The 56,169-nt window shown below is 54.8% G+C and carries 58 protein-coding genes and 1 other RNA gene (1 of these 59 only partly in view); 36 read left to right on the forward strand and 23 right to left on the reverse strand.

Annotated features, from left to right (window positions below; all coding sequences use genetic code 11):
• Positions 1-106: 106 nt before the first annotated feature.
• The 6 genes from WFO64_RS05080 to WFO64_RS05105 are packed head-to-tail and all read right to left on the reverse strand — an operon-like array spanning position 107 to position 3,774.
• Complete coding sequence (locus WFO64_RS05080; protein WP_337009550.1) at positions 107-2,125, reverse strand: primase-helicase zinc-binding domain-containing protein; 2,019 nt, start codon at positions 2,123-2,125, stop codon at positions 107-109.
• A 14-nt stretch (positions 2,126-2,139) separates the two neighbouring features.
• On the reverse strand, positions 2,140-2,481 hold the full coding sequence (locus tag WFO64_RS05085) for a DUF5375 family protein (RefSeq protein ID WP_337009552.1): 342 nt from the start codon (positions 2,479-2,481) through the stop codon (positions 2,140-2,142).
• The gene (locus tag WFO64_RS05090; protein ID WP_278497509.1) at positions 2,468-2,734 is read right to left on the reverse strand and encodes a hypothetical protein; all 267 of its coding nucleotides are present in this window, start codon (positions 2,732-2,734) and stop codon (positions 2,468-2,470) included. The genes WFO64_RS05085 and WFO64_RS05090 overlap by 14 nt, the downstream gene beginning before the upstream one ends.
• Complete coding sequence (locus WFO64_RS05095) at positions 2,731-3,258, reverse strand: host cell division inhibitor Icd-like protein (protein ID WP_337009555.1); 528 nt, start codon at positions 3,256-3,258, stop codon at positions 2,731-2,733. Before WFO64_RS05095 ends, WFO64_RS05090 begins: the two co-directional genes overlap by 4 nt.
• 13 nt (positions 3,259-3,271) lie before the next feature.
• Positions 3,272-3,520, reverse strand: coding sequence for a hypothetical protein (locus WFO64_RS05100; RefSeq protein WP_337009557.1), 249 nt, complete (start codon positions 3,518-3,520; stop codon positions 3,272-3,274).
• Entirely contained in the window at positions 3,517-3,774 is a 258-nt protein-coding gene (locus WFO64_RS05105; protein ID WP_337009559.1) for a helix-turn-helix transcriptional regulator, read from the reverse strand. The genes WFO64_RS05100 and WFO64_RS05105 overlap by 4 nt, the downstream gene beginning before the upstream one ends.
• 532 nt (positions 3,775-4,306) lie before the next feature.
• Here WFO64_RS05105 and WFO64_RS05110 point away from each other — a divergent pair.
• Together WFO64_RS05110 and WFO64_RS05115 are read left to right on the forward strand one after the other, a co-directional pair.
• Positions 4,307-5,023, forward strand: a complete 717-nt coding sequence (locus WFO64_RS05110; RefSeq protein ID WP_337009561.1) for a hypothetical protein — start codon at positions 4,307-4,309, stop codon at positions 5,021-5,023.
• Complete coding sequence (locus WFO64_RS05115; RefSeq protein WP_337009563.1) at positions 5,020-5,271, forward strand: ogr/Delta-like zinc finger family protein; 252 nt, start codon at positions 5,020-5,022, stop codon at positions 5,269-5,271. Before WFO64_RS05110 ends, WFO64_RS05115 begins: the two co-directional genes overlap by 4 nt.
• Here the strand turns inward: WFO64_RS05115 and WFO64_RS05120 are convergent.
• From WFO64_RS05120 to smpB, 4 genes are all read right to left on the reverse strand, one after another.
• Complete coding sequence (locus WFO64_RS05120; RefSeq protein ID WP_337009565.1) at positions 5,254-5,559, reverse strand: hypothetical protein; 306 nt, start codon at positions 5,557-5,559, stop codon at positions 5,254-5,256. The two genes, WFO64_RS05115 and WFO64_RS05120, sit on opposite strands and share 18 nt — an antisense overlap.
• 6 nt (positions 5,560-5,565) lie before the next feature.
• Complete coding sequence (locus tag WFO64_RS05125) at positions 5,566-6,756, reverse strand: integrase domain-containing protein (RefSeq protein ID WP_337009567.1); 1,191 nt, start codon at positions 6,754-6,756, stop codon at positions 5,566-5,568.
• Positions 6,757-6,948: 192 nt separating this feature from the next.
• Positions 6,949-7,310: a transfer-messenger RNA gene (ssrA, locus tag WFO64_RS05130) on the reverse strand.
• Positions 7,311-7,353: 43 nt separating this feature from the next.
• Complete coding sequence (gene smpB, locus WFO64_RS05135) at positions 7,354-7,836, reverse strand: SsrA-binding protein SmpB (RefSeq protein ID WP_010257694.1); 483 nt, start codon at positions 7,834-7,836, stop codon at positions 7,354-7,356.
• 158 nt (positions 7,837-7,994) lie between these two features.
• On the opposite strand from smpB, the gene WFO64_RS05140 reads away from it, so the two are divergent.
• Positions 7,995-8,429, forward strand: coding sequence for a type II toxin-antitoxin system RatA family toxin (locus WFO64_RS05140; RefSeq protein ID WP_337009569.1), 435 nt, complete (start codon positions 7,995-7,997; stop codon positions 8,427-8,429).
• Positions 8,422-8,715: an RnfH family protein gene (locus WFO64_RS05145; RefSeq protein WP_337009571.1), complete on the forward strand. Its 294-nt coding sequence runs from the start codon at positions 8,422-8,424 to the stop codon at positions 8,713-8,715. Before WFO64_RS05140 ends, WFO64_RS05145 begins: the two co-directional genes overlap by 8 nt.
• 71 nt (positions 8,716-8,786) lie before the next feature.
• Here the strand turns inward: WFO64_RS05145 and bamE are convergent, their stop codons facing one another.
• From bamE to nadK, 3 genes are all read right to left on the reverse strand, one after another.
• Positions 8,787-9,134 (reverse strand): outer membrane protein assembly factor BamE, encoded by a 348-nt coding sequence (bamE, locus tag WFO64_RS05150; protein ID WP_337009573.1) that lies wholly within the window; start codon positions 9,132-9,134, stop codon positions 8,787-8,789.
• Between the two features lie 186 nt (positions 9,135-9,320).
• Positions 9,321-10,982: a DNA repair protein RecN gene (gene recN / locus WFO64_RS05155; RefSeq protein ID WP_337009575.1), complete on the reverse strand. Its 1,662-nt coding sequence runs from the start codon at positions 10,980-10,982 to the stop codon at positions 9,321-9,323.
• A gap of 84 nt (positions 10,983-11,066) precedes the next feature.
• Positions 11,067-11,945, reverse strand: a complete 879-nt coding sequence (gene nadK, locus WFO64_RS05160; RefSeq protein ID WP_337009576.1) for an NAD(+) kinase — start codon at positions 11,943-11,945, stop codon at positions 11,067-11,069.
• 122 nt (positions 11,946-12,067) lie between these two features.
• Between nadK and grpE the strand changes: the two genes are divergently transcribed.
• On the forward strand, positions 12,068-12,649 hold the full coding sequence (gene grpE / locus WFO64_RS05165) for a nucleotide exchange factor GrpE (RefSeq protein ID WP_337009578.1): 582 nt from the start codon (positions 12,068-12,070) through the stop codon (positions 12,647-12,649).
• Positions 12,650-12,708: 59 nt separating this feature from the next.
• Here the strand turns inward: grpE and ung are convergent, their stop codons facing one another.
• On the reverse strand, positions 12,709-13,389 hold the full coding sequence (gene ung, locus WFO64_RS05170) for a uracil-DNA glycosylase (protein ID WP_337009580.1): 681 nt from the start codon (positions 13,387-13,389) through the stop codon (positions 12,709-12,711).
• 254 nt (positions 13,390-13,643) lie between these two features.
• Here ung and grcA point away from each other — a divergent pair, with 254 nt between their 5' ends.
• Positions 13,644-14,027, forward strand: coding sequence for an autonomous glycyl radical cofactor GrcA (gene grcA / locus WFO64_RS05175; RefSeq protein WP_013358769.1), 384 nt, complete (start codon positions 13,644-13,646; stop codon positions 14,025-14,027).
• 214 nt (positions 14,028-14,241) lie between these two features.
• Here the strand turns inward: grcA and srmB are convergent, their stop codons facing one another.
• Positions 14,242-15,570, reverse strand: coding sequence for an ATP-dependent RNA helicase SrmB (gene srmB, locus WFO64_RS05180; RefSeq protein ID WP_337009582.1), 1,329 nt, complete (start codon positions 15,568-15,570; stop codon positions 14,242-14,244).
• 165 nt (positions 15,571-15,735) lie between these two features.
• On the opposite strand from srmB, the gene trmN reads away from it, so the two are divergent.
• Positions 15,736-16,485, forward strand: coding sequence for a tRNA(1)(Val) (adenine(37)-N(6))-methyltransferase TrmN (trmN, locus tag WFO64_RS05185; protein ID WP_337009584.1), 750 nt, complete (start codon positions 15,736-15,738; stop codon positions 16,483-16,485).
• Here trmN and nadB read toward each other — a convergent pair.
• Positions 16,470-18,089, reverse strand: a complete 1,620-nt coding sequence (gene nadB / locus WFO64_RS05190; RefSeq protein WP_337010497.1) for an L-aspartate oxidase — start codon at positions 18,087-18,089, stop codon at positions 16,470-16,472. The two genes, trmN and nadB, sit on opposite strands and share 16 nt — an antisense overlap.
• A gap of 414 nt (positions 18,090-18,503) precedes the next feature.
• Between nadB and rpoE the strand changes: the two genes are divergently transcribed.
• From rpoE to acpS, 11 genes are all read left to right on the forward strand, one after another.
• Positions 18,504-19,079: an RNA polymerase sigma factor RpoE gene (gene rpoE / locus WFO64_RS05195; protein ID WP_013358764.1), complete on the forward strand. Its 576-nt coding sequence runs from the start codon at positions 18,504-18,506 to the stop codon at positions 19,077-19,079.
• Between the two features lie 30 nt (positions 19,080-19,109).
• A complete protein-coding gene (rseA, locus tag WFO64_RS05200) occupies positions 19,110-19,763 on the forward strand; it encodes an anti-sigma-E factor RseA (protein WP_337009586.1) in 654 nt (217 codons plus the stop codon).
• The gene (gene rseB / locus WFO64_RS05205) at positions 19,763-20,719 is read left to right on the forward strand and encodes a sigma-E factor regulatory protein RseB (protein WP_337009588.1); all 957 of its coding nucleotides are present in this window, start codon (positions 19,763-19,765) and stop codon (positions 20,717-20,719) included. The genes rseA and rseB overlap by 1 nt, the downstream gene beginning before the upstream one ends.
• Complete coding sequence (rseC, locus tag WFO64_RS05210) at positions 20,716-21,180, forward strand: SoxR-reducing system protein RseC (RefSeq protein WP_337009590.1); 465 nt, start codon at positions 20,716-20,718, stop codon at positions 21,178-21,180. The genes rseB and rseC overlap by 4 nt, the downstream gene beginning before the upstream one ends.
• Before the next feature lie 218 nt (positions 21,181-21,398).
• Positions 21,399-23,198: a translation elongation factor 4 gene (lepA, locus tag WFO64_RS05215; RefSeq protein ID WP_337009592.1), complete on the forward strand. Its 1,800-nt coding sequence runs from the start codon at positions 21,399-21,401 to the stop codon at positions 23,196-23,198.
• 9 nt (positions 23,199-23,207) lie between these two features.
• The gene (gene lepB / locus WFO64_RS05220) at positions 23,208-24,182 is read left to right on the forward strand and encodes a signal peptidase I (RefSeq protein WP_337009594.1); all 975 of its coding nucleotides are present in this window, start codon (positions 23,208-23,210) and stop codon (positions 24,180-24,182) included.
• 131 nt (positions 24,183-24,313) lie between these two features.
• Positions 24,314-24,994 carry a ribonuclease III gene (gene rnc / locus WFO64_RS05225; RefSeq protein WP_010257656.1) on the forward strand — a complete coding sequence of 227 codons (681 nt, stop codon included), beginning with the start codon at positions 24,314-24,316 and terminating at the stop codon, positions 24,992-24,994.
• 147 nt (positions 24,995-25,141) lie between these two features.
• The gene (era, locus tag WFO64_RS05230; protein WP_312119988.1) at positions 25,142-26,047 is read left to right on the forward strand and encodes a GTPase Era; all 906 of its coding nucleotides are present in this window, start codon (positions 25,142-25,144) and stop codon (positions 26,045-26,047) included.
• A gap of 4 nt (positions 26,048-26,051) precedes the next feature.
• Positions 26,052-26,780 carry a DNA repair protein RecO gene (gene recO, locus WFO64_RS05235; RefSeq protein WP_337009598.1) on the forward strand — a complete coding sequence of 243 codons (729 nt, stop codon included), beginning with the start codon at positions 26,052-26,054 and terminating at the stop codon, positions 26,778-26,780.
• 72 nt (positions 26,781-26,852) lie between these two features.
• A complete protein-coding gene (gene pdxJ, locus WFO64_RS05240; RefSeq protein WP_337009600.1) occupies positions 26,853-27,584 on the forward strand; it encodes a pyridoxine 5'-phosphate synthase in 732 nt (243 codons plus the stop codon).
• Positions 27,584-27,964 (forward strand): holo-ACP synthase, encoded by a 381-nt coding sequence (acpS, locus tag WFO64_RS05245; protein WP_337009602.1) that lies wholly within the window; start codon positions 27,584-27,586, stop codon positions 27,962-27,964. Before pdxJ ends, acpS begins: the two co-directional genes overlap by 1 nt.
• On the opposite strand, the gene WFO64_RS05250 is transcribed toward acpS, so the two are convergent.
• Together WFO64_RS05250 and WFO64_RS05255 are read right to left on the reverse strand one after the other, a co-directional pair.
• Complete coding sequence (locus tag WFO64_RS05250; protein WP_337009604.1) at positions 27,961-28,209, reverse strand: YfhL family 4Fe-4S dicluster ferredoxin; 249 nt, start codon at positions 28,207-28,209, stop codon at positions 27,961-27,963. The genes acpS and WFO64_RS05250 overlap by 4 nt on opposite strands.
• Before the next feature lie 55 nt (positions 28,210-28,264).
• Positions 28,265-29,104 (reverse strand): MurR/RpiR family transcriptional regulator, encoded by an 840-nt coding sequence (locus WFO64_RS05255; RefSeq protein ID WP_337009606.1) that lies wholly within the window; start codon positions 29,102-29,104, stop codon positions 28,265-28,267.
• A 154-nt stretch (positions 29,105-29,258) separates the two neighbouring features.
• On the opposite strand from WFO64_RS05255, the gene yfhb reads away from it, so the two are divergent.
• Together yfhb and tadA are read left to right on the forward strand one after the other, a co-directional pair.
• Positions 29,259-29,897 (forward strand): phosphatidylglycerophosphatase C, encoded by a 639-nt coding sequence (gene yfhb / locus WFO64_RS05260; protein WP_337009608.1) that lies wholly within the window; start codon positions 29,259-29,261, stop codon positions 29,895-29,897.
• 63 nt (positions 29,898-29,960) lie between these two features.
• Positions 29,961-30,452 (forward strand): tRNA adenosine(34) deaminase TadA, encoded by a 492-nt coding sequence (tadA, locus tag WFO64_RS05265; RefSeq protein WP_337009611.1) that lies wholly within the window; start codon positions 29,961-29,963, stop codon positions 30,450-30,452.
• Here tadA and mltF read toward each other — a convergent pair.
• Positions 30,449-31,906, reverse strand: coding sequence for a membrane-bound lytic murein transglycosylase MltF (gene mltF / locus WFO64_RS05270; protein ID WP_337009613.1), 1,458 nt, complete (start codon positions 31,904-31,906; stop codon positions 30,449-30,451). The genes tadA and mltF overlap by 4 nt on opposite strands.
• Positions 31,907-32,173: 267 nt before the next feature.
• On the opposite strand from mltF, the gene purL reads away from it, so the two are divergent.
• The 5 genes from purL to glnB all read left to right on the forward strand — a co-directional run bounded on the left by purL (position 32,174) and on the right by glnB (position 40,577).
• The gene (purL, locus tag WFO64_RS05275; RefSeq protein WP_337009615.1) at positions 32,174-36,061 is read left to right on the forward strand and encodes a phosphoribosylformylglycinamidine synthase; all 3,888 of its coding nucleotides are present in this window, start codon (positions 32,174-32,176) and stop codon (positions 36,059-36,061) included.
• Between the two features lie 561 nt (positions 36,062-36,622).
• The gene (locus WFO64_RS05280; RefSeq protein ID WP_337009617.1) at positions 36,623-38,050 is read left to right on the forward strand and encodes a sensor histidine kinase; all 1,428 of its coding nucleotides are present in this window, start codon (positions 36,623-36,625) and stop codon (positions 38,048-38,050) included.
• Positions 38,051-38,053: 3 nt separating this feature from the next.
• A complete protein-coding gene (gene qseG / locus WFO64_RS05285) occupies positions 38,054-38,722 on the forward strand; it encodes a two-component system QseEF-associated lipoprotein QseG (RefSeq protein ID WP_337009618.1) in 669 nt (222 codons plus the stop codon).
• A complete protein-coding gene (gene glrR / locus WFO64_RS05290) occupies positions 38,722-40,056 on the forward strand; it encodes a two-component system response regulator QseF/GlrR (protein ID WP_442956127.1) in 1,335 nt (444 codons plus the stop codon). The genes qseG and glrR overlap by 1 nt, the downstream gene beginning before the upstream one ends.
• A gap of 182 nt (positions 40,057-40,238) precedes the next feature.
• Positions 40,239-40,577, forward strand: coding sequence for a nitrogen regulatory protein P-II (gene glnB, locus WFO64_RS05295; RefSeq protein WP_003848647.1), 339 nt, complete (start codon positions 40,239-40,241; stop codon positions 40,575-40,577).
• 53 nt (positions 40,578-40,630) lie between these two features.
• On the opposite strand, the gene hmpA is transcribed toward glnB, so the two are convergent.
• Positions 40,631-41,815, reverse strand: a complete 1,185-nt coding sequence (hmpA, locus tag WFO64_RS05300; protein ID WP_337009620.1) for an NO-inducible flavohemoprotein — start codon at positions 41,813-41,815, stop codon at positions 40,631-40,633.
• 329 nt (positions 41,816-42,144) lie between these two features.
• Between hmpA and glyA the strand changes: the two genes are divergently transcribed.
• Positions 42,145-43,398 (forward strand): serine hydroxymethyltransferase, encoded by a 1,254-nt coding sequence (glyA, locus tag WFO64_RS05305; RefSeq protein WP_337009623.1) that lies wholly within the window; start codon positions 42,145-42,147, stop codon positions 43,396-43,398.
• A 128-nt stretch (positions 43,399-43,526) separates the two neighbouring features.
• Positions 43,527-44,675, forward strand: a complete 1,149-nt coding sequence (locus WFO64_RS05310; protein WP_337009625.1) for a 3-phenylpropionate MFS transporter — start codon at positions 43,527-43,529, stop codon at positions 44,673-44,675.
• On the opposite strand, the gene csiE is transcribed toward WFO64_RS05310, so the two are convergent.
• Entirely contained in the window at positions 44,657-45,925 is a 1,269-nt protein-coding gene (csiE, locus tag WFO64_RS05315; RefSeq protein ID WP_337009627.1) for a stationary phase inducible protein CsiE, read from the reverse strand. The two genes, WFO64_RS05310 and csiE, sit on opposite strands and share 19 nt — an antisense overlap.
• A 155-nt stretch (positions 45,926-46,080) precedes the next feature.
• Between csiE and WFO64_RS05320 the strand changes: the two genes are divergently transcribed.
• The 3 genes from WFO64_RS05320 (at position 46,081) to WFO64_RS05330 (ending at position 48,895) form a co-directional block, all read left to right on the forward strand.
• Positions 46,081-46,707: a DUF1007 family protein gene (locus WFO64_RS05320; RefSeq protein ID WP_337009629.1), complete on the forward strand. Its 627-nt coding sequence runs from the start codon at positions 46,081-46,083 to the stop codon at positions 46,705-46,707.
• A complete protein-coding gene (locus WFO64_RS05325; RefSeq protein WP_337009631.1) occupies positions 46,698-47,678 on the forward strand; it encodes a nickel/cobalt transporter in 981 nt (326 codons plus the stop codon). The genes WFO64_RS05320 and WFO64_RS05325 overlap by 10 nt, the downstream gene beginning before the upstream one ends.
• 203 nt (positions 47,679-47,881) lie before the next feature.
• Positions 47,882-48,895 carry a TIGR04086 family membrane protein gene (locus tag WFO64_RS05330; RefSeq protein WP_337009633.1) on the forward strand — a complete coding sequence of 338 codons (1,014 nt, stop codon included), beginning with the start codon at positions 47,882-47,884 and terminating at the stop codon, positions 48,893-48,895.
• 63 nt (positions 48,896-48,958) lie between these two features.
• On the opposite strand, the gene suhB is transcribed toward WFO64_RS05330, so the two are convergent.
• Entirely contained in the window at positions 48,959-49,762 is an 804-nt protein-coding gene (gene suhB, locus WFO64_RS05335) for an inositol-1-monophosphatase (RefSeq protein ID WP_337009635.1), read from the reverse strand.
• 132 nt (positions 49,763-49,894) lie between these two features.
• On the opposite strand from suhB, the gene trmJ reads away from it, so the two are divergent.
• The 5 genes from trmJ (at position 49,895) to sseB (ending at position 54,783) form a co-directional block, all read left to right on the forward strand.
• A complete protein-coding gene (trmJ, locus tag WFO64_RS05340) occupies positions 49,895-50,647 on the forward strand; it encodes a tRNA (cytosine(32)/uridine(32)-2'-O)-methyltransferase TrmJ (RefSeq protein WP_337009637.1) in 753 nt (250 codons plus the stop codon).
• A 130-nt stretch (positions 50,648-50,777) separates the two neighbouring features.
• On the forward strand, positions 50,778-51,275 hold the full coding sequence (iscR, locus tag WFO64_RS05345) for a Fe-S cluster assembly transcriptional regulator IscR (protein ID WP_337009639.1): 498 nt from the start codon (positions 50,778-50,780) through the stop codon (positions 51,273-51,275).
• An 88-nt stretch (positions 51,276-51,363) separates the two neighbouring features.
• The gene (locus tag WFO64_RS05350) at positions 51,364-52,524 is read left to right on the forward strand and encodes an IscS subfamily cysteine desulfurase (RefSeq protein WP_337009641.1); all 1,161 of its coding nucleotides are present in this window, start codon (positions 51,364-51,366) and stop codon (positions 52,522-52,524) included.
• Between the two features lie 161 nt (positions 52,525-52,685).
• Positions 52,686-53,972 carry an aminopeptidase PepB gene (gene pepB / locus WFO64_RS05355; RefSeq protein WP_337009643.1) on the forward strand — a complete coding sequence of 429 codons (1,287 nt, stop codon included), beginning with the start codon at positions 52,686-52,688 and terminating at the stop codon, positions 53,970-53,972.
• Positions 53,973-54,018: 46 nt separating this feature from the next.
• On the forward strand, positions 54,019-54,783 hold the full coding sequence (gene sseB, locus WFO64_RS05360) for an enhanced serine sensitivity protein SseB (protein ID WP_337009645.1): 765 nt from the start codon (positions 54,019-54,021) through the stop codon (positions 54,781-54,783).
• Between the two features lie 347 nt (positions 54,784-55,130).
• Here sseB and sseA read toward each other — a convergent pair whose 3' ends face one another.
• Positions 55,131-55,973 carry a 3-mercaptopyruvate sulfurtransferase gene (gene sseA, locus WFO64_RS05365; RefSeq protein ID WP_337009647.1) on the reverse strand — a complete coding sequence of 281 codons (843 nt, stop codon included), beginning with the start codon at positions 55,971-55,973 and terminating at the stop codon, positions 55,131-55,133.
• Positions 55,974-56,119: 146 nt separating this feature from the next.
• On the opposite strand from sseA, the gene WFO64_RS05370 reads away from it, so the two are divergent.
• Positions 56,120-56,169, forward strand: the 5' end (the start) of a protein-coding gene (locus WFO64_RS05370) for an alpha-2-macroglobulin family protein (RefSeq protein WP_337009649.1). It continues 4,846 nt past the right edge of the window; 50 of the gene's 4,896 nt are visible here — the first part of the coding sequence; its start codon is at positions 56,120-56,122; its stop codon lies off the right edge, out of view.

Raw genomic sequence — 56,169 nt, forward strand, 5'->3', positions numbered from 1 at the left:
ATCTGGTGTTCGGTGAATCGGGCTTTGCGCATGGTGATCTCCTCCGGGGACATAGTCAGTATGTCGGAAGATCTCTAAATGTGAATGGTCCGCTATATAGGGATGCTTACAGGTCAGCCTGTCGTTTAATCTCCAGCGCTTCGCCGGACGTCTGCTGCGCCTGTAGCAGTTCTCGCGCATCGTCCGGCCTGCTAAAGCGCTGCATCAGATGACGAACAATCACGGCCAGCTCGGTGCTGATTTTGTCCAACAACTGCGGGTCGCGCTCTTTTGCCGGTATCACTTCCGGGAACGTCAGGATTACCCGGCGGCGCGACACGCCGCCGCTGCGATCGCTGAAACGCATAGGATTGTTATTCACCGCCAGAATGACCGCCGGGATGTGCGTTGAATAGGCGTCACGGTATTTCGGATCGATTGCCACCGCATCGCCGCCGGTAATAGCTTTGATGCCTGCGCCGTCGCCGCTCCATTTTTCCTGGTCAGGCAGGATAATGAGCGAGAAACCCACCACGCTGGCGCGCTCGCGTGAGGATTCCAGCGTGTCGATGGTGGCGGACGTTGTGTTGTCTTTTCCAGCCAGCAGAGTGGCTATCGAGGCCATGACACTTTTACCGCTGCCGCCGGGGCCGGTAACTTCGAGAAACATCTGCCAGTCATAGCGGTTTGCCAGTACCATAAATAACGCCGCGAGAATGCGCTCCTGCTTGTCGTGATTATGCCCGGCGGCCCGCGTTAACCAGCGCCAGAAAGCCGGGGCGTGGTCTGCGAGATTTTCACCAGGACGTGGCGAGGTGTAGTCCACGCTGTTGACAGTGCGCAGCCAGTGCTCGCGGCGGTGCGGGCTGAAGGTGCCTGTTGTGGTGTCATACACGCCGTTAAGGAAGCCAATCAGGCGGCGGGACGTTTCACCCATCTGCGGCACCATCAGCTTGAGCGTATCCAGCACGCTGCCGATACCGGCGGCCGAGAACGGTGCGCGCACCTTCTGAAACAGCGCGGCGATTTCCCGGCGCAGTGTCTTCGCCTCCATCACCTGCCATGCGCCGTTCTCATAGCGGCAGATTTCCTCCCCGACCGGCGGCACGGCCAGCGCCTCCCCGTAATGGGCGACCAGCAGCTCGGCTTTCTGGCTGGCGCTCATGGCTTTCAGGTCGGCCTCGCTGACGGATTCAAACGGGCTGAGCGGCTGCGGCTGCGTGAAGTCGGTGAGCTGCGCCAGCGTGGCGATATCGCCCTGCGCCTGCCACACGTCGTTCCAGTCACCCGTAACCGGCGGCAGTGCGGTTTTCCCGCCGCAGACTTTCGCCGCTTCCTCTGCCTTTAACTGGCCGGTGCCGTTGTCGTCGCGGTCGGCGGCAATCAGCATCAGCGCGGTGGGGTGTGACTCACGCAGCCGCTTTGCAAGTGAAGGCAGGTTGTTGGCGCTCAGCGCCACGTAAACCGCCTGGCCGGTCAGCCGGTGCACGGTCAGGCCGGTGGCGTATCCTTCAGTGAGCCACAGCGTTTTTCCATCCGGCTCGCCTGCCAGCCAGTACGTGCCTTTCACCTGCCCGCCGGGCAGGGTGCGTTTGTCGCCTGTAGCGCTGATAAGCTGCACGTTTACGGCCGTGCCGTCTTCACCGGTCAGGGGAATGAGCACATCCCCGGCGGCAAAGCTGATACCACCACAGCGCAGCGCATCAGCAAGCGTGAGCGCCTGCGTACCGTGCAGCCCTTTCAATGAAAGGTAGGCGTTGTCCGTGCGGCTGATGGCGGCGGTGATAAGTGCCTGCGCCCGTGCGGCTGCGTCTGTTTGTACGCGCCTTTTGTCTGCGGTTTCATCAGGCATAACCGGGGCTGACTCCGGCAGCGAGCCAAGCATCCCGGCCACCTTTATGGCGGCCTCTTTAGCGCTGATACTGAGCGCCTTTTCCACCAGGTTAAGGCCATCACCGGCCCCGCACTGGTTACACAGCCAGGTTCCGCGCCCATCCTGATTGTCGAAGCGGAAACGGTCTTTACCGCCGCACGCAGGGCATGCACCGTGTCGCCCCCCGGCGTGCACGCTGATGCCGAGGGCGGGCAGAAGCTGCGGCCAGAATCCGGTGGCCGCCTTTACGGTATCAGAGACAATATGTTTCATATTCGCATCCTCACTCAGTGCAGCGTAGTGCGGCTGGCGGCCGCAAGCTGGCTGCGGAACAGCTCATCCATCATGGTGACGCCGAGCAGTGTCAGACGCGGCGGCGCGGTCAGCAAATCAGGCTCGACCATATCGCCCAGCATGGTGCAGGCCATCTCCATGCCCGCATCAGGGCCGTGACGGCGTACATAAAAGCTTTCCAGCTCAAGGGCGATGGTCATCTGAAGCTCATCGAGCGTGGCTGACACGGTAATGCCGAGGTTTTTGCAGGTATTCAGATAGCCCTGCGCCAGTGCGCGGCGGTAAACGGCGGTGCGTACCTCAACGGGCAGGCAGGAGTGATTAGCGGTCATCATGGCGGGCCTCCGTGGCTAACATGCGGGATTCACAGGTTTCAACAACTTTACCGAGCTGGTCGGTGAGCAGGGCGACGACCGAGGCAAGCGCCGCGCCGTCCGGCACGCAGCCGCGCGCGTTCAGGCAGTTCACCGAGTCGAACATATCAAGTACGGTCACGCCGACCGTATGCGCGTGCAGAAGGCGCAGATAGTCAGCGTGGGGAATAGGGTAGGTGTCATGGTTATTCAGGTGTTGAGAAAGGGTATTCATGCCGCCACCACCTTAACCGGCAGACGACCGGCAAAGGACAGGACGTAATCACGGGCGAGGCTGGCGCGGGCGCTGCGCTCATCGCCTGCTACAGTGCGCAGCATGCAGGGACGGGCGGCGGCATCAGTGCGGCGCACGGCGGCAAAAATAAAGGTGAATTCAGAATGAGCGGCAGTAAGGGCCGTTGTCATGAGGACAATCTCCATAGTTAGCTGGTTACAGCTACCACCGGAGTTTCCACGCTCACTGGTGGTAGCCCAGACGGGGGTGGAAATACCGGTAACTATGGGAACCGGCCAGCCCGAAGGCTGCCCCGCCTGAGCCACCATTACTCGGATATCACTGAGGTTTAGGAACCGCAGCGTAAATGAGAGGTGCGCAAAGGCACAGACACAAAAAAAGACGCAGGACGCGTCTGGTGTCGCCATAGTTTTACACGGGTTTCCACGCCCGGCTGCCGATTTTGCGGCAGCGCGAAAACTGTATAACGGCCGCTCGCCAGAGAAAAGCCTTTTCTCACACATCGGGGCGTTTTCCTCAGCAATCGGTCAGGACGTGATCGGATTGCGGCGGATTTGATCGGAATTCCCCGTTCTCTTTCTTCGCCCGCTGCCTGGCAGGCTTCGCTTTTTTACTCAGCACGTAAATATGGCCGTGCGTTCCGCTGGTAAAAGCCGGTGCCGTGACGGATTTGCCGCTGACCGCTGCCGTCAGACTTTCCGCGACAAAGGCGGCTTCTTCGCGGGTGAGCGGAAAGATTTTTGTGCCGACATACAGCGTAATCATGCTGTACCTCCGGCACGCTGTGCGATGCGGGCCTGCATCCAGCCGTCAATCTCTGACGCCAGCCAGGCGACGTTTTTACCGCCGAGGGAAATCTGTGAGGGGAACTGTTCCCGGCTGATTAAATCGTAAATGGTCGAACGTGACAGGCCGCAGGTGCTGATGACTTCCGGCAGGCGCATAAAGCGGTCGCGTGGGTAAACGGCATCACGGATTACGGGAATGGCAGGGGCTGGTACGGATGAAATTGCGTGCATGGTGTTACCTCATTATGAGTCCGGCCGGTGCTGTCCGGTTCCGGTAGTGTCTTCAGGTAACCCCCTATTTTGAGAATATTTTTTGCTGTGTAAACAACCCTGTTTTGGCTTGTGACCACTTAAGTTAGCCTGAAAAATAAGCAGTTTGTTTAATTTGGTGCAGTGTGATGCAGTGAAGTGCAGTCAGTAAAAGTTAAAGAGGTGCACAACTATCAAAATTGCATCATTAAAAGGAAATAACGTTGAATAACGCTCGCCAAAAAAAACTTATTACTGAGCGAATGTGAACACCGGTGAATACTCCGTGAATACTTATTTTTAAAGTCTTCACTGCCTTAACTACTGTATTTATTATCTTTTTTATCTCAGTGAATACCAGTGAACAGTTATATAAGAAATATAATTAGTTAAAGGGCTATGCCATACAGGTTATGCCCTTGTTTGTTCATCGACAGGCGGAAAGCAATGAAATGCGCTGTCCTGTGGTACACGACAGAATGGCCTCATCCTTTACAGACGATGAGAGACAACCATGACTATGCCTGAACAGAAACCTGCATCACTGGAACGCTTCGATAAAGCCCGCGCTGAACATACCGAAAGGATGAAAGCCTATAACGGCGTCTGCGCCGATATCGCCCGCTGTGAAAAAGAACAGCAGGCAGCCATCGAGGCAGGGAAAGAAGCCGAGAGCAACTGGCGCACGAGCTTTCGGAACCTGCGAGGCAATCTCACCGACGAGCTGCGCGCCGAACATTCTCAGCGCATCGCCAGCCGTGAACTGGCCGATGAGTTCGGCGGGCTGCTTAATGAGCTGGCGCTGGATAAGCAGGAGGCGATGCTGAAATGCTGCGGCAGTGGTAAAGAGTATGTTGAATCGCACCGGGACGCTTTTACCGGGTTCGCGGATGCGCACTGGCAGTCAGCCCTGCGTAACGTAAGTCCGTCGCTGCTGTGGGCCATTAAGCTGCGACTCCGTCGTGAAGAGCTTTCCCCGACATTTGCCGGAGACGACCGGGATAGTATTAAGGACGTGGCTTATCTGGTCGGTGAAGCGCTGACGCGGGCGGCGGCTGCTCTGCCAGACAGCAAACTAAATGAGGCTCCGCTGCTGGAGAATATTGGTCTGTATCGCCCGCCGCTTACGGGTATTGATATGGAGCTTTACCACCATCCTATGCGCCGCCAGAAGCTGGCTGAATCAATCCGGGCGCAGCGTGCAAAACTTCAGCAGGGCAGCCAGAAATGATGCACTGTCCCTACTGCAAAAGCGCGGCACATACCAAATCGAGCCGCTATATGTCAGAGCAGGTAAAAGAGCGTTATCACCAGTGCACTAACCTCGACTGCTCCTGCACTTTCAAGACAAATGAGAGCATCACAAAGGTGATCACCGCACCGCCACAGCCGGAAAACGTACCAGAAGCGCCACCCGAACCGGCCAGGGAACGGCAGACGCTGGGCCGTTATGGTTCTGCATTACGCCAGGTTCATTAATCCCGTACAGCCGCTGCCCGACCAGCGGTTTTTTTGTGTCTGTCGTTTGTCTTTCTGAAGCCCTTTTTCTGGCCAGCCGCTTTGTAAAGAGTGATGCATGCATAGCGTGCATGGATCTGCATGAAAAATTATGCATCGCTCTTCACCGTTCAGGCCATGCATGGCGCGGCTCTGAACGAACCATGCATCTGCATGAAAAGCGATGCATAAAGCGGGCAGGCGTGGCGGGGATAGCATTGCGCGCTGACCTCTTTGTGCAATTCCTGGACGTAAATAGCTTTCTTCCATGTTGAGCTAATTTTTATAGGTAAAAGTACCCCACCAACTCATCATCTCTTTACGCTGTTCGAGATAGGTAGAACGGTTGTACGCTCGCCTAACTTCGTTTTTATCAGTATGTGCAAGAGCTGACTCAATGACATCAGGATTAAAGCTAGCTTCGTTGAGCGCTGTACTCGCTATAGAACGCAGTCCATGAGCAACCAACTTGCCGCCATAGCCTATGCGCTTTAATGCGGCATTCGCAGTTTGGCTATTCATTGGTTGTTTGGGATCGTTACGGCTTGGAAAAACATATTGTCGGTTGCCGCTGAGAGGCCGCATAACTTCAAGAATATCGAGAGCTTGTTTTGATAAAGGAACGACATGTTCGCGCTTGGCCTTCATGCGTTCCGCTGGAATAACCCAAAGGTTTAAATCGAAGTCGATTTCTGCCCACTGTGTTCCAGAGGCTTCTGACGGCCGTACAAGGGTAAGTAGTTGCCACTCGATTAAACAGCGAGTGGTGATTGAGAGATTGGACATCGCCAATGAACGCATTAGCTTAGGCAGTTCTTCCGGTCGTAATGTTGGCATGTTCTGTTTTTTTGGCCTTTCGAAAGCCATACCAACGCCCGAAGCAGGATTCGCATCAATCAACCCCGTGTTAACCGCATAAATCATAATCTCGTTAATGCGCTGCACTAACCGGCGAACTGTCTCAAGCGCCCCGCGAGCTTTAATCGGCTCAAGTGCTTCAACGATCGTTCTGGCTTTGAGGATTTGAACAGGAATCTCACCTATAGTTGGGAATATGTCTTTCTCCAGCGATCGCCAAATATCCTTCGCGTAATCCTCAGTGACGCTTTTGCTTTTAATCAGGAACCACCGTCCAGCCACAACCGAAAAAATGCTATCCAGCTCGATTTGTCGTTGCTCAGAGACTTCCTCTTGCTGCTTCTGCGGGTCGATCCCTTGTGCAAGCAGCGTCAGATATTGGTCACGCATTTGGCGTGCGACAGCGAGCGTTAGTGCAGGGTAGGAGCCTAGGCTGAGATTTGTACGACTGCTGCTATTTGGCCGCTGGTAGCGAAAACGCCACAGCTTTTTACCTGATGCTTTAACGAGCAGGAAAAGTCCGTCGCCATCGTGCAGCGTGAAGTCTTTATCTTGAGGTTTAGCTTTGAGGATTTCGTTGTTGGTGAGGGGGCGTGTCATCCGCGCCATGACTGATTTCCATCCATAATTGGTACACGTTTTTGGCCCACATTATAACGTGTACCAATTCGTGTACCAATTATCTCTGGATTCAGGCGGATCGTCTCGGAAGATTACAGACACAAAAAAGCCCGCAGGGCTTGTGCCGTGCGGGCTTTCAGGACTTCTGCGGATGGCACTGGAACCATCTTTGAAGAATTTTGGTGGAGCTGGCGGGAGTTGAACCCGCGTCCGAAATTACTACACCGTCGGCACTACATGCTTAGTCAGTTTTTACATTCGCCGGTTAGCTGCGAACAGACACGCCACTAACAGACTAGCCTGATTGGATTTAACGCTTCAACCCCAGGCAAGGCATCCACGCGATCTCTTTTGGGTTTGACTTCTCTTGATCCCCGTCTTAAGAGCGGAAGCTAGGGAGAGAAGGCTAAGAGCAGGTTATTAAGCTGCTAAAGCGTAGTTTTCGTCGTTTGCGACTATTTTTTTGCGGCTTTTTACGAGGCAAACCGCCCCTCGGCATGCTCCTAAGGCTTCACAATCCCGTCGAGTCCAGAATCAGCCCCAGAACTTCAAATACTAGCAACAATACAAATCAAAATCCAGTGCTTAACGCTTTGAATTCTTCATAATACGTGCTTTGTCTAACTGCCATTCGCGGTCTTTGATATCATCACGCTTGTCGTGCTCTTTCTTACCACGTGCAACACCAATCTTCAATTTGCACCAGGCATTCTTCCAGTACAGCGACAGCGCCACGATGGTGTAACCTTCGCGGTTGACGCGGCCATAAAGGGAGTCGAGTTCACGTTGCTTTAGCAGCAGTTTACGACTGCGAGTCGGGTCACAGACTACATGACTGGAAGCAACGGCTAAGGGTTGAAAGGTTGAACCAAATAGAAAGGCTTCGCCATCGCGTAGCAGAATGTAGCTGTCGCTGATGTTGGCTTTACCGGCACGAAGTGACTTAACTTCCCATCCTTGTAACGACAATCCCGCTTCATACTCCTCTTCAATGAAGTATTCGTGGCGGGCGCGTTTGTTCATGGCAACAGTGGCAGAACCGGGTTTGTGTGCTTTTTTCTTTGTCATAGTGCGGCGTATTTTACATCACTTAGTCGGTTATCGCATCCCCAGTCCAGCGGGGCGGCAGGAAACGGGATATTCTAGCACACCCTCACTCGGGGGCATTTTTGTTTAATCGCTGAAAATGCTATTATTCAGCGGTTTCGTAATGAACAGGAACCATTATGGCTCAGATTAGTCGTTCGGCGCTGGTCCCGTTTAGTGCCGGGCAGATGTACCAACTTGTAAATGATGTGGATGCCTACCCGCAATTCCTGCCGGGTTGCACCGGAAGTCGTGTACTGGATGCGTCTGATAATCAGATGACGGCGTCCGTGGATGTGTCGAAAGCGGGCATCAGCAAAACATTTACTACCCGCAATACCCTGACTGATAATCAGAGCATCCACATGCAACTGGTTGATGGACCATTCCGCAAGCTGAACGGTGGCTGGAAGTTCGTCTCGCTGGGCGATGACGCCTGCAAGGTTGAACTAAGCCTGGAGTTCGAATTCACCAACATGCTGGTAGAGATGGCCTTTGGACGTATCTTCAAAGAGCTTGCCAACAGTATGGTTCAGGCCTTTACTCAGCGTGCCAAAGAGGTCTACCGTGCCTGATATCTCCGTCGAGGTGGTCTATGCCTTGCCTGAAAAGCAGTATCAGCTTTACGTGAACGTAGAGCAGGGCAGCACGGTAGAGCTGGCCATCCATAAGTCAGGGCTACTGGAACTGCGTCGGGAGATTGATCTCGCCAGCAATAAGGTCGGCATCTACAGTCGGCCAGTGAAGCTGGATGATGAGGTTAATGAGGGCGATCGTATTGAGATCTATCGTCCGCTGATTGCCGATCCTAAAGAGTTACGCAGGCAGCGCGCAGAGCGAGCGGCGGAAAGCAAAAAATAAGTCTTTATCCTGTCAGACTCATCGGATAACGGTCATAAAAAAGGCGCTGAGCGCGCCTTTTTGCTGTTCAATCAGTCGCTGGTCCTGGCCAGATTCTGCTTGTTATTGATGTTAGTCAGAACACCGTTGCCGTCAAAGGTTAGCGTCAGCGTCTGCTGCTTCACACGCTCATGACCTGGCTCCTGACGGAAAACGTAATACCAGACGTTGCTGCCAAACGGGTCTTTCATCATTGGCGTGCCGAGTGTGTAAGCGACCTGCTGCTGTGTCATACCGTTATGGATCTTGGCCACATCATTGGCCACCAGATAATTACCCTGGTTGATATCAGGACGATAGACCACGCGCTCTAAGGTGGAACATCCGGCGGTCATCATCAACATTACCACTGCCGCGGCAGTCAGCGTTTTACAGCGCATCTAAACATTCCTTTTCCGGGGCCAAACGCCTTTTACAGGCGGTTTTCTTGCCATCAAAATCTGAACTCTGCCTGCGGCAGGCTTTATTACTTTGGCGACATAAGTGCCGATGATAATAAACCTTTTCGCTGTTGGAAACCTCTACAGAGCAAGCATATGACCACGGCTGCTTAAAAAAGTGCGCTGCTATGCGGCTAAAAGTTCTTTTGCGTTAGCCAGGGTATTGCGTGTGACCTCGCTGCCGCCCAGTAGTCGTGCTAGTTCCTGCAGGCGTGCCCGCTTATCCAGCGGCTGCATATGGGTTTCAGTCATCGCACCATCAGTCTCTTTGCTGACATAAAAGTGCTGATGACCGCAGCCGGCAACCTGCGGCAGGTGGGTCACGCACATCACCTGGGTCGATTCACCCAGCTGACGCAGCAGTTTACCTACCACGGCGGCGGTCGGGCCGCTGATGCCGACATCCACTTCATCAAAAATCATCGCCGGCGTTTCCATTTTCTTCGCGGTGATCACCTGAATCGCCAGCGCAATACGTGAAAGCTCACCGCCCGAAGCGACCTTGCCCAGCGGCTGTAATGGCTGGCCTGGGTTAGTCGTCACCTGGAAATCAACGCGGCTCGCGCCGTCTGCCGTTAACTGATCCGGATTAAAGCTCAGCGCAATTTTAAACTGGCCATGTGGCATGGAAAGCAGATGCATACTCTGGGTAATCAGTTGTTGTAGTTCATCAGCAAAGTGGCTGCGCTGCTGATGCAGTTGCTCTGCGCTTTGCAGCGCTGCCTGATAGTGTTCACCCACCAGTGATTGCAGGCTCTCCTGATCGCTTTCATGTTGTGACAGCAATTCCGCTTCCGCCAGCAGTTGCTGATGCAGTTCAGGCAGACCTTCAGGCGTGACGTGATGCTTACGCGCTAAAGCAATCTGACGCGAAATTCGCTGTTCCAGTTCGAACAGGCGGTTAGGGTCAAGATCGAGGCTGTCGCAGTAGTGGCGCAGTTCATCGCTGGCTTCACTCAGCTGAATCGCTGCCTCTTCCAGCAGGTTATGAACGCCGTTCAGCTTCTCATCCAGCGAGGTCAGTTCAGAAATCATCTCACGCGCGGTGTAGAGCAGGCTGTTGAGATTGTTATCATCGCTGTCTGCTAACAGCTGCAGCGCCTGCTGGCTGGTCGACAGCAGCTGTCCGCTGTTGGCCAGACGCTTGTATTCTTCATCGATCTGCTCATATTCGCCTTGCTGCGGAGCGAAATCATTCAGCTCTTTAAGCTGATACTGCAACAGCTCACGCCGCGCCTCACGCTCCTGCGCCTGCTGCTGATGCAGCGCCAGGGTGCGGCAGCTCTGGTGCCACGTCTGATAGCTGGCGCGCATACGCTGCAGCAGATCGTCGTGACCGGTATAGGCATCCAGTAGATGTTTCTGATGGTCGGGTTTTAGCAGAAGCTGATGGGCATGCTGACCGTGGATCTGAATCAGCAACTGGCCGAGATCGCGAAGCTGGGAGAGCGGCACCGCCGTGCCATTGATAAAGCCGCGGGAACGTCCGTCAGCGCTGATGACCCGGCGCAGCAGACACTCGTTGCCATCATCCAGATGATTATCCATCAGCCAGCGCTGAGCTGAAGGGGAGGATTTGAGCTGGAAGCGGGCACAGAGGTCGGCCCGGCTGGCTCCCTGACGCACCATGTCGGCATCCGCACGACCGCCCAGACATAATCCCAGCGCATCAATCGCGATAGACTTACCGGCACCGGTCTCACCAGTGATTGCTGTCATGCCGCGTTGGAAATCAATGTCGAGCTCACGAACGATAGCGAAATTACTGATGGTTAGTTGGGCCAGCATAGGTTCACCTGTATGAATAAACACATATGGTTTTCCATACAGTATAAACTGGTTTTTTATCCAGTAAAGAGAGGAGGCCGATTTTCAGAACAATTTTTTTGACCATCCCAGCTTGGAACTCAGCGTATTGAAATAGCTGTAGTTTTTAGGGTGAATCAGGTTGAGATGGTGGGTGCTGCGTCGAATCAATACCTCTTCGCCTTCCTGAATCGGCAGTGCAATCTGACTGTCACAGCTGATTTCCAGGTCGCTGCGGCGTGATGAAAAGCGCAAACGGATGGTACTGCTGCTGTTGATCACCAGCGGCCGCGCTGAGAGCGTGTGCGGGAACATCGGCACCAGCACGATCGCTTCAAGTGAAGGCGTCAGAATCGGGCCACCCGCAGAGAGGGAATAAGCGGTAGAGCCGGTAGGTGTTGAGATAATCAGTCCATCTGAGCGCTGGGAAAAGGCGAACACTTCATCAATGTAAACTTCAAATTCGATCATGTGTGCAACTTTGCCGGGATGCAGCACGACTTCGTTGATGGCTGAGCCAATGCGTGGCGAGCAGTCAGATTTACACACCTGCGCATCCAGCAGAAAACGGCTCTCGACGAAATAGTTGCCCTGCAGCACCTCATCCAGCTGTTGCTGTGCATTGTCCGGGTCAAGGTCGGTGAGAAAACCGAGATTACCGCGGTTAATGCCAATCACTTTAATATCGTAGCGCGCCAGCACCCGCGCTGCGCCAAGCATATTGCCGTCACCACCCACCACGACCGCTAAATCGGCCTGCTGACCAATTTCCGCCAGCGTGCCGGTCTGCACGTCGTGAAGCGAGAGCTCCTGCGCAATCTGCTTCTCCACGATCACTTGATAACCTTTGGCTGTCAGCCAGCGCCAGAGCATCTCATGCGTGGTTAACGCGGTGGGATGGCGCGGATGACCCACAATACCAATGCAGTTAAAGTGTTTGTTCATCTGGTGGGTGTTCCTTATAAACCAAAACGGTAAGGCAATGTGATAGGTTCCCTTGAATCCGTCATACCAATCCCCATAATAAGCCAACCAGCGAAATGAATGTGCAAAACGCGGAGAAATTCATGAGTAGTAAAGAACAGAACACCCCAAATGAGCAAGTCTCAGACGAAATTCAGCAGGATCAACAGCAACCTCCGGAAGCGGAGACAGCGGCAGAGGTGGATCCGCGTGATGAGCGCATTGCTCAGCTCGAAGCTGAATTAGCGCAGTCGCAAACCGGTGTGCGCGATGCCCAGTTGCGTGCTCAGGCTGAAATTGAGAACATCCGTCGTCGTACCGAGATGGACGTTGAGAAGGCGCATAAATTTGCACTGGAGAAGTTTGCCAACGAACTGCTGCCGGTAATTGATAGCCTGGAACGTGCGCTGGAAGTGGCGAACAAAGAGGACCCACAGCTGGCATCCATGATTGAAGGGATTGAACTGACCCTGAAAGGCCTGCTGGGCGCTGTGCGTAAATTCGGTGTTGAAGTGGTCGGCGAAACGGGCGTGCCGTTTAACCCGGAAGTGCATCAGGCGATGTCGATGATGGAGTCTGAAGAGTTTGAGCCTAACCATGTCATGTTGGTGATGCAGCGTGGCTATACGCTAAATGGTCGCCTGCTGCGTCCGGCGATGGTTGCGGTTTCTAAAGTTAAAAGCTGATTCAACGCCTGAATCCCGTTACACGGCCGCGCTTAGACGCGGTCGTGTGCTTTCCTGCTTTATGCAGGTAAGACAGGCGTCCAGTTTACCGGTTTTTTACCGGCAGCGCTAAGCAGTTCATTGGTTGTTGAAAAGTGCTTACTGCCGAAAAAGCCACGGTGCGCAGAGAGTGGCGAAGGATGCGGTGCCTGTAATATGTGATGGCGCTGGCGATTAATAATGCTGCCTTTCTTCTGCGCATGTGATCCCCACAGTAGAAAAATCACCCCTTCACAGTGTTGGTTAATTGCCGCAATCACGTTGTCAGTAAAAGTCTCCCAGCCGAAGCGTGCATGGGAATGGGCTTTGCCCGCCTCAACCGTTAACACGGTGTTCAGCAACATCACTCCCTGTTTTGCCCAGCTCTCTAGAAAGCCGTGATTGGGCTTCTGAAAGTCAGGAATATCCTGCATTAGCTCTTTATAGATATTCTGCAGTGACGGCGGCACCTGGACGCCCGGCAGCACCGAGAAAGCCAGCCCATGCGCCTGGTTGGGGCCGTGATAGGGATCCTGACCCAGGATCACGACGTTGAGGTCCCCCAGCTCCGTAAGGCGAAAGGCGTTGAACACATCTTTCTGCGGCGGATAGACCGTGACACCGGCGGCGCGTTGATCGGCCACGTGCTTTAGTGTCTCAATAAAATAGGGTTTCTGTTTCTCTTCAGCCAGCACGTCGTGCCAGGTCAGCTTTTCAGCCATGTTTAACTCCCTTAACGATAGTGTCGTAAGCTTAGCCGTTCCGGCCGCCGAGCTGAAGGCAAAAATAATTTGAAAAATAAAAATAAAAATAAAAATAAAATTAAGATGACAGGCATTTTGGGATCAAAGGCTTAGCTGAAAAACTGCCTGATTGCCTGATTAATCTTGATACAGGTCAAAGCTGTATAAAGTTAAGGGTGGTATACCGGGGCCTCAAATTTGATTTATTCACGTATTACCCGGGAGACGCAATCATGATTACTGGTATCCAGATCACTCAAACCAACAATTCACAACTACTTAACTCCTTCTGGCTGCTGGACGAAGAGAAAGCCGAAGCTCGTTGTCTGTGTGCAAAAGCGGGCTACGAAGAAGATCAGGTTGTCGCCATCAGCGAACTGGGCGAATTTGCCTACCGTGAAGTGCCGGTTGAAATCAAACCTCAGGTACGTGTTGAAGGTGGACAGCATCTGAACGTCAACGTCTTGCGTCGCGAAACGCTGGAAGATGCGGTTAAACATCCTGAAAACTATCCGCAGCTGACCATCCGTGTTTCAGGCTATGCCGTGCGGTTTAATTCACTGACGCCAGAGCAGCAGCGCGACGTGATTACCCGTACCTTTACTGAAAGTCTTTAAGCAGCCTCCGTTACTGGGTGCTGAAAATTAGCGCAAAGTGCACACAGCAATTTTTATTAATCTTATTAAAAAGATAAACAGTTAACTTTCCGGCGCACTGATGAGCGTGTGGTAAAGAAAGCGTTCTGGCAGACAAAACATTCTGAAAGGGCTATTACTGATTATCTGAAAAAAAATCGCCTCACAGGAGGCGATTTTTTATGCTTGCGATGTATTATTCCGCATTCTCGTTAGCGGGCGTACTGCCGCTGGCCTTGCGGCGTTTGCCGACATTTTTGGCATCACGATGGCGTTTTTTTACACGCGGTTTTTCGGTTTCGCTGGCTTTTTTTTCTGCACGCTTCGCCAGAACCTTTTTCGACGGTTTTCCCGTGGTTTTAGCACTTGGCGCCCGCGTTTCAGGACGCAGCTCATCAATCACACGCGCTTTAATCGGCTCGTTCACATAGCGAGTGATTTTGCCCAGTAGCACGAAATCGTGCGCTTCAACCAGTGAGATGGCAATGCCTTTACGACCCGCACGACCGGTACGACCGATGCGGTGCAGATAGGTATCAGCGGTGCGCGTCATGTCATAGTTGAACACATGACTGACATCCTCAACATCGATGCCGCGCGCCGCGATATCCGTGGCAACCAGCACGTTAACGCGTCCTTCACTCAGACGCTTGATCGCTTCGTTACGCTTCGCCTGTACCATTTCGCCTTCAAGATAGCTGCTACGAATCCCCGCTTCGTGCAGCCAGCTCACCAGCTCATGCAGACGTTCACGCTTACGCACGAACACGATGCTGCGCGTCACATCCGGCTGTTTCAGTAGATGGATCAGTAGCTTGGTCTTGTGCTGAAGATCGTCAGCGCGGTAATACCACTGCTGGATCTTCTTGCGTTCACGACGACTGGGATCTGCTTCCAGCTCAACCGGATCGTTTAACAGACGCTCAGCGAAGTCGCGGATATTGTCGCCTTCCAGCGTGGCGGAAAATAGCAGGGTCTGCTTGCGCCAGCGTGTCTCAGCCGCGATGGTTTCGATATCCTGAGCAAAGCCCATATCAAGCATGCGGTCCGCTTCATCGAGCACCAGCGTTTCCACTGCGCGGCAGTCAAAGTTCTCTTCTTTGATGTACTGCAGCAGACGGCCAGTGGTGGCGACCACAATATCCTGGTTTTCGCTGAATACTTCGGCATGGTTCATATAGGCCACGCCGCCGGTGATCGTGGCGATATCCAGATGGGTATGTTTTGCCAGCTCACGTGCATGATCGGCGACCTGCATCGCCAGTTCGCGGGTCGGGGTCACAATCAATATACGTGGCGGTCCGGATTTCTTGCGCGGAAAATCAAGCAGGTGCTGCAGCGCCGGTAATAGATACGCGGCGGTTTTCCCGGTCCCGGTAGGTGCCGAACCCAGAACGTCGCGGCCCTCCAGTGCGGGCGGAATTGCAGCAGCCTGAATCACTGTTGGGCGTGTGAAGCCTTTTTCCTGCAATGCTTGTAGCAGGCTTTCGTCGAGTTCGAGTTCGGAAAATGTGGTTACTGTCATGGTCTACCTCAGTTTGGGGCGCTGATTATAGACAGATCAGACTGAATCTTCATCTGTTAATCCATTTCCGCTGCGCCTGGGGTTGTCTGCCGCGTGAATTCCCTCTGTTGCCACGTTACACTCATGCACTGCCGTACGGCAGGAAAAAAACGATGGTAGTGACGAATGATGCAGGATATGCCGCGTAAACGGCCACAGCTAAAAAAGAACGGATTTACCTTTAAACAGTTTTTTGTCGCACACGATCGCTGTGCGATGAAAGTGGGCACCGATGCCATTCTGCTTGGGGCCTGGGCGCCAATCGCCGGGGTAAGACGCATTCTGGATATTGGCAGCGGCAGCGGGCTTATCGCGCTGATGCTGGCGCAGCGTACGCCGTCGCAGGTCGAAATCGATGCGGTAGAATTAGAATCCGAAGCAGCCTGTCAGGCGCAGGAAAATGTGCAGCAGTCGCCGTGGTCTGGACGTATTCAGGTTCATCAGCAGGATATCGCCGACTGGGCTGAACAGTGTGATAAACGTTACTCGCTGATCGTCAGTAATCCCCCTTATTTTGCGCCTGGCGTGGCCTGTGCTAACGCGGCACGGGATAGCGCACGAGCCACTGCTTCGCTCGATCATCGGACGCTGTTACGCAGTGCTGCATTACTGATTGAAGAGGAGGGGATGTTTTGCGTGGTGCTGCCCACGGCGACCGGCCAGGCATTTATTGCCCTGGCGCAGGCGGATGGCTGGCATCTGCGTTTTCGGCTGGACGTGGCGGAATATGCCCATCGCCCACCACACCGCGTAGTAGTGGGTCTATCGCCGCAGGCCGGTGAGACCCTGCTGGAGCGACTCGCTATCCGTGCACCGGACACCCGCTATTCTGATGAGTGGTGTAGCCTGACACGGGCGTTCTACCTTTTCATGTAGCCCGGCGGTGTCAGAATGGTTGGCAGCGCCTCTGGTGATAATTCCGGATAGTCGCGGATATAATGCAGGCCGCGACTCTCTTTTCGCTCCAGCGCACAGCGCACCATCAGGTCGGCGACCTGTACCAGATTTCGCAGTTCCAGCAGATTATTGGAGAGGCGGAAATGACGATAATATTCATCAATCTCCTGCTGAAGCAGGCTGATGCGGCGCAACGCCCGTTCCAGTCGCTTAGTCGTGCGGACGATGCCGACGTAATCCCACATGAATAACCGCAGCTCGTGCCAGTTATGCTGAATCACCACGCACTCATCAGCATCATCGACCCGACTCTCATCCCATGCGGGCAGCGCAGTAAAGGCTTCGATGTCGGGCAGGGTGCTAATCAGCGCCTCTGCGGCGGACCAGCCATAAACCAGACACTCCAACAGTGAATTAGAGGCCATGCGGTTAGCGCCGTGCAGGCCGGTATAACTCACTTCACCTATCGCATAGAGACCAACGACATCGGTCTGGCCGTGCTGATCGACCATCACGCCGCCACAGGTGTAATGCGCGGCTGGCACTATGGGAATCGGCTCTTTGGTCAGGTCAAAGCCAAAGGTCAGCAGCTTCTCGTAGATCATCGGGAAGTGCGCGCGAACAAACTCCTCAGGCTGGTGACTGATATCCAGATACATACAGTCGACGCCCAGCCGCTTCATCTCATGATCGATGGCCCGGGCAACGATATCGCGCGGAGCCAGTTCGGCACGCTCATCAAAATCGGGCATGAAACGGCTGCCATCGGGACGTAAAAGCCAGGCACCTTCTCCACGTAACGCTTCGGTTAACAGGAAATTCTGCGCCTGCGGATGAAACAGGCAGGTGGGGTGGAACTGGTTAAATTCCAGATTGGCCACCCGGCAGCCCGCGCGCCAGGCCATCGCGATGCCATCACCTGAGGAAATGTCGGGGTTAGTCGTATATTGATAAACCTTCGCAGCGCCGCCGGTTGCGACCACTACAGCCCGCGCCCGGCAGGTTTCGACCTGTTCGCGATTACGGTTCCAGATCCATGCACCTACTGCCCGACGTGTGCCTGGCAGGCCGATTTTATCTGAAAGAATCAGATCGACTGCGTTGGTGCGTTCCAGAATCCGGATGTTGGGATGGCGGAGCGCCTGGCTCACCAGCGTGGTTTCAACTGCGTGGCCGGTAGCGTCAGCGCTGTGCAGGATACGGCGACGACTGTGGCCGCCTTCCTGCGTCAGGTGGTAGCGCATGTCGCCAGCAGCCTGCGGATCAAGATCAAAGGCGACGCCGTTGTCGATCAGCCACTGCACGCAATGCCGCGCATTACTGGCAATAAACGAGACGGTTGCACGGTCGCATAATCCTGCTCCGGCAATCAGCGTATCGTCGATGTGCGACTCAATGCTGTCAGTCTCATCAAAGACTGCTGCAATACCGCCCTGCGCGTAAAGGGTTGAGCCTTCACTGACCTGCGCTTTACTGAGCACTGTCACCTGATAGTGCTTTGCCAGTCGTAAAGCCAGTGACAGACCGGCAGCACCGCTGCCCACAATCAATACATCACACTGATAATCCGGGTTCGCATTCATCATAATGTTTAATTTACTAAACAAGACCAGGTCTGAGGATAAGCTTAATGGGTGTTTCTGTGAAGTATTTTAAACATCAGCTGCAGATATTTACCCGATGATTTCACAAAGTTACTTATAATCAGTGAGTTAAAATCGGGCTGCTTCAGCCGTTGTTTTTTATAGCAAACTTATTAAGCCTAAAGGATTTAATGATGAAAAAGCTGTTGTCATAGGTTACTCTGCCTGCGATTTACGCTCCTTACACTGAACGAAAACGAACAACCTGTGTAATGTCCATCGGAGCGGTAAATATCAGGGCGGGAAGTGAACTTCGCACCACATCACAACTCTAAGCGCATGCTTGCTCAGAACCATGAGATGTGCTGGCAGTTACTTTATGCGTATGAAAAATTTGGGGAGACATTACCTCGGATGAGCGAGCAGTTGACGGACCAGGTCCTTGTCGAGCGCGTACAGAAGGGAGATCAAAAAGCTTTCAACTTACTGGTGATTCGTTACCAGCATAAAGTGGCGAGCCTGGTTTCACGCTATGTTCCCTCGGGCGACGTACCTGATGTAGTACAGGAATCGTTTATTAAAGCGTATCGCGCGCTGGATTCATTCCGGGGCGATAGCGCATTTTATACCTGGCTGTACCGCATTGCGGTAAATACAGCGAAAAATTACCTGGTTGCTCAGGGGCGACGTCCGCCATCCAGCGATGTGGATGCGATTGACGCAGAAAATTTCGAAAGTGCAGGTGCATTAAAAGAAATTTCGAACCCTGAGAACTTAATGTTGTCAGACGAATTGAAACAAATTGTCTTTCGTACCATCGAGGCGCTACCCGAGGACTTGCGTATGGCAATCACCCTTAGGGAACTGGACGGTCTGAGTTATGAAGAGATCGCCGTCATTATGGATTGCCCGGTAGGCACTGTTCGATCACGTATCTTTCGTGCGCGAGAGGCCATTGATAACAAAGTTCAACCGCTTATCCAACGTTAGTGATAACGGCTACTGGAAGGGTACATAGGCATGCAGAAAGAAAAACTTTCCGCTTTAATGGATGGTGAGACCTTAGATAACGAGCTGTTTTCCGTCTTGTCTAAGGACGCAGAATTACAAAAAAGCTGGGCGAGCTATCATCTCATTCGCGATACCATGCGCGGTGATGTGGGTGATGTCTTGCATTTTGATATTTCTGCGCGCGTTGCTGCTGCCATCGAAAAAGAACCGCTGCGTAAGGTTACCACGCTGATTCCTGAAGCTCAGCCAGAACCTTCCCGCTGGGAGAAAATGCCGTTCTGGAAAAAAGCGCGCCCATGGGCTGCGCAGCTGACCCAGGTGGGGTTGGCTGCCTGTGTTTCACTGGCGGTAATCGTGGGTGTTCAGCACTATAACCAGCCAGAGGGCAGCGCCACGCAGACCTCTGACTCTCCAGTGTTTAATACGTTGCCGATGATGGGCAAAGCTTCACCGGTAAGCCTGGGCGTGCCGTCTGATGCATTCGACACCAACAGTGCCAGTCAGCAGGTTCAGGACCAGCGTCGTCGCGTGAATGCTATGCTGCAGGACTACGAACTGCAACGTCGTCTGCACGCTGATCAGCTGCAGTTTGAAACCAATGCGCCTAAACAGGCACAGGTTGATGTTCCTGGAAACCAATCATTAGGACAGCAGCAGCAGTAATGAAGCCGCTTTGGTATGCTGTTAGCCTGCTGACAGGCAGCCTGTTGTGGTCATCTGCCGTCCCGGCGCAAACTACTGCGTCCGGGGCGCTATTGCAGGCGATGGAGCAGGCAAGTCAGAACCTCAACTACGAATTCGCCTATATCAACGTCTCACGCATCGGCATCGAATCGCTGCGTTATCGTCATGCTGTGATCGATAACCGGATATTTGCGCAGTTGTTACAGATGGACGGACCACGACGGGAAGTGATCCAGCGTGGCAACGATATTAGTTACTTCGAACCCGGTCTTGATCCCTTTTCACTCCCAGGCAATCACATTATTGATGCCTTGCCATCAGTGATTTTTGCTGACTTTACCAAGCTTGCTACAGCCTACGATTTTATTACCGTGGGCCGCTCGCGCATTGCCGATCAGATGTGCGATGTGTTGCGCATCGTTTCGCGCGATGGCACCCGTTACAGCTATGTAGTCTGGCTGGATGTGGACACTAAGCTGCCGCTGCGCATCGACCTGCTCGATCGTGACGGCGAAACGCTTGAGCAGTTCCGCGTCATTAGCTTTGCGGTGGATGAAGGGGTGCGCAATCTGATGCAGGGACTGGAAAAAGCCAATCTGCCACCGTCGCTTTCTGTGCCGCAAGGGGATGCGGTCACGCTCACCTGGAAACCCGGATGGATACCCGCCGGTATGTCGCTGGTGTCGCAAAATCGCCGCACGCTACCGGGTCTGAACAAAAATATGGAATCGAAACTTTACAGCGATGGCCTGTTTAGTTTTGCAATCAACGTGACGCCGGCCGATAAAACCAGCACAACGCAGACATTGCGCACGGGGCGTCGTACGGTTCAGACCGTTGTGCGCAATAATAATGAAATTGCGGTGATCGGCGAATTACCGCCTTCAACAGCAAAACGTATTGCGGACAGCATCGATCTGGGGTCACAAAAATGATGAGAGAATGGGCCACCGTGGTGGCATGGCAGGATGGCATCGCCACGCTGCACACCGAAGCAAAAACCTCCTGCAACAGCTGTCAGGCACGTAAAGGCTGTGGTAGCCATATGCTGAATAAGCTGGGTCCGAAGAATGCCCACGTGATGCAGATTGTCAGCAGCAAGCCTCTGCAGCCGGGACAGCGCATCGAACTGGGCATCAAAGAGAGTAGCCTGCTCGGTTCGGCGCTGCTGGTTTATATGACGCCGCTGTTTGGCCTGTTTCTGGTTGCCGGGCTGTTTCAGTCGCTGTTCAGCAGCGATCTGGCGGCCGCCTGTGGCGCGCTGCTGGGAGGCATCGGCGGTTTTATTGTCGCCAAAGGTGTTTCAATGAAATTCGGCGATCGCGAAGCCTTTCAGCCGGTCATTCTGAACATCGCTTTACCTCCCGATACGCTGCGTGTTGAAACCGAAGCGTAACGTATGTTCAGGCCGCGCATCTCGCGGCCTTTGTCTGTTCTGCCTTGCGCAGATATCTGTTTCGCTTCCACCACGTTCCATTCTTTTATGCGCGGCGTTAACAGTGTAATATGCGTCGTCATTAATGAGGCTGACAGGATTGTGGGTAAAGAGCGATCTTCCTGAATGTGTCTGTGCTCAGGTTTTCAACTGAATTTAAAGCGAAGATATCCCTATAAATGAAGCACATAAGAAATTTCTCCATCATCGCTCATATCGACCATGGTAAATCAACGCTCTCTGACCGCCTGATTCAGATCTGTGGTGGCCTCACCGCCCGTGAAATGGCTGCGCAGGTTCTCGACTCCATGGATCTGGAACGTGAGCGGGGTATCACCATCAAAGCACAGAGCGTCACACTCGATTACCACGCAAAAGACGGCGAAACTTACCAGCTCAATTTCATCGATACCCCAGGCCACGTAGACTTCTCTTATGAAGTTTCCCGCTCACTGGCCGCCTGCGAAGGCGCGCTTCTGGTCGTGGATGCCGGTCAGGGTGTTGAAGCGCAGACACTGGCGAACTGCTACACCGCGATGGAGATGGATCTGGAAGTGGTGCCGGTTCTGAACAAAATCGACCTGCCTGCTGCCGATCCCGATCGCGCTGCGCAGGAAATTGAAGATATCGTCGGCATTGATGCGACTGACGCAGTGCGCTGCTCAGCCAAAACCGGCGTCGGCGTTCCAGAAGTGCTGGAACGCTTAGTGCGCGACATTCCGCCGCCGCAAGGCGATCCGGAAGGCCCGTTGCAGGCACTGATTATCGACTCCTGGTTTGATAACTATCTGGGCGTAGTATCGCTGGTGCGTGTGAAAAACGGCACCATGCGCAAAGGCGACAAAATCAAAGTCCTGAGCACCGGCCAGGTTTATAACGCTGATCGCCTGGGTATCTTTACCCCGAAACGGGTTGATCGCAATGAGCTGAACTGCGGTGAAGTAGGCTGGCTGGTCTGCGCTATCAAAGATATCCTCGGCGCACCGGTGGGCGATACGCTGACTACTGCACGTAACCCGGCAGACAAAGCGCTGCCAGGCTTCAAAAAAGTGAAGCCGCAGGTTTACGCCGGCCTGTTCCCAATCAGCTCTGATGACTATGAAGCGTTCCGTGATGCGCTCGGCAAGCTGAGCCTGAATGATGCCTCGCTGTTCTATGAGCCAGAAAGCTCAACGGCGCTGGGCTTTGGTTTCCGCTGCGGCTTCCTCGGTCTGCTGCACATGGAAATCATTCAGGAGCGTCTGGAGCGCGAATACGATCTTGATCTGATCACGACCGCACCGACAGTCGTATATGAGGTCGTGACTACCAGCGGCGAAATCGTTCATGTCGACAGCCCATCCAAGCTGCCGCCACTGAACAATATTGAAGAGCTGCGTGAACCGATTGCTGAATGTCACATGCTGCTGCCGCAGGAATATCTGGGCAACGTTATTACGCTCTGTATTGAGAAGCGTGGCGTTCAGACCAACATGGTTTACCACGGCAATCAGGTTGCGCTGACTTATGAAATTCCGATGGCAGAAGTGGTACTCGACTTCTTTGATCGTCTGAAATCTACCTCGCGCGGTTATGCCTCACTGGATTACAACTTTAAACGTTTTCAGCCCTCAGATATGGTGCGCGTCGATGTACTGATTAACTCTGAGCGTGTGGATGCGCTGGCGCTAATCACCCACCGTGACAATGCACCTTATCGCGGACGCGATCTGGTTGAGAAAATGAAAGAGCTTATCCCGCGTCAGCAATTTGATATTGCGATTCAGGCCGCGATTGGTAACCACATTATCGCGCGTTCAACAGTTAAACAGCTGCGTAAAAACGTTCTCGCCAAGTGTTATGGCGGTGATGTTAGCCGTAAGAAGAAACTGTTGCAGAAGCAGAAAGATGGTAAGAAGCGAATGAAGCAGGTTGGTAACGTTGAGCTGCCACAGGAAGCGTTCCTCGCCATTCTGCATGTCGGTAAGGACAGCAAATAAGGATTTCCAATGGCTAATATGTTCGCCTTGATTCTGGCGATAGCGACGCTGATTACTGGCATCGTATGGGTAATTGATCGTTTTAAATGGGCACCTGCACGTCGCGCAAAACAGGCAGCCGTGCAGGCCCAGACCGGTAACGCGCTTGACAGTAAAACGCTGGCAAAGGTCTCTTCACAGCCTGGCTGGGTTGAAACCACCGCGTCGGTGTTCCCGGTGCTGGCCGTGGTGTTCATCGTGCGTTCGTTTATCTACGAACCATTTCAGATCCCTTCTGGCTCGATGATGCCGACGCTGCTGATTGGTGATTTTATCCTGGTGGAGAAGTTTGCTTACGGCATCAAGGATCCGATCACCCAGACCACGCTTATCCCAACCGGTCAGCCGAAACGCGGAGATATTGCGGTATTTAAATACCCGAAAGATCCGAGTCTGGATTACATTAAGCGCGTTATCGGCCTGCCGGGCGATAACGTTATCTATGATCCTTACAGCAAAACGCTGACGGTGAAACCGACCTGTGCCGATGGCAAAGCCTGTGATACAGCGTTAGCGGTGACTTATACCGACATTGAGCCAAGCAACTTTATTCAGACCTTCAGCGGCTTTGATGGCAATGAAACCGGCAATGGTTTTTATCAGGTGCCGCAAGGCGATACCCTGCGCGGTGGTTTGCGCCTGGGAACCCGCAAAGAGACCATCGGCAACGTGACACATGAGATTCTGCTGGTAAACGAAGCGCAGAGTCAGGCAGGTATGTATTATCAGCAGCCAGGTCAGCCGCAGGCGAGCTGGGTCGTGCCGAAAGGACAATACTTCATGATGGGTGATAACCGTGATAACAGCGCCGATAGCCGCTATTGGGGCTTTGTCCCGGAGCGTAATCTGGTCGGTAAAGCGGTCGCTATCTGGATGAGCTTTGAGAAACAAGAAGGCCAGTGGCCAACCGGCGTGCGATTCAGTCGCATTGGCGGTATCCACTAATATTATTGTCTGATTAACAGGCAAATCGGGTGGCCTCCTCTGGGAGGCCACTGCACACCAAAAGGAACGTGTTGGATTGCCAGCCCCGTTTGGTATGCAGAGTCACAGACGCAACAAAGAACTGGAATCGCATGAACCCCATCCTGATTAACAAGCTTCAGCGCAAACTGGGCTACACTTTTACTCATTCGGAACTGTTACAGCAGGCCCTGACTCATCGCAGCGCCAGCAGTAAGCACAACGAACGCCTGGAATTTCTTGGCGATTCTATTCTTAGCTATGTGATTGCTAATGCCCTTTATCACCGCTTCCCGCGGGTTGATGAAGGTGACATGAGCCGCATGCGCGCCACGCTGGTGCGAGGCAACACGTTGGCTGAAATGGCACGAGAGTTTGATCTTGGCGAGTGCCTGCGCTTAGGGCCGGGTGAGCTGAAAAGCGGCGGTTTCCGTCGTGAATCTATCCTGGCGGATACGGTGGAAGCACTGATTGGCGGTATCTTCCTCGACAGCAGTATCGAGCGGGTAGAGCAACTGATCCTCGACTGGTATCAGACCCGCCTGGACGAAATCAGTCCTGGCGACAAGCAAAAAGATCCGAAAACGCGCCTGCAGGAATATCTGCAGGGACGTCATCTGCCGCTGCCAAGTTATCTGGTGGTGCAAGTCCGGGGCGAAGCCCACGATCAGGAATTCACCATTCACTGTCAGGTGAGTGGCATGGCAGAGCCGGTCGTCGGCGTCGGCTCCAGTCGTCGTAAAGCTGAGCAGGCCGCAGCTGAACAGGCTCTGATAAAATTAGGTCTTGAATAGAACAGTCGGGGTGACAGTGCCGGAACCGGCGCTGAATCCATAACCCTGCTGATAGTTCTGTTCCGGCGTCATCAGGCGCTGAATGACACATGACTCAAATAGCACTTTTTCGGCGCCACATCAGGCGCTGAACAATTCAGGACTCGAATGAGCGAAAACGTTACTTATTGCGGCTTTGTCGCGATTGTTGGCCGACCAAACGTCGGTAAATCCACCTTACTGAACCAGTTGTTGGGGCAGAAGGTGTCGATCACCTCGCGTAAGCCACAAACCACGCGCCACCGCATTATGGGCATTCACACCGAGGGCGAATATCAGGCGATCTACGTCGACACTCCCGGTCTGCACATGGAAGAGAAGCGCGCCATTAACCGTCTGATGAACCGTGCAGCCAGTAGTTCGATTGGCGACGTAGAGCTGGTTATCTTCGTGGTTGAAGGCACCCGCTGGACGCCAGATGATGAGATGGTATTAAACAAACTGCGCGACAACAAAGTGCCGGTGGTGCTGGCGGTCAATAAAGTGGATAACATCCAGGATAAAACCATTCTGCTGCCGCATCTGCAGTTCCTGAGCCAGCAGATGAATTTCCTTGATATCGTGCCAATCTCTGCCGAAAGCGGCAAAAACGTCGATACCATTGCGGCGATTACCCGCAAGCATCTGCCGCAGGCCGATCATCACTTCCCGGAAGATTACATCACTGACCGCTCTCAGCGTTTCATGGCGTCAGAGATGATCCGTGAAAAACTGATGCGCTTCCTGGGCGCTGAACTGCCTTATTCCGTCACTGTTGAGATTGAGCGCTTCGTGACTAATGAACGTGGCGGTTATGACATCCACGGTCTGATTCTGGTTGAGCGTGAGGGGCAGAAGAAGATGGTGATTGGCAACAAAGGCGCCAAAATCAAAGTCATCGGAACAGAAGCGCGCAGAGACATGGAAGAGATGTTCGAAGCGAAAGTACATCTCGAACTGTGGGTGAAAGTGAAATCCGGTTGGGCAGATGACGAACGTGCGCTGCGCAGCCTGGGTTATACAGACGATCTCTGATTCAATGGAAGGCTGGCAACGCGCCTTTGTGCTGCATAGTCGTCCCTTCAGCGAAACCAGTCTGCTGCTCGACCTGTTCAGCGAAAGTGAAGGGCGGGTACGAGTACTGGCTAAGGGCGCACGCTCGCGGCGCTCGCAACTGAAGGGGGCGTTACAGCCTTTTACTCCACTGCTGGTTCGCTGGAGCGGGCGCGGGGAAGTCAAAACTCTGCGCAATGCCGAAGCGGTGTCGCTGGCCTTGCCACTCAGCGGCATCACGCTCTACTGTGGTCTCTACGTCAATGAGCTGGTTTCTCGCGTCCTGCAGCAGGAATTTCCCTTCTCGGAACTCTTCTTCGACTATCTCAACTGCCTTCAGGCATTAGCGTCAACGCACGGCAAGCCCGAACCGGCGCTGCGATGTTTTGAACTGGCGCTGCTTGGTCACCTGGGGTATGGCGTCGATTTCCTGCACTGCGCCGGCAGCGGCGAGTCGGTCAGCGACAACATGACTTACAGCTACCGCGAAGAGCGTGGCTTTATCGCCAGTCTGGTGGTCAATCAGCGCAGTTTTACCGGCCGTGAGTTGCGCGCATTGTATGAACGTGAGTTTCCTGATGCCGACACCTTGCGCGCCGCTAAGCGGTTCACCCGCATCGCGCTGAAGCCCTATCTTGGCGGCAAAGCGCTGAAAAGTCAGGAGCTGTTTCGCCAGTTTATTCCCAAGAAAAAGCCTGAACAGGCAGATGAATAGCGCTGGTCGTACCGCCTGTTTATATTTGCGCGGTACACTCAACATTACGATGGAAAATAAGCGAGGATGGTCATGGCTGAGTTGCTGTTAGGCGTCAATATCGATCACATTGCCACGGTGCGTAACGCCCGAGGGACAACCTATCCCGATCCAGTGCAGGCGGCATTTATCGCCGAGCAGGCGGGCGCAGACGGCATTACCGTTCACCTGCGTGAAGATCGCCGCCACATCACTGACCGCGACGTACGTATCCTGCGTGACACCATCCAGACGCGCATGAATCTGGAGATGGCGGTCACCGATGAAATGATCGGCATCGCCTGTGATATTCAGCCGCATTTCTGCTGCCTGGTGCCGGAAAAGCGTCAGGAAGTGACCACTGAAGGCGGACTGGATGTGGCGGGCCAGCAGGAGAAGATGAACGCGGCCGTACGGCTGCTGAGTGACGCAGGCATTCTGGTTTCGCTGTTTATCGATGCCGATCACCGTCAGATCGAAGCGGCTGTGGCCAGCGGTGCGCCTTATATCGAAATTCACACCGGCGCTTATGCCGAGGCGCCAGAGGGACTGGCGCGTGACGCGGAGCTGGCACGCATTCGCCATGCGGCGACCTTTGCCGCCAGTCTGGGGCTGAAGGTTAACGCCGGTCACGGTCTGACCTACCACAATGTGCTGCCGATTGCGGCGCTGCCGGAAATGCATGAGCTGAATATTGGCCATGCCATTATTGGCCGCGCGGTGATGAGTGGCCTGCCAGATGCGGTCAAAGAGATGAAGCAGCTGCTGCGAGAAGCTCGTCGCTGATGGCTATTCTGGGACTGGGTATGGACATCGTTGAGATTGAACGTATCGCCGGGGTGATTGAGCGCTCCGGCGATCGGCTGGCGCGCCGGGTACTGAGTGAGGCGGAATGGCAGCAATATCAGGCCCATCAGCAGCCGGTGCGCTTTCTCGCCAAGCGGTTTGCGGTTAAAGAGGCGGCAGCTAAAGCCTTTGGCACCGGCATTCGCGGCGGTCTGGCGTTTAATCAGTTTGAAGTCTACAACGATGCGCTGGGAAAACCGGGGTTACGCTTCTTTCAGCATGCCTCAGAAGTGGCGCAAACGCTGGGCGTTAACCACGTTCACGTGACGCTGGCCGATGAGCGTCATTATGCCTGTGCCACGGTGATTATCGAAAGCTAGCCGTGCAGCAGCACGAACTTCTCCCACAACGCATCGCGTGATTCGATGTGCTGTGGGTCAGTGATGATAGTGTTGTCGATGGGGCATACCCGCTGACAGGTTGGCGCCTCATAATGCCCGATGCATTCGGTGCAGCGGCTAACATCAATCTCATAGATCGCATCGCCCAGTGAAATAGCCTGGTTCGGGCACTCCGGTTCACACATATCGCAGTTAATGCATTTGGCCGTAATCAACAGCGCCATTTTACCCACCTGATAACGACAGAAAAAGCGCGGGTATTATACGCGCTGTCGCTGATCAGACCAGCTTTTTCACCAGCGCTTCGCTGTGGCGAATATGACTGGAGGCGCGTTCCGGATCGTTTTGCACCAGCGCCATAAACAGCAGATCGGTCAGGGCCAGCTGCGCAGTGGTTGAGGAGATCGCCGCGCTGCGGGTACTCTGCTCTTCTGCCACCGTGTAGAGACAGTAACCGGCGCTCTGCTGCAGCGTGTTCGGCGTAAAGCCGGTAAACGCCACCACATCTGCGCCCACCTGAACCGCTTCCTGCGCGGCCAGATTGATCTCACGCCGTTCACCAGTATAAGAGATGGCGAGCAATACATCGCCTGGCCCCATCGCCTGCACGCTGGCCAGCAGGGCGTGCATATCCTGTTCCGCTACCGCATTAATACCGATCTTCATCAGCTTCCAGGAGAAGTCTTTCGCCACCAGACCCGATGCGCCGATACCCACCAGTAAAATACGCCGGGCATTTTTCAGCAGCTGTAACACATCGTTGAGCTTCTCTTCGCTGTTAATATCCAGGGTGGCGCGGATTGCTGAGAGCTTTTCCGTGAGCAGCTTTTCACCCACCATCTTAAGCGGGTCGTCACTGAGGATATGGTTATGCACGGTAATGGCATCTGCGTCCGCCAGTGACTCACTCAGGGCCAGCTTAAGTGCTGGAAAACCTTTGTATCCCAGCTTCTGTGCAAACTTCACCACGCTCGACTGGCTGACGCCAGACTCTTCCGCCAGCTTTTGCGAACTCAGGTGACGCGCCCGATCGGGTTGCGACAGTAAAAAATCAGCCAGCCGACGCTCGTTCAATGCCAGACGTGGATAAAGCTGGCGAATGCGCAGCAATGAACTCATGCCCAATCCTCGTAATTCAGGGATAATGTGTAAAGAATAAACTATTCATCAGGCATTGTAGTCATCGGAATTAAAAATGACAGTCATCGCCGTACTGTCTGATGATGGCTACACTTCTCTTAATCATCCCAGAATCAGCCTTAAGGAGAGTTTTTTGACCAGGGGAACACAACGTCGCATCGTATTTTTTGACCTGGATGGCACTTTGCACCAGCAGGACATGTTCGGCACCTTTATGCGCTATCTGCTGCGACGCCGACCGCTTAATTTGCTGCTGGTGGTGCCATTATTGCCGGTGGTCGGTATCGGCTTATTGTTAAAAGGCCGGGCGGCACGTTGGCCCATGAGCCTGCTGCTCTGGTCTATTACCTTTGGCCGCTCTGAGCGAACATTACTGCGCCTCGACGCGGAATTTGCGCAGTGGTTCCGCCTCCGTGTAAAAGCATTTCCGGTGGTTCAGCAGCGCCTGACTGATTACCTCGGCAGTGATGACGCTGACGTCTGGCTCATTACCGGATCGCCACAGTCACTGGTGGAGCAAGTCTATTACGACTCCGCGTTTCTGCCACGCGTGAAGCTGATTGCCAGTCAGATGCAGCGTGGCTGGGGCGGGCGGGTACTGGCGATGCGCTGCCTCGGCCATGAGAAAGTGGCGCAGCTTGAGGAGAAAATCGGCACGCCGTTACAGCTCTACAGCGGCTATAGCGACAGCAAACAGGACAACCCGCTGCTGTTTTTCTGTCAGCATCGCTGGCGCGTGACACCTGCTGGTGAGCTGCAACAGCTGGAATAAGTTTCGACACGGTCTGAGAGACCGCTATAATGCGCCGCTTTTTAGTCGCCCGGAGTGGTCAGCGTGAAACAACAAGATGAATACTGGATGCGCCATGCGCTTGGCCTTGCGCGCCGGGCCTGGGAGCAGGGCGAAGTGCCGGTAGGTGCGGTGCTGGTTCAGAATGATCGGGTCATTGGCGAAGGCTGGAACCGCCCCATCGGCCAGCACGATCCGACGGCGCATGCAGAGATCATGGCCCTGCGGCAGGGCGGTAAAGTGCTGGAAAATTACCGCCTGCTCGATACCACGCTCTACGTAACGCTGGAGCCGTGTGTGATGTGTGCCGGCGCTATGGTTCACAGCCGCATTACCCGGCTGGTCTATGGTGCGCATGACAGTAAAAGTGGGGCGGCGGGATCGCTGCTTGATGTACTGGGCCATCCCGGCATGAATCATCAGGTTGAATTACAGAGCGGCGTGCTGGAAGAAGAGTGTGCCGCCATGCTGAGCGACTTCTTCCGTATGCGTCGCGAACAGAAAAAAGCGCTGCGTCAGACGCAACGCCAGGACTAGTTCATGGCGATCTTCGGTTCAACAGCAGGATAGCCTTTGGCGAGTTCAGCGTTGGCTTCAGCCTGCCGCGCCAGACGCTTATCCTGCTCCTGCAGATAACCCACCAGGCTTAACTGATACTTACGGATATTTTCTACATAGTTATAAGCTTCGTGTCCACGGGCGTAGCCATACGCCGTCTGGGTGTAGTAACGCTTCTGGCTCAGCATGGGCAGACGCAGCTTTACATCTGCCCAGCTGTCTGGATTATCCCCCTGGCGGGCAGTGAGTTTACGCACATCAAGCATATGGGCATAGCCCATGTTATAGGCCGCCAGCGCAAACCAGATGCGCTCATCTTCTGGGATGGTCTGCGGCACCTTTGCCATCATCTCCTGCAGATACTGGCTGCCGCCGCGAATGCTCTGTTCAGGATCGGTACGGTCGCCCACATCCAGGCTCTCAGCGGTATTACGGGTCAGCATCATCATGCCGCGGACGCCGGTAGGGGAGGTGGCCTGCGGGTTCCAGTGCGACTCCTGATAGGAGATCGCCGCCAGCAGTCGCCAGTCAATGCTGGTAGCGTACTTCTCAAACAACGGCTTGATGTCGGGCAGCGTGTTGTCGATAGCGCGCAGGAACGTGCGGGTATCGACATAATCAAAGGTGCCGACGTGGCCGAGATATTTCTCCTCCAGCCGCGCCATCGCCCCTTCTTCACCCATACCGTTAAAGAAGTCGAGCATCGCTGCATTCAGGCTGTCATCTTCGCTGTGCCGCACATACCAGGTTACCGGCTCTTCATCGGTGACATCGAACGCCACCGCAAGCTGCGGATAGATGCGCTGCAACAGGGCAATGGTCACGGAGTCACCAATGGTGTAGTCGAGCTTGCCGTCGGCCACCGCTTCCAGCAGCGCTTTGGGACTTTGATCGGTCGAGATCGCCCAGTCCAGATCGGGAAACTGATTTGAACGCGCGCTCTTCAGCGTTGACAGATAGGCCGAACCTGAAGCAACGGTAAGCCGCCCCTTTAAGTCACCCAGGTTTTTAGGGCGCGTCTTATCCACGCGATAGACCAGCTGTTGCGAAACGTTGTAGTAACCTGGCCCGGTCTGATAGCGTGTCAGGCGTTCGCTGTTGTAGTTCAGGCCTGCGGCCAGCAAATCGGCTTTGCCATCGTCAAGGTCATCAAACAGATCGCTCAGGTTAGGACGCACCGTCACCTTAAGTTTGACGCCCAGATAGTCGGCGAAGCGTTTTGCCAGCTCATAATCCATACCGGCCGGAGATTGGTTAACTGTGTAGTAAGTCAATGGGGAGTTGATGGTACTGACGCGCAGCACTCCCCGTGATTTAATCTGTGAAATCCTGTCTTGCCCACCCCCATACCAGGGAATGGATGGCCACAGCGCTAACGCTAGCAGCACGGCAACCAGACCGATAAACAGATAATTAAATTTTAGGCGTTTCAAATAGTTATCTCTCGCTGGCTCTAAGGCCTCTGTCTTTTAAAGGCAGTATTTATCTTCTTTGAACTCCCAGAGCGAGGGGCATTTTGCGCAACAAAATCACGCTGAGCAACTTTTATAGCAACTTTTGCGCAAAATTCAGGCAAATCCGGGGTGCCAAAAATTGTGCGCAAACGGTTTCGTCGCGAGGTCGCTTTCTTTATAATACGCCCCGTTTTCCCTGTTGCGCCCAATGAAGCGTCGTCTGGCGCCCTGACGAGAGATTTATTAATGGAAATTCTGCGTGGTTCGCCCGCCCTGTCGGCATTTCGTGTAAACAAGCTGCTGACCCGCTTTCAGGACGCTCATCTGCCGGTGAGTGATATTTACGCTGAGTACATCCATTTTGCTGATGTCAGCACGCCCTTAAGCGCTGACGAACAGAGCCGTCTGCAGCGCCTGCTGAAATATGGTCCCTCTCTCGCTGAACATGCCCCACAGGGTCGTCTGCTCCTGGTGACGCCACGTCCCGGCACCATTTCGCCCTGGTCATCCAAAGCTACCGACATTGCCCACAACTGCGGGCTGCCACAGGTGCGTCGTCTGGAACGCGGCCTGGCCTTTTACGTGCAGGCCCCTCAACTGACCGAAGCGCAGTGGCAAACGCTGGGTACACTGCTGCACGATCGGATGATGGAAACGGTCTTCAGCGATCTGACGCAGGCTGAGCAACTGTTCGCGCATCATACGCCACAGCCGGTGAAGAGTGTCGATCTGCTCGGTGAGGGCCGTCAGGCGCTGGTTCAGGCGAATATCTCATTGGGTCTGGCGCTGGCAGACGATGAAATCGACTACCTGGTAGCGGCGTTCACCGCACTGGGCCGCAATCCCAATGACATTGAACTCTATATGTTTGCGCAGGCGAACTCTGAGCACTGCCGTCACAAGATCTTCAACGCAGACTGGATTATCGACGGCGAGAAACAGCCAAAGTCGCTGTTTAAGATGATTAAAAACACCATGGAGCAGACGCCGGACTTCGTGCTCTCTGCTTATAAAGATAACGCTGCCGTGATGGAAGGGTCAGAGGTTGGCCGCTTCTTTGCTGACGCCGGAGAGAGCGAATACCGCTGGCATCAGGAAGCGGCGCACATCCTGATGAAGGTAGAAACCCACAACCATCCAACGGCGATCTCGCCATGGCCAGGCGCTGCCACCGGTTCCGGGGGTGAAATCCGTGATGAAGGCGCAACCGGACGCGGCTCCAAGCCAAAAGCGGGCCTGGTCGGATTCTCGGTCTCTAACCTGCGCATCCCCGGCTTTGAACAGCCGTGGGAAGAGGATTTCGGCAAACCGGCCCGCATTGTCAGCGCGCTGGAGATCATGAACGATGGCCCACTGGGTGGTGCGGCGTTTAACAATGAATTTGGTCGTCCGGCACTGAATGGCTACTTCCGTACCTATGAAGAGCAGGTCACCAGTCACAATGGCACCGAGCTGCGCGGCTATCACAAGCCAATTATGCTGGCAGGCGGCATCGGTAACATCCGTGCCGATCACGTGCAGAAAGGCGAAATCACCGTGGGCGCCAAACTGGTGGTGCTGGGTGGTCCGGCAATGAACATCGGGCTGGGCGGCGGCGCGGCGTCATCGATGGCCTCCGGCCAGTCTGATGCTGACCTCGACTTCGCCTCGGTACAGCGTGATAACCCAGAGATGGAACGCCGTTGTCAGGAAGTCATCGACCGCTGCTGGCAGCTGGGCGATGAGAACCCGATTCTGTTTATCCACGACGTGGGCGCTGGCGGCCTCTCTAATGCGATGCCGGAACTGGTCAGCGATGGTGGCCGAGGCGGCCGGTTTAACCTGCGTGACATCCTGAGTGATGAGCCAGGCATGAGCCCGCTGGAAGTCTGGTGTAACGAATCACAGGAACGTTATGTGATGGCCGTGGCGCCGGATCAACTGGCGCAGTTTGAGGCGATTTGCCAGCGCGAGCGCGCACCCTTCGCGGTGATTGGTGAAGCCACCGAAGAGCGGCACCTGAGCCTGGAAGATAGCCATTTCGGTAATAAGCCGATCGACATGCCGCTGGACGTTCTGCTGGGCAAAACGCCGAAGATGACGCGGGATGTGGTGACGCAGCAGGCGCAGGGCACTGCCCTTCAGCGTGACGGCATCACACTGACCGATGCGGTGAATCGCGTGCTGCATCTGCCTGCCGTAGCCGAAAAAACTTTCCTGATCACCATCGGTGACCGCAGCGTGACCGGCATGGTGGCGCGCGACCAGATGGTGGGGCCGTGGCAGATCCCGGTTGCCAACTGTGCGGTAACCACTGCCAGCCTCGACAGCTACCACGGCGAAGCCTTTGCTCTGGGCGAACGTTCACCGGTTGCGCTGCTGGACTTCGCAGCATCAGGGCGTCTGGCGGTGGGTGAGGCACTGACTAACCTGGCCGCAACCCAGATTGGTTCGCTGAAGCGCGTGAAGCTCTCCGCAAACTGGATGTCCGCAGCCGGTCATCCGGGTGAAGATGCCGGTTTATATGCGGCGGTGAAAGCGGTCGGCGAAGAACTTTGCCCGGCACTGGGGATTACCATCCCGGTAGGGAAAGATTCGATGTCGATGAAAACCCGCTGGCAGGAAGGCACCGAGCAGCGTGAAATGACTTCACCGCTGTCGCTGGTGATTACCGCGTTTGCGCGCGTCGAAGATGTTCGTCGCACCGTCACGCCACAGTTGCAGGCCGATCAGGAGAACCTGCTGCTGCTGATCGACCTTGGCAACGGGGCTAATACGCTGGGCGCAACGGCGCTGTCGCAGGTCTATCGTCAGCTTGGCGACAAGCCTGCCGACGTGCGTGATGCCACACAGCTGGCTGGCTTCTTCAACGCCATTCAGGCGCTGGTGGCTGAGCAGAAACTGCTGGCCTACCACGATCGCTCCGACGGGGGGCTGCTGGTGACGCTGGCCGAGATGGCGTTTGCCGGTCACTGCGGCATTGACGTTGATATTGCTGCGCTGGGCGACGATGCGCTGGCAGCCCTGTTTACCGAAGAGCTGGGGGCGGTGATTCAGATCAACGCCGCCGATCGCGCCGCGGTTGAGCAGATCCTGGCGGATCACGGCCTTAGCGCCTCGACGCATCTGCTGGGCAGCGCGCACGCGGGCGATCGCTTTGTGATCCGGGCCGGTGACAGCACAGTCTACAGCGAAAGCCGTACTACGCTGCGGACCTGGTGGGCAGAAACGACCTGGCAGATGCAGCGCCTGCGCGATAATCCCGCGTGTGCCGATCAGGAACATGAGGCGAAGAAGAACAGCCGCGATCCTGGCCTGAACGTTAATCTGACCTTTAATCCGCAGGAAGATGTTGCAGCCCCGATGATTGCCACTGGCGCACGTCCACGCGTTGCGGTGCTGCGTGAGCAGGGTGTTAACTCGCACGTTGAGATGGCTGCGGCCTTCGATCGGGCAGGTTTTACCGCCATTGACGTTCACATGAGCGATCTGCTGGCCGGACGTTGCGGTCTGGAAGCGTTCCAAGCGCTGGTCGCCTGTGGCGGCTTCTCTTACGGCGATGTGCTGGGTGCGGGGGAGGGCTGGGCGAAATCGATTCTGTTTAACCCGCGCGTACGTGATGAATTCGAAACCTTCTTCCACCGTCCGCAAACCCTGGCGCTGGGCGTCTGCAACGGTTGCCAGATGATGTCCAATCTGCGTGAACTGATCCCGGGCAGCGATCTCTGGCCGCGCTTTGTGCGTAACCAGTCTGAGCGCTTTGAAGCTCGCTTCAGCCTGGTCGAAGTGGCCGCCAGTCCATCGCTATTGCTGGACGGCATGGCCGGTTCGCATATGCCTATCGCGGTTTCTCATGGTGAAGGCTTTGTGGAAGTGCGTGATGGTGGGCATCTGGCGGCGCTGGAGTCGAAAGGGCTGGTGGCACTGCGCTTTGTCGATAATTTTGGCAAGGTGACAGAAACCTATCCGGCTAACCCGAATGGTTCACCAAACGGCATCACTGCCGTGACCAACGAAAGTGGTCGAGTCACCATTATGATGCCGCATCCGGAGCGGGTGTTCCGCACCGTCAGTAATTCCTGGCATCCGGCCGAGTGGGGTGAAGATAGCCCGTGGATGCGTATTTTCCGTAATGCACGCAGACAGTTGGGTTAATTTAATCCACTGAAATGATCAGGAGGCCAGTGTGCCTCCTGTTCTTTTTTGCGCCGCTGTTGGCAAATAGCGACAATAGGGAGATCGCACTGTCGCTTTATGGAGACATCTATCTCTTTGATTTTTAATGAGAAAGCATCAGGTGCGATTTTGTGTCGCTCTGCGGAGACAGATTGCCCTGCTCTAATCAGATTTTTCGTAACAGTCAACGGCTGAGTTCATTCAATTTGCTGAAAAATATAATGATTTATTTTCTGGCATGGAATTTGCTATACTCATGCAACTGCTCATTCACCTGTTTATGATTGCCCCGCGTAGCGGAAAAGAGCTCATAAAGCCCGAATGACGCACCAAACGGAGCCTGCCGTCCACCTGACCGATAATCGCTTGCGTTATCACACACCGGACGTAACGTTGAGTAAGGCTCCACCCATTCTTACGCGATGCATAACGCGTCGTGCCAGCGGCAGGCCATTAAGCCTGCCGTTTTCTTTTGTTCCCCTTTCTTCCGCCGACAGAGTCCGCTAGCATCCAGACAGCGAATCTTAAGGAAGCGGCAGCGTGAAAAAATGGCTTTTATTTCCCCGTTCTCTGCGCCAGTTGGTGCTGATGGCGTTTGTACTGGTGCTGCTGCCCTTGCTGGTGCTGGCCTGGCAGGCGTGGGAAAGTCTCTCTGCGTTAAGCGAACAAGCCGCGGACACCAACCGCAATACTTTCACCGATGTGCGCAGAAGTGAGGCGATGGCGCGGACGGCGGTGGAGCTGGAGCGCAGCTATCGTCAGTACTGTGTGCTGGATGATGCCTCGCTGGCACGCCTCTATCAGTCTCAGCACACCCGTTACACTCAGATGCTGAGTTCGCACAGCGCCAGCCTGCCCGAACTGCCCGCCTTCCAGATCTTACAGGCGACGTTGCCGCGGCTGATGCCGTTGAAATGTGATAACGGCAATCCGGTTCCGGGAGCCGCAGAGGCGCTGGATCGTTTTTCTGCTACTAACGCGCAGATGGTGCAGGACACACGCGAGGTAGTCTTTTCGCGCGGCTTACAGCTGCAGCGCGAAATCGCCGATCGCGGCCAGTTTTTTGGCTGGCAAACGCTGATTCTGTTTATCATCAGTCTGGCGTTGATGACGCTGTTTACTGGCATGATTATTGGCCCGGTCAAGCGCATTGAGCGGATGATCAACCGGCTGGGTGAAGGACGTGAACTGGGTAACAGCGTGAAATTTCGCGGCCCGCGTGAATTACGTTCGCTGGGACAGCGCATCGTCTGGCTCAGCGAACGGCTTCAATGGCTGGAATCACAGCGTCATGAATTTCTGCGCCATCTCTCTCATGAGCTGAAAACGCCGCTGGCCAGTCTGCGCGAAGGCACCGAACTGCTGGCGGATGAGGTTGCCGGGTCGCTGAACGCCGAGCAGAAAGAGGTTGTCACTATACTCGACAGCAGCAGCCGCCACCTGCAGCGGCTGATTGAACAGCTGCTTGATTACAACCGTAAACTGGCAGATGGCCCGATCCGGCTTGAACCGGTCAGCGTGGCGGAGATTGTGGAGGGCGTAATGAACGCACATGCACTCTCGGCGCGCGCCAAACTGATGCAGACGGTAGTCGATCTGGCGGTCAGCCACTGTCTTGCCGAACCGATGTTACTGATGCGGGTTATTGATAACCTCTATTCGAACGCCGTGAACTACGGCAGTGAATCCGGTACCATCTGGCTGCGCAGCCAGCAGCAGAGCGATCGGGTCTGGATTGAAGTCGCGAATAGCGGTACGCCGATCCCGCCGGAAGAGCAGGCCATGATTTTCGAACCTTTCTTCCAGGGCAGCCAGCAGCGTAAAGGGCCGGTAAAAGGCAGCGGGCTGGGATTGAGTATTGCCAAAGATTGCCTGCGCCGGATGCATGGCGACCTGACGCTGGTCGCCTGCGAACAGGCTGACGTCTGTTTTCGAATTGAACTGAACACCACAGCCGGGACTGTCTGACTGATGAAATATTTACCCGCTTTGCTGTTGAGCACGCTGACCACGCTGCTGCTCAGCGGATGTACGACCTCCCCGGCCACCTCATCTCTGCCGTCAGGCCATCAGGTGGCAGAACCCGAGGTCAGAATTGCTGATTACCTGGCGGCCCGCTGCAGTGACCTGTGGCCGATAGAGGAGAGGGCGGCGCTGAGTAATAGCCTCTACTGGATGCGGGCGATCGACTGCGCTGAACGCCTTTCTCCCGTTGAAGCCCGGGCCGAAGCCCACCGCTGGCCGGCAGAAAGCTGGTCGCGCGCCTTCAAGCAGGGCGTGCTGATGTCCAACGGCAATGTCACGCCAGTGGAGCGTCGCCGTTATGTTGAAACCCTGGATCGTTACAGCGGTGATTTCCCGCAGTCTGTCCGCCCACTGATTCAGTTGTGGCGCAGTAATCAGACCGCGCAGCTCGAGCTCAGTGAAGCGCGAACCCGTTATGCCCATCTGCAACAGAGCAGCGATAGTCAGCTGGAGGCGATACGCCAGCAGATGGTCAAACAGCAGCAGCAGCTCAGCAACACACAGCATAAGCTGGAGCGCCTTACTGACATTGAGCGCCAGCTCTCATCACGCAAAGCCCCGGATGTTTCTGACAGCGGCCATGGCACTGCGCTGCCGCAGGATGAGGAGCAATAATGGTCAGACAAGCGGCAAAATTGCTGCTGGTGGATGACGATCCCAGTCTGCTGAAGCTGCTGGGTATGCGTCTTCGCAGTGAAGGTTATCAGGTCACCACCGCAGCCAGCGGACCAGAAGCGTTGCGTCTGCTGCAGAAAGAAAAAATCGAGCTGGTGATCAGTGACTTGCGGATGGACGAAATGGATGGTCTGGCGTTGTTTGGCGAGATACAGAAACGCCACACCGGCCTGCCGGTGATTATCCTGACGGCGCACGGCTCTATCCCGGATGCAGTCTCCGCCACACAGCAGGGCGTATTCAGTTTCCTGACCAAACCGGTTGATCGGGATGCGCTCTACAAAGCAATCGATGAGGCGCTGGCACAGCAGGCTCCGGTCAGCGATGATCGCTGGCGGGAAGCGATCGTCACCCGCAGCCCGCTGATGTTAAAGCTGCTTGAGCAGGCGCACATGGTGGCGCAGTCTGACGTCAGCGTACTGATCAACGGCCAGAGTGGGACCGGTAAAGAGATGCTGGCTCAGGCGATTCACGCTGCCAGCCCGCGTAACGGCAAGCCGTTTGTTGCTATTAACTGTGGCGCACTGCCGGAGCAACTGCTGGAGTCGGAGCTGTTCGGGCACGCCAAAGGTGCCTTCACCGGTGCAGTCAGCGCCCGTGAAGGTTTGTTTAAAACCGCTGGCGGCGGCACGCTGTTCCTGGATGAGATTGGCGACATGCCGCAGCCGCTTCAGGTTAAGTTGCTGCGGGTGTTACAGGAGCGTAAGGTCAGGCCGCTGGGCAGCGATCATGATATTGAGATAGACGTGCGCATCATTTCGGCCACTCATCGCGATCTGCCAAAGGCGATGGAGAAAAAGGAGTTTCGAGAGGATCTCTTCTATCGTCTTAATGTGGTGAACCTGAAAATTCCGGCGCTACATCAACGCACCGAAGATATCCCGCTGCTGGCCAATCATCTGTTGCGTCAGGCGGCGGAACGCCATAAACCGCAGATTCGCAGTTTTTCCGTTGATGCAATGAAGCGCCTGATGGCTGCCAGCTGGCCGGGCAACGTGCGCCAGCTGGTTAATGTGATTGAGCAGTGTGTGGCGCTGAGCTCATCGCCCGTGATCAGCGATGCACTGGTGGAGCAGGCGTTGAGCGGGGAAAATAGCGCTTTGCCGACCTTTGCGGAGGCGCGCAATCAGTTTGAGCTGAACTATCTGCGGAAACTGCTGCAGATGACCAAAGGCAATGTGACTAACGCCGCACGTCTGGCTGGGCGCAACCGTACGGAATTCTATAAGCTGCTGTCTCGTCATGAACTGGATGCCAGTGATTTCAAAGAGTAGCGGAGGCTGCGAAGGGATATTGGCAGGTTGCCTGCTCAGGCCGGATCACATGGGTGCGGTCAGCATAACCTGGCAGCGCTTGCGGCAACCTGAAGAATCCCGGATATTACCGCCCGACAGCACCAGCAACATTTATGCTTGATAAACCCTCTGACCATGGAGGGAGTGAAAAAGGGTCTGACATGAAAAAGATTGATGCGATTATCAAACCATTCAAACTCGATGATGTCCGTGAAGCCTTAGCGGAAGTGGGCATCACCGGGATGACCGTGAGTGAAGTGAAGGGTTTTGGCCGCCAGAAAGGGCACACCGAGCTTTACCGCGGCGCAGAGTATATGGTCGACTTTTTACCTAAAGTGAAAATCGAGATGGTGGTTGGCGACGATATCGTTGATACCTGCGTCGAGACCATTATGCGTACCGCGCAGACCGGCAAAATCGGTGATGGTAAGATCTTTGTCTTTGACGTGGCGCGCGTGGTGCGTATCCGTACTGGCGAAGAGGATGAAGAGGCAATCTGATTGTCTCTTCATCAGAATAAAAAGCCCGCGCTGCGGGCTTTTTTATGGCTCAATCACACGCCTTTGTGCGGGCCAAAAAGTTCGTAATGAATGCGTGCGTCCGCCACGCTGGCATCACGCAATTGTGCCACCACATGCTCCATAAAAGGCAGTGGGCCACAGAGGTAGAATTGGGTTTCTGGGGAGGCTAAACGTGCGGCCATTACGTTGATATCCATCAGACCTTCTGCATCATAGTGACCGGCATCTTCAGCCGCGGGCTCACGATACCAGACCTGACTGACGAAATCGGCGAGCTGCGCGCTCGTGGTGATAACTTCATGGCCAAAGGCATGCTGTTTGCCGTTCTCTGCTGCATGCAACCAGCTGACCGGCGCGCAGTGCTGGCTGGCCGCCAGTGCATGGAGCATGGCCAGCATCGGCGTCTGACCCACGCCCGCAGAAACCAGCGCCACCGGCGTGAACGGATTGACCTCAAGGAACACGTCGCCGTGCGGCGCGGCGAGCATCAGCTCATCACCCACCCTGCCATTCTGATGCAGCCAGCCGGAGACGGTGCCCTTAACTTCACGCTTCACCGCAATGCGATAATCTTTACCGTTGCTGAGATGAGTAAGCGAGTACTGACGAATCTGGTGATATTCGAAACTGGCGGGCTGAAGGTGCACCGTCAGATACTGACCCGGTTTAAAGGCCGCCACCGGGCCGCCATCCACCGGGCTAAAAGTAAAGCTTTTAATCGCATCGCTCTGCTGCTCAATAGCACTGATACGAAATGCACGGGTGCCGCGCCAGCCGCCGGTTTGCTGTTCCGTCGCCTGATAAATTTCCTCTTCCCGATTAATAAACACATCCGCCAGTACGCCATAGGCCCGGCCCCATGCAGCGAGTGCCTCTTCGCCCGGATTCAGCCGCTCTTTAATCGTTGCCAGCAGATTTTCACCGACGATGGCGTATTGCGCAGGCTGAATATTAAGGCTGGTATGTTTCTGCGCAATCTTTTCCACTGCGGGCAGTAGCACGGCCAGATTCTCCAGATTCGCGCCATAGGCGCAAATGGCGTTGAACAGCGCTTCACGCTGATCGCCATTGCGCTGGTTGTTCATATTGAAAACATTTTTAAGTTCCGGATGGTGCGACAGCATACGGTCATAGAAGTGTGCGGTAAGCGCAGGACCACAGGCGGCGAGGGCAGGCAGGGTCGATTTAACCGTGGCGATAGTGTGTGCATCAAGCATAAAAGCGGCCTCTCCAATAAAAGGTGTATTTAAAATGCATCTTATAACTGCCGCGTCAGCAGTGTAAATAACCTGGTGAACTTTTGGTTTGTCAGAGTGGCTACTTTTTAATGCATGATGAAAAACAGTCGCCACCTCCTGAAGAAAAATCGTGGCGCCTGAACAGGGGGAAAAAGAGGTAAAAAAGCAGTGCCAGCAGCGAGCCAAACGTTTGCGTAAAAAGAGGCGGTTCACCCTACCTTCACCTGTTAAAACGGTTTACACTGTGGGCCTTCGCCCCTGAAGGGGGATAAATACCGTCAGAAAGTTAGCTGAGTCAGGAGATCCGGATGTTAAAGCGTGATATGAACATTGCCGATTACGATGCCGAGTTGTGGCAGGCGATGGAGCAGGAGACAGTGCGTCAGGAAGAGCACATTGAACTGATTGCTTCTGAAAACTATACCAGCCCGCGTGTTATGCAGGCCCAGGGTTCTCAGCTCACTAATAAATACGCTGAAGGCTATCCGGGCAAACGCTACTACGGCGGCTGTGAGTATGTTGATATCGTTGAGCAGTTGGCTATCGATCGCGCAAAAGCGCTGTTTGGCGCCGATTACGCTAACGTGCAGCCACACTCCGGTTCACAGGCTAATTTCGCTGTTTACACGGCGCTGTTGCAGCCGGGCGATACCATCCTCGGGATGAACCTGGCGCATGGGGGGCACCTGACTCACGGCTCACCAGTTAACCTCTCAGGCAAACTCTATAATGTCGTTGCTTACGGTATCGATGAGACCGGTAAAATCAACTACGACGAATTGGCTGAACTGGCGAAAACCCACAAGCCAAAAATGATCGTTGGCGGATTCTCGGCGTACTCCGGCGTATGCGACTGGGCGAAAATGCGCGAAATCGCGGATAGCGTGGGTGCCTGGCTGTTTGTGGACATGGCACACGTTGCCGGTCTGATTGCCGCAGATGTCTACCCAAGTCCAATTCCGCATGCGCACGTGGTGACGTCTACCACCCACAAAACGTTGGCGGGTCCACGCGGTGGCATCATTCTGGCGAAAAACGGCGACGACGACTTTTATAAGAAACTGAACTCTGCTGTTTTCCCTGGCGGCCAGGGCGGTCCTCTTATGCACGTTATCGCCGGTAAAGCGGTCGCGTTCAAAGAGGCGATGGAGCCAGAATTTAAAACCTACCAGCAGCAGGTGGCAAAAAACGCCAAAGCGATGGTTGAAGTACTGATTGATCGTGGTTATGACATCGTTTCTGGCGGCACCCATAACCATCTGTTCCTGATCGATCTGGTAAGCAAAAACCTGACCGGTAAAGAAGCGGATGCCGCGCTGGGACGTGCCAACATCACGGTCAACAAAAACAGCGTGCCGAACGATCCGAAAAGCCCATTTGTGACTTCCGGGATCCGTATCGGTACGCCTGCGGTTACCCGACGTGGTTTCAACGAAGCAGACGTGCGTGAGCTGGCTGGCTGGATCGCCGATGTACTGGATAACATCAATGACGAAGCGACCATTGAGCGCACCAAACAGAAAGTGCTGGACATCTGCAGCCGTCTGCCGGTTTATGCTTAATCGTTAAGCTGTTGTGTGGCAGCATAAAAAGGATGGCATCTGCCATCCTTTTTTATTGCCTGTCCCGCGATGCTCTGCCACAGTAGCGCCCACTCATGCTGCCAGGCAGCACACTTGCTGGAGGGAATATGGCAATTGGCTCCGCCAGATGGCTCGGATTGGGCTACTTCACTTACTTCTTCTGTTACGGCATCTATCTGCCATTCTGGGGTGTGTGGCTGAAAGGCAATGGCCTTGATGCTGAAAAGATTGGTTTGCTGCTGGGCTGCGGCATGGTCGCGCGCTTTGTCGGCAGTCTGCTTATCGCCTCTCAGGTCAAAAATCCCGCTCGATTAATTACGGCGTTGCGTCTGCTGGCGCTGATGACCTGCCTGTTCGCCGCCGGTTTCTGGGTCGGTGAGCAGTGGATGTGGCTGCTGGCGGTAATGATCGGCTTCAACCTCTTTTTCTCACCGCTGGTTCCGCTCAGCGATGCCCTGGCCGCGACCTGGACCCAGCAGATTGGGCTGGCGTACGGACCGGTACGGCTGTGGGGATCGCTGGCCTTTGTGATCAGCTCGGCGTTAACCGGGGTGCTGGTCAGCGCTTACTCCTCTCAGGCTATTCTGCTGCTGCTTTCCTTCGGTATTATCGCTATGCTGGCTGGCATGATGCTGACACCCACCACTCAGCCGCACGGCAATGAGCGGCAGGGCGCGGCGGGTGGCGGCTGGCAGGTGTGGTGTGCGTTGCTACGTGAGAAGGCCGTATGGCGATTTATGCTCTGCGTGACGCTGCTACAGGGCGCGCACGCCGCCTATTACGGCTTCAGTGCTATCTGGTGGCAGGAGAGCGGCTATTCTGCTTCAACGGTGGGTTATCTCTGGTCGCTGGGCGTGGTGGCGGAGATTATCGTGTTTGCTCTGAGCAATCGCCTGTTCCGTCGCTGGAGTGCACGCGATCTGCTGCTGCTTTCGGGCATCTGCGCGCTGGTCCGCTGGAGCCTGATGGGGGCCAGCACCGCGCTGCCGCTGCTAATTGTGGTGCAAATCCTTCACTGTGGTAGCTTCACCGTCTGTCATCTTGCGGCGATGCGCTTTATCGCGGCGCGTCAGGGTGCGGAAGTGATCCGGCTGCAGTCGCTCTACTCCGCGCTGGCGATGGGCGGTGGCATTGCGGTGATGACCATGATCTGCGGCGTACTGTTCGCCCATTTGCAGGGGCATCTTTTCTGGGTGATGGCATTGGTGGCGCTGCCCGCGCTGTTTCTGCGCCCCGGCTACGACTCCAGTAAATAACGAATGCGCTGCTGATGGTGTAACGTCAGCGGCAGTTCAGCATGCACCAGCGGCGGAGAGAAGAGGGGCAGCGAGGTGGGGTAGGGCGAAATGATGATGTCTACCTCCCGCGGCGCGCCATCCCGCTGAAACTGCTTCACATCCTGATAGGTAATATTGATCGGCAGCAGGGTGATCTCCCGGATCTGCTGCTCCACGTCTTGCTCCAGATCGGCATTGTCGCCAGTCAGGATCAGCACCTGCTTCTCCTGCAACGCATTCTCCTGCATCAGCCAGGCACCGAAAATAATGGTAATCAAACTCACCTCTTCCGGTGTAAAGGCGACCTGATAGTGCTTTTCAAATGCCTGCAGTGCCTGCTGAGTGGTACGCAGCAGGCGAGGATAGAGTCGGCTGACGTCCAGTGCCACGCTATTGTCGATACCGATATTAAAGTGGGTGCGATCCAACGCCTGCGCCAGATGCGGATAGAGCTGATAGAGCAGCTCTTCGCGGTCAGCAACGCTGGTCCCGGCACACGCTTCAAAGTCATTGATCAACTGCTGGGTCGCGTTCATTAACTGTTGCTCAGCAGGATGCGCAATCGCGTCCACGACAGGCGTATGGATCTGGCTGAACAACAGCGTCCAGAAGTCGGCTTCACTGGCAGGGGGGGCAAGGTGGCAGCGTTTGCGCCAGTGGTGAATCACATCCTCGGCCGCCTGCCGCTCAGCCTTCTGCTGGAGCCAGTGACACTGCGCTTCACTGAACAGCACCGGCTGGCGCTGGCATAACCCATACTTCATGAATATCTGCAGAAAAAGCCGGTCGCGTTCGCCGAAATCGCGCTTCAGACGCAGGCTGCAGTGCTGAATTAATGCCTGTAAATTGGTCTCATCCCAAAGCGCTTTCTCAATCTTCATCACCTTCAGGCGTTGACGCAGGGGAGCAGCAAAATGTTCGCAGACGAAATCCTGCGATAAACGCAAACTGCGTCGCAGGTTGTGCAGCAGACAGAGACGCCGATCCAACTCAGTACCATGAAGGCGAAAGCTGCCATCCACCATCTGATGCAATTCCAGCCGGTGATATCGCTGTATCTCAAGACCCACATCCGCGATATCCTGTCGGGCACCAGCAAGATCGACGCCATTCAGCCGGCAGACTTTTTCAAGCGTTAGCACGGGTGTCGGCAGAAACAGCAGCAATAAGACATGGCACTGACGCTGTGAACGGGTGAAGAGTGGTGCCATAGGGGTAGCAGAACTCATCAATCAGATTTCCAGCAGGCTATTTTGAGCTAAGAATAGTCAACCCCGTCAGCGCTTGCGCGGTTTACGCGCTTTATTTGCCGGAGGTTTAAGGCGGGTCACAAAATTCTTTTACTTATAGATTCTTTTAATCGGGAACGTTATTTTATTTCATTATGAAACGCGCACTCTTTGCTTTGTTAATGGTATTCAGCCCGGCTCTGCTGGCACATCCTCACAGCTTCATTGATATGAAAACTGAACTGGTGGTGCAGGGTGACACCTTGACCGGATTAAAGATGACCTGGACGATGGATGAGATTACCTCCGCCGATCTGCTTTATGACGCGGGCGAGGCGAAACCAGGCAGCGTGATATGGAAAAAGCTGGCGGCGGAAGTGATGGCGAATGTGCTGGGTCAGCACTACTTTTCTGAAATCTGGCACAATCAACAGCGAGTAAAGTTTTTGAATCTGCCAACGGAATATAATCTGTCGCGTAGCGGCCACAAAGCAGTGCTGGAATTTATTCTGCCGCTGGCGGAACCCCCGAAACTGACCGGGCAGCGCGTCGAGATCCTGACCTTTGATCCCACCTATTTTGTTGATATGTTTTACGACAACGCTGGTGCATTGACGCTGCCGCCTGCGCTGCAGACGCGTTGCCGATTTACCCTCAATACGCCAAAGCCCAATGATTCGCTGAAGCAATATGCGCTGTCGCTGGATAAAGCCGACGCCCCGGCGGAGGAGATGGATTTAGGCCGCCAATTTGCACAGACGGTAATACTCACATGTCAGTAATCTCTACATCCCTGCGGGCTTCCCGACTCTGGCCACTGTGGCTACTGACGAGCGTGCTGCTGAGCAGCGCGTTGCTGGTCTGGCTCTACTGGTCGCAGATTCTGCTGCAGAGCGTGTTGTGGCAGAAAGATCTACATCGGCAAATGACCCAGCTGCTACAACAGGTGGCGGAGCAGCCCCACCAGGCTGGCATTTCGCTGGTGATATTCAGCCTGCTGTATGGCGTGCTGCACGCACTGGGACCGGGCCATGGCAAAGTGGTGATTGCGACCTTTCTGGCGACCCATCCGAGCCGCGTCAAAACCAGTATCAGGCTGACGCTGCTCGCCTCACTGCTGCAGGGTTCGGTGGCGATTACACTGGTGACGGTCATGCTGGTGCTGCTGAAAGCCTCGTCGCGCCAGCTGCATCTCAGCAGTTTCTGGCTAGAGAAGGGCAGTTATCTGCTGGTAATCGGGCTTGGCATGATGATTGGTTATCGGGCGCTGCGTTCGCTGTGGCTGGCATTGCGTCCACGGACGGCCCCGGTATTTCGCGCTTTCCAGCCTCAGCCTCAGCATCATGATCAGTGCGGATGCGGACATGCGCACCTTCCAACTCCGCAGCAGATGAGCGGCAGCGTCGGCGTAAAAACCCAGCTACTGGTGGTGGTGTCAATGGGGCTGCGTCCCTGTTCCGGCGCGATTATGATGCTGCTGTTTGCCAAAGTGATTGGCGTTTATAGCTGGGGCATTCTCTCTGCTGCGGTGATGGCGCTGGGTACTGCACTGACCATTTCGGCGATTGGCCTGGTAGTTCAGCAGGCTCGTACGGTGGCGCAGCGCCTTGCCCAGCCGCGCGAAACCGCTGGCATGACGCGACTACTGATCCCGGTGCTGGCCTTAACCGGCAGCCTGATTCTCATTGTAGCGGGTATCGCATTATGGCAGTCAGCGCAGCTGACTTTGGGCAGCGGAATTCGACCTTTCTGAATAAAAGCGTAGCGAAAATAAAATTGCCGCTGCGCTCTTCTCTTGGCTAATTATCTTTAAATTCACCTTTTTAATTTTTCTCTGCCTGCTTTAGTGGAGAAATAGCTATTCCCTGTCTACGCTGTTATTACCAAAACGGCATTTCGCCGTCAGGATGATAAAAGATCAAGACAGCTTTCTGTTTATTGCGAGGAGTATATTTCATGGCTGATACCCGTATTAATAATGGCTACACCGAAACGTTGGCGACCGGACCCGCTGGATTACCGTTAAAGCGTATTTCCTGGAGCGCTGTGTTTGCCGGTGTCATTTGTGCCTTAATTGTTCACATCATTCTGACGCTGCTGGGAACAGCCATTGGTGCTACCACCATTGATCCGATGAAAGAACAGAATCCACTCGACGGCCTCGGCACTGGTGCGCTGGTCTGGACTGCCATTGAAATGCTGGTCGCGATGGCGGCAGGTAGTTATGTTGCAGGTCGACTGGCTCAGCGTGAAGGCGCACTGCACGGTTTACTGATGTTTGGCCTCAGCACAATTTTCACTATTTACCTGGCTATTGCGTTAGCAACCAGCGTATTAGGCGGCGCAATGAATATTGTGGGTTCAGGCTTCCAAGCGCTGGGTAGTGGTATTTCCGCCGCTGCGCCATCGGTTACCCAAATGGCAAAAGAAAAACTGCAGGAGAGTAATATTAATTTAGATAACCTGCAGAACGAACTGGAAACGACTTTACGTCAGACCGGCAAACCGGAATTACAGCCTGAGAACTTAAAGCAGGATGCAAATAAAGAAGCGCAGAATGCTGAAAACCAGGCCAACAACACCGCCAACCATCCGCAGACAGCTGATACTGATCTGACTAACTGGGTCAAAGGCGTGATGGATCGTCATTCAGACACACTGCAGGCAGCTGATCGTGATGCGCTGAAAAATATTATCAAAGCGCGTACCGGTAAAAGCGATGAGGAAGTGGATCAAATCGTCGCGAAAACCGAGCAGAGTTATCAGCAGGCCGTTCAGAAGTATCAGGAACTGAAACAGCAGGCTGAACAGAAAGCGCGTGAAGCAGGTGAAAAAGCCGCTGCCGCGACTGCGAAAGCGAGCTGGTATGCCCTGATTCTGCTGATTATCGAAGCGGTGCTGGCAGGTGCGATGGGTATGGTGGGTCGTCGTACTCAGCCTCGTCAGGTGCTTGCACACGAACGTCGTTAATCATCGCTGATTGGCAGGCAATAGAAAAGGCGGCTGAGAAGCCGCCTTGTTCCGTATTAAGACTTAACGTTTTAAGGCTTCGCTCAGCTCATCACGCATGTTCGACAGCATCGCTTTCACCACACGCGGGTTACCCGCGACCAGGTTACCAGACAGCAGATAGCCGTGGTTACCGGTGAAGTCTGTGACCAGCCCACCCGCTTCACGCACCAGCAGTTCACCCGCCGCAAAATCCCACGGCTTCAGGCCAATCTCAAAATAGCCATCTACGCGACCAGCAGCGACATAGGCCAGATCCAGCGCAGCAGAACCGGTGCGGCGGAAATCAGCACACTGGGTAAAGAGTTTGGTCAGAACATTCATGTAAGCAGGCGCGTGCTGCTTCATTTTGAATGGGAAGCCGGTTGCCAGAACGGTGCCGTCCAGGTCGCGGGCAATGCTGCCACGCAGACGATAGCCATTCAGCTGAGCGCCCTGGCCGCGTGAAGAGGTGAACAGTTCATTGCGCATAGGATCGTAAACCACCGCGACTTCAGTGCGGCCTTTGATGCGCACGGCGATTGAAACAGCAAAGTGGGGTAAACGTTTAATGAAGTTGGAGGTGCCATCCAGGGGATCGATAACCCATTGAACATCCTGATCTTCGCCCACCAGTTCACCGCTTTCTTCGGTGATGATGGTGTGTTGCGGGTAAGATTTACGAATCACTTCGATAATCAGGCGTTCTGCTTCGCGGTCAACATTGGTCACAAAGTCGTTGCTGCCTTTCTGGCTGGCTTCGACGGCGTCCGGGGTTTCATAATATTTGGCAATTAAATTTCCGGCCTTGCGCGCTGCGCGCACGGCAATGTTGAGCATTGGATGCATCGGTATCTCTCGCTGGATGTTAAAGAACGGGGAAAACGGCGCGGAGTATAGCAGTGTGTTCGGTAAATGTCCTGCTTTATGTTAGGATTCTCTCCACTGATTTTACTGACCCGTTTCTGAGTATCCCTAATCATGTTGCAAAATATTCGTATCGTGCTGGTCGAGACTTCTCACACCGGTAACATGGGCTCCGTTGCGCGCGCCATGAAAACCATGGGCTTAACTAATCTCTATCTGGTTAATCCGCTGGTTAAGCCCGACTCGCAGGCAATCTCACTCGCGGCCGGTGCCAGCGATGTTATTGGCGAGGCTAAAATCGTCGACTCGCTGGATGAGGCGATCGCCGGATGCAGCCTGGTGGTGGGCACCAGCGCACGCTCCCGTTCGCTGCCCTGGCCGATGCTGGATGCGCGTGAATGCGGTGTGAAAAGCGTGGAAGAGGGCCTGCAGGCACCGGTCGCGCTGGTGTTTGGTCGCGAACGCGTCGGCCTGACCAATGAAGAGTTGCAGAAGTGTCACTATCATGTCGCTATTCAGGCAAATCCAGAATACAGCTCGCTAAACCTGGCGATGGCGGTGCAGATTATCGCCTATGAAGTGCGCATGGCATGGCTACAGGCGCAGGAGCAGGCCAGCCCGCCGCCGCAGTATGAAGAATCACCTTATCCGCTGGTGGATGACCTTGAGCGCTTCTATCAGCATATGGAACAGATGATGCTGAACAGCGGCTTCATCCGTGAAGCCAATCCTGGCCAGGTGATGAGCAAACTGCGTCGTCTTTATACCCGCGCGCGTCCGGAACGTGATGAACTCAACATTCTCCGTGGCATGCTTTCGTCATTTGAAAAGCGGAAAAACGATAAAAAAGAAGCAGATAATAGTTGAGTAAATTACCAGGTTAAATACTTGAGTGTTTTACCAGGTTAAATAGTTGACCAATTCACTCGGGAATGTCAGACTTCACGGCATCTGTTGCTAATCCTCCGATAACCGGACGCTATTGAGGTTGTACGCTATGAGACTGACATCCAAAGGACGTTATGCTGTTACTGCAATGCTGGACGTTGCCCTTCACTCCCACGAAGGCCCGGTCCCGCTGGCTGATATTTCAGAGCGTCAGGGCATTTCGCTCTCCTATCTGGAGCAGTTATTCTCCCGACTGCGTAAAAATGACCTGGTCTCCAGCGTACGCGGTCCCGGCGGTGGTTATCTGTTGGGGAAAGCATCAAATACCATCTCTGTTGGTGAAGTGATCACCGCTGTTGATGAGTCGGTTGATGCCACCAAATGTCAGGGCAAAGAAGGGTGTCAGGGCGGTGAGCGTTGCCTGACTCATGTGCTGTGGCGCGATCTGAGTGTGCGTATCAGTGACTTCCTGAACAACATTACACTGGCTGAGCTGGTGAATAATCAGGAGATCCTGGATGTGGCCGATCGACAGAATGCGATTGATAATCGTCGCTTCCAGAGTCCGCGCACCCAGGAAATTAACGTTAACCAACGCGCCTCGTAATCCCCGCTGTTCCGGCCCTTACTGCTAACGCGGTCAGGGCCGAATCTGCTATAAAGACGTATGATTTTTTATACGGAGCTGTAGCGCAATGAAATTACCGATTTACCTGGATTACGCCGCCACCACGCCGGCCGATCCGCGTGTGGCCAGCAAAATGATGCAGTTTCTGACGCTGGATGGCACGTTCGGTAATCCGGCCTCGCGATCGCACCGTTTTGGCTGGCAGTCTGAAGAAGCGGTCGATGTTGCCCGTAATCAGATCGCCGAACTGGTCAACGCCGACCCGCGCGAAATCGTCTTTACCTCGGGTGCCACTGAATCTGATAACCTCGCGATCAAAGGCGCAGCCCACGCCCATCAGGCGCGCGGCAAACATATCATTACCAGCCAGACGGAACACAAAGCGGTGCTCGACAGCTGCCAGCAGCTGGAGCGTGAAGGCTTTGCTGTCACCTATCTTACCCCGGCCGCCAACGGCATTATCTCGCCTGACCAGCTGCGTGCAGCGCTACGCGACGACACCCTTTTAGTCACCCTGATGCACGTTAATAATGAAACCGGGGTAATTCAGGATATCGCCGCCTTTGGCGAACTCTGCCGTGAACGTGAGATTCTGTTTCATGTGGATGCCACCCAGAGCGTCGGTAAGTTGCCCATCGACCTTAGCCAGTTACCGGTCGATTTGATGTCCTTCTCTGCCCACAAACTTTACGGACCAAAAGGCATCGGGGCGCTCTATGTTCGGCGTAAGCCGCGCGTGGAGATCGCTGCGCAGATCCACGGCGGCGGACATGAACGCGGGATGCGATCCGGGACATTGCCGGTACATCAGATTGTCGGCATGGGCGAAGCCTATCGTATCGCGGCAGACGAGCGCGAAACCGAGATGGCGCGTCTGCAGAATCTGCGCGATCGTCTGTGGCAGGGCATCAGCACACTGCCGGACGTGACCCTGAATGGCGATCTAAACCGGCGTGCACCGAACATTCTTAACCTCAGTTTCGCTGACGTTGAGGGGGAATCACTGATCATGGCGCTGAAAGATCTGGCGCTCTCTTCCGGCTCGGCCTGTACCTCCGCCAGTCTGGAGCCTTCCTATGTATTACGGGCGCTAGGCGTGAGTGAAGAGCTGGCGCACAGTTCGCTGCGCTTCTCACTGGGACGCTTCACCACGGAGGAAGAGATCGACTACGCCATTGCCCTGGTGCAGAAATCAGTGACCCGTCTGCGGGCCTTAATGAAATCCTGATACCCGGACATAGTCCGGAAACTGTGCCAATATTTGCACTTCGCTGGCAACGCCTGACGGAATTTGTTATCAGGTCTCTCTGCGAATTACATTTAACATCTTATTAAAGCCGTTATAACAATCAGGCTGGATGAAACAGATAACGATTACGGAGCTTTTCGATGACCACACAACCGATGACAATTACGCTTAGCAGCCAGCCCGCCGATGCGCGCTGGGGCGAAAAAGCGATTCTCAGCAGCAACGACAGCGGTATGACACTGCATCTGACTGGCGCGGATGCGCTGAATATCATCCAGCGTGCAGCGCACAAAATCGACAGCCAGGGGATCCGCCAGGTGGCGCTGACGGGCGAAGGCTGGCACCTTGAGCAGTGCTGGGCATTCTGGCAGGGTTTCCGTGGCCCGAAAGGCCGGCGTCAGGTTGAGTGGCCAGAGCTGGGCGAACATGAGCAAGCGGAGTTCGATCGCCGTCTGAAAATTATCGACTGGGTCCGCAACGTTATTAACCTGCCAGCGGAAGATCTGGGGCCGGAACAGCTGGCACACAATGCAGTCGACCTGATCAGTGAGGTGGGCGGCAGCGCCGTCAGCTATCGCATCACCAAAGGCGATGATCTGCGGGTTCAGGGCTATACGGGCCTGCACACAGTGGGACGCGGTTCAAATCGCCCGCCGGTCTATCTGGCGCTCGATTACAACCCGAGCGGCGATGAGAATGCCCCGGTCTACGCCTGTCTGGTTGGTAAAGGCATTACCTTTGATACCGGCGGCTACAGCCTGAAGCAGAGCAGCTTCATGGACTCAATGAAGTCTGATATGGGCGGCGCAGCGACCGTCACTGGCGCGCTGGCCATGGCAATTTCGCGCGGTCTGAACAAGCGTGTCAAACTCTACCTTTGCTGCGCCGATAACATGGTGAGCAGCAACGCCTTTAAACTGGGCGACATCATTCGCTATCGCAACGGCAAATCGGTAGAAGTGATGAACACGGATGCGGAAGGGCGCCTGGTACTGGCCGACGGTTTAATCGACGCCAGCGAGCAGAATCCGACGCTGATCATTGACGCCGCGACGCTGACCGGCGCGGCCAAGACGGCGCTAGGCAATGATTACCATGCGCTGTTTACCTTTGATGATGTGATGGCGCAGTCGCTGATGGGCAGCGCAGTGAGTGAGAATGAACCTTTCTGGCGTCTGCCGCTGGCAGAATTCCATCGCAGCCATCTGCCGTCTAACTTTGCCGATCTCAATAATATCGCCAGCCCGTCTCATGCGGCGGGTGCCAGTAGCGCGGCAGCGTTCCTGTCACACTTCGTCAGCAATTATCAGCAAGGCTGGCTGCACATCGACTGCTCCGCAACCTATCGCAAAGGCGCAGTTGACCAGTGGGCGGCGGGTGCAACCGGTCTTGGCGTGCGTACCATCGCCAATCTGTTACTGAAATAAGCCGATCGCAGCGGTGGTTGATGCTGCCGCTGTTCAGAGGGTAACTATGAATCGTCTTGAAGAGGTGCTGGAGCTGGCGGCCACTGAGCCTGCCCATCGGCCCGAATTTTTTCAACTGCTGCTGGAATCTGATGTCTGGGTGCCAGGTAAAAGCACCACGCAGCAGCTGGATGCCAACACGCCAGTTGATCTGCAGCACTGGGAAAAAGAGGATGGTAACAGCATCATTCCTTTTTTCACGTCAGAACAGGCGATGAGTGAAGCGGTCAGCGGTGAGCAATCCTGGCTGCGTCTGCCGGTACGGACGCTGTTTGAGATCACGCGCGGTGAAACGCTGTTTCTCAATCCCAAACTGCCTTCTGGCAAAGAGTTTACCGCGGCAGAGATTACCCATCTGCTGGAAGATCAGGGCAGCGCGCTAAGCCAGCAAACTGTGCTGGAAGGCGGACAGTCACTGCTGCTGTCTGAGGTGGCGGAACCGCCTGCACAGATGATCGACTCGCTGACTCAGCTGTTCAGTAAGCATAAGCAGGTGCGTCGTGCATTTATCGCCAGCATTCGTGAGCAGGCCGATGAAGCGCCCAATCTGTTGATTGGTATTGAAGCAGATAACAGCATTGAGGCGATTATTCAGGCGGCGGGCAGCGTGGCAACCGATACGCTGCCGGACGATGCGCCGGTTGATATCTGTGAGGTGACGCTGAACGATCGCGGCATCAGCCACTTCTTTACCGCCCACATCCCGCCATTCTATGAGCGTCGCTGGGGCAGTTTCCTGCGCGACTTCAAGGGCAGTGAGCGGATTATCTGAGACAACAAAGTAAACAGGCGGCTTACGAGCCGCCTCATATAGCTGATATCCCGAATCAGGGGGAATCTGGCCGCAACGAATAAGCTTAACGCGCAGGGAACAGGGTCAGAGGAGGAAAGCGTCCCGCGCCATGGACAAAAATGCCGGGAGCGTTTTTGAACAACGCAAAGCGTTGGCCCGGTACGGGCACACCTCAGGGATGAGGTGTGTAATCGCGCGGGCCGAGCGGCCAGGGAGTGGCTTTAGCGACTTGCCGATCTGACCCTGTTTCCTGTGCTGCCTCGTTCTTACAGCGGATCGAATCCGATATTATTAAAAAAACAGGCGGCTCATGGGCCGCCTGTTTTTTATTTCGCGATAGGTAAGTCGTCGCGGCTGCCCCATTCGCCCCAGGAGCCGTCATACAGCGTAACATCCCGTGCGGCCAGCGCCGTCAGAGCCAGAATCAACACCACCGCTGTCACCCCAGAGCCACAACTGGCGACCACTGGCTTTGTAATATCGACGCCAGCATCGGCAAACAGCCTGCGCAGTTCCGCATCCGGCTTAAGTTGTCCCTGTTCAACCAGGCTATTCCACGGCACGTTCAGGCTGTTGGGAATATGTCCGCGATGTAAGCCGGGACGCGGCTCGTCCACTTCGGCGTTAAAGCGGTTGGCGGCACGCGCATCAACAATCTGTGCGCCCCCTTCATGACTGATCAGCAGCACGTCCGTCAGACGTTTCACCCGGCTTTCATCAGCGTGTGCCTCAAATTCACCTTCAGGCAGACAGACTTCGCCGGTTGCCAGCGCAAAACCGGCTTCTTTCCAGCCCTGCAACCCCCCCGCCAGAATCGACACCTGAGCTACACCAAAGGTGTTCAGCATCCACCAGGCGCGCGGCGCGGAAAAGAGATTGCCCTCGTCATACACTACTACGTGCTTATCACTGCTGACGCCCAGCTCGCGCATCGCGACGGCAAAACTCTCGGCGCGCGGCAGCATATGGGGATAGGGACTGGTGTGATCGGAAAGCGCTTCGATATTAAAATAAGGGGCGTTGGGTAAATGACCCGACAGATATTCAGCCTGGATATCGCGAACCGCTTCCATACCGGGTGGCAGCATGCGGGCATCCAGCACCTGAAGCCGCTCATCGTTGTAGTGCTCTTGTAACCAGTCGGCGGACACAAACAGTGGCGTCGTCATAACAACCTCATCTCAGCAATCTGTCTTACCAGTGTCAGGGAATGTGCGCACCATCTCAAGAGAAGCGTTGATTAAATGCGAGCATTGATATGAAATTGCGCTGCGTAATCAAATGACACTCCCTGCGTCCCGGTGAAGGAACTACCATGAAGACACGCAATACCCGGCTGCTACTCAGCATGCTGATTGGTGGCTC

It is taken from the genome of Pantoea sp. AS142 (genome assembly GCF_037152305.1).
Taxonomy (GTDB): Bacteria; Pseudomonadota; Gammaproteobacteria; order Enterobacterales; family Enterobacteriaceae; genus Pantoea.

Coding starts and splice junctions, on each gene's coding strand:
- WFO64_RS05080 (WP_337009550.1), bottom strand. CDS start 2,125: ATGAAACATATTGTCTCTGATACCGTAAAGGCGGCCACCGGATTCTGG.
- WFO64_RS05085 (WP_337009552.1), bottom strand. CDS start 2,481: ATGATGACCGCTAATCACTCCTGCCTGCCCGTTGAGGTACGCACCGCC.
- WFO64_RS05090 (WP_278497509.1), bottom strand. CDS start 2,734: ATGAATACCCTTTCTCAACACCTGAATAACCATGACACCTACCCTATT.
- WFO64_RS05095 (WP_337009555.1), bottom strand. CDS start 3,258: ATGTGTGAGAAAAGGCTTTTCTCTGGCGAGCGGCCGTTATACAGTTTT.
- WFO64_RS05100 (WP_337009557.1), bottom strand. CDS start 3,520: ATGATTACGCTGTATGTCGGCACAAAAATCTTTCCGCTCACCCGCGAA.
- WFO64_RS05105 (WP_337009559.1), bottom strand. CDS start 3,774: ATGCACGCAATTTCATCCGTACCAGCCCCTGCCATTCCCGTAATCCGT.
- WFO64_RS05110 (WP_337009561.1), top strand. CDS start 4,307: ATGACTATGCCTGAACAGAAACCTGCATCACTGGAACGCTTCGATAAA.
- WFO64_RS05115 (WP_337009563.1), top strand. CDS start 5,020: ATGATGCACTGTCCCTACTGCAAAAGCGCGGCACATACCAAATCGAGC.
- WFO64_RS05120 (WP_337009565.1), bottom strand. CDS start 5,559: ATGGAAGAAAGCTATTTACGTCCAGGAATTGCACAAAGAGGTCAGCGC.
- WFO64_RS05125 (WP_337009567.1), bottom strand. CDS start 6,756: ATGGCGCGGATGACACGCCCCCTCACCAACAACGAAATCCTCAAAGCT.
- smpB (WP_010257694.1), bottom strand. CDS start 7,836: ATGACAAAGAAAAAAGCACACAAACCCGGTTCTGCCACTGTTGCCATG.
- WFO64_RS05140 (WP_337009569.1), top strand. CDS start 7,995: ATGGCTCAGATTAGTCGTTCGGCGCTGGTCCCGTTTAGTGCCGGGCAG.
- bamE (WP_337009573.1), bottom strand. CDS start 9,134: ATGCGCTGTAAAACGCTGACTGCCGCGGCAGTGGTAATGTTGATGATG.
- recN (WP_337009575.1), bottom strand. CDS start 10,982: ATGCTGGCCCAACTAACCATCAGTAATTTCGCTATCGTTCGTGAGCTC.
- nadK (WP_337009576.1), bottom strand. CDS start 11,945: ATGAACAAACACTTTAACTGCATTGGTATTGTGGGTCATCCGCGCCAT.
- grpE (WP_337009578.1), top strand. CDS start 12,068: ATGAGTAGTAAAGAACAGAACACCCCAAATGAGCAAGTCTCAGACGAA.
- ung (WP_337009580.1), bottom strand. CDS start 13,389: ATGGCTGAAAAGCTGACCTGGCACGACGTGCTGGCTGAAGAGAAACAG.
- grcA (WP_013358769.1), top strand. CDS start 13,644: ATGATTACTGGTATCCAGATCACTCAAACCAACAATTCACAACTACTT.
- srmB (WP_337009582.1), bottom strand. CDS start 15,570: ATGACAGTAACCACATTTTCCGAACTCGAACTCGACGAAAGCCTGCTA.
- trmN (WP_337009584.1), top strand. CDS start 15,736: ATGATGCAGGATATGCCGCGTAAACGGCCACAGCTAAAAAAGAACGGA.
- nadB (WP_337010497.1), bottom strand. CDS start 18,089: ATGAATGCGAACCCGGATTATCAGTGTGATGTATTGATTGTGGGCAGC.
- rpoE (WP_013358764.1), top strand. CDS start 18,504: ATGAGCGAGCAGTTGACGGACCAGGTCCTTGTCGAGCGCGTACAGAAG.
- rseA (WP_337009586.1), top strand. CDS start 19,110: ATGCAGAAAGAAAAACTTTCCGCTTTAATGGATGGTGAGACCTTAGAT.
- rseB (WP_337009588.1), top strand. CDS start 19,763: ATGAAGCCGCTTTGGTATGCTGTTAGCCTGCTGACAGGCAGCCTGTTG.
- rseC (WP_337009590.1), top strand. CDS start 20,716: ATGATGAGAGAATGGGCCACCGTGGTGGCATGGCAGGATGGCATCGCC.
- lepA (WP_337009592.1), top strand. CDS start 21,399: ATGAAGCACATAAGAAATTTCTCCATCATCGCTCATATCGACCATGGT.
- lepB (WP_337009594.1), top strand. CDS start 23,208: ATGGCTAATATGTTCGCCTTGATTCTGGCGATAGCGACGCTGATTACT.
- rnc (WP_010257656.1), top strand. CDS start 24,314: ATGAACCCCATCCTGATTAACAAGCTTCAGCGCAAACTGGGCTACACT.
- era (WP_312119988.1), top strand. CDS start 25,142: ATGAGCGAAAACGTTACTTATTGCGGCTTTGTCGCGATTGTTGGCCGA.
- recO (WP_337009598.1), top strand. CDS start 26,052: ATGGAAGGCTGGCAACGCGCCTTTGTGCTGCATAGTCGTCCCTTCAGC.
- pdxJ (WP_337009600.1), top strand. CDS start 26,853: ATGGCTGAGTTGCTGTTAGGCGTCAATATCGATCACATTGCCACGGTG.
- acpS (WP_337009602.1), top strand. CDS start 27,584: ATGGCTATTCTGGGACTGGGTATGGACATCGTTGAGATTGAACGTATC.
- WFO64_RS05250 (WP_337009604.1), bottom strand. CDS start 28,209: ATGGCGCTGTTGATTACGGCCAAATGCATTAACTGCGATATGTGTGAA.
- WFO64_RS05255 (WP_337009606.1), bottom strand. CDS start 29,104: ATGAGTTCATTGCTGCGCATTCGCCAGCTTTATCCACGTCTGGCATTG.
- purL (WP_337009615.1), top strand. CDS start 32,174: ATGGAAATTCTGCGTGGTTCGCCCGCCCTGTCGGCATTTCGTGTAAAC.
- qseG (WP_337009618.1), top strand. CDS start 38,054: ATGAAATATTTACCCGCTTTGCTGTTGAGCACGCTGACCACGCTGCTG.
- glrR (WP_442956127.1), top strand. CDS start 38,722: ATGGTCAGACAAGCGGCAAAATTGCTGCTGGTGGATGACGATCCCAGT.
- glnB (WP_003848647.1), top strand. CDS start 40,239: ATGAAAAAGATTGATGCGATTATCAAACCATTCAAACTCGATGATGTC.
- hmpA (WP_337009620.1), bottom strand. CDS start 41,815: ATGCTTGATGCACACACTATCGCCACGGTTAAATCGACCCTGCCTGCC.
- glyA (WP_337009623.1), top strand. CDS start 42,145: ATGTTAAAGCGTGATATGAACATTGCCGATTACGATGCCGAGTTGTGG.
- WFO64_RS05310 (WP_337009625.1), top strand. CDS start 43,527: ATGGCAATTGGCTCCGCCAGATGGCTCGGATTGGGCTACTTCACTTAC.
- csiE (WP_337009627.1), bottom strand. CDS start 45,925: ATGAGTTCTGCTACCCCTATGGCACCACTCTTCACCCGTTCACAGCGT.
- WFO64_RS05320 (WP_337009629.1), top strand. CDS start 46,081: ATGAAACGCGCACTCTTTGCTTTGTTAATGGTATTCAGCCCGGCTCTG.
- WFO64_RS05325 (WP_337009631.1), top strand. CDS start 46,698: ATGTCAGTAATCTCTACATCCCTGCGGGCTTCCCGACTCTGGCCACTG.
- WFO64_RS05330 (WP_337009633.1), top strand. CDS start 47,882: ATGGCTGATACCCGTATTAATAATGGCTACACCGAAACGTTGGCGACC.
- suhB (WP_337009635.1), bottom strand. CDS start 49,762: ATGCATCCAATGCTCAACATTGCCGTGCGCGCAGCGCGCAAGGCCGGA.
- trmJ (WP_337009637.1), top strand. CDS start 49,895: ATGTTGCAAAATATTCGTATCGTGCTGGTCGAGACTTCTCACACCGGT.
- iscR (WP_337009639.1), top strand. CDS start 50,778: ATGAGACTGACATCCAAAGGACGTTATGCTGTTACTGCAATGCTGGAC.
- WFO64_RS05350 (WP_337009641.1), top strand. CDS start 51,364: ATGAAATTACCGATTTACCTGGATTACGCCGCCACCACGCCGGCCGAT.
- pepB (WP_337009643.1), top strand. CDS start 52,686: ATGACCACACAACCGATGACAATTACGCTTAGCAGCCAGCCCGCCGAT.
- sseB (WP_337009645.1), top strand. CDS start 54,019: ATGAATCGTCTTGAAGAGGTGCTGGAGCTGGCGGCCACTGAGCCTGCC.
- sseA (WP_337009647.1), bottom strand. CDS start 55,973: ATGACGACGCCACTGTTTGTGTCCGCCGACTGGTTACAAGAGCACTAC.